Annotated in this window: 32 protein-coding genes and 1 pseudogene (1 of these 33 running past the window's edge); 20 read left to right on the top strand and 13 right to left on the bottom strand. The window is 71.1% G+C overall.

What is annotated here, in order from left to right:
* The 12 genes from eccCa to ACIQPR_RS46375 all read left to right on the top strand — a co-directional run.
* A protein-coding gene (gene eccCa / locus ACIQPR_RS46430; protein WP_403662943.1) for a type VII secretion protein EccCa crosses the window boundary here: on the top strand, nucleotides 1–1180 show its 3' portion. Its footprint begins 2843 nt before the window's first position; only the last 1180 of its 4023 coding nucleotides appear in the window; its start codon lies off the left edge, out of view; the stop codon is at nucleotides 1178–1180.
* Nucleotides 1177–2574, top strand: a complete 1398-nt coding sequence (gene eccD / locus ACIQPR_RS46425; RefSeq protein ID WP_403662940.1) for a type VII secretion integral membrane protein EccD — start codon at nucleotides 1177–1179, stop codon at nucleotides 2572–2574. Before eccCa ends, eccD begins: the two co-directional genes overlap by 4 nt.
* An 11-nt stretch (nucleotides 2575–2585) precedes the next feature.
* Nucleotides 2586–3923, top strand: a complete 1338-nt coding sequence (eccB, locus tag ACIQPR_RS46420) for a type VII secretion protein EccB (RefSeq protein ID WP_403662937.1) — start codon at nucleotides 2586–2588, stop codon at nucleotides 3921–3923.
* Nucleotides 3924–3928: 5 nt separating this feature from the next.
* Nucleotides 3929–6295, top strand: a complete 2367-nt coding sequence (locus ACIQPR_RS46415; protein ID WP_403662934.1) for a hypothetical protein — start codon at nucleotides 3929–3931, stop codon at nucleotides 6293–6295.
* Nucleotides 6292–9504, top strand: coding sequence for a right-handed parallel beta-helix repeat-containing protein (locus tag ACIQPR_RS46410; RefSeq protein WP_403662931.1), 3213 nt, complete (start codon nucleotides 6292–6294; stop codon nucleotides 9502–9504). Before ACIQPR_RS46415 ends, ACIQPR_RS46410 begins: the two co-directional genes overlap by 4 nt.
* Nucleotides 9505–9722: 218 nt before the next feature.
* Nucleotides 9723–10058: a WXG100 family type VII secretion target gene (locus tag ACIQPR_RS46405; protein ID WP_403662928.1), complete on the top strand. Its 336-nt coding sequence runs from the start codon at nucleotides 9723–9725 to the stop codon at nucleotides 10056–10058.
* Between the two features lie 41 nt (nucleotides 10059–10099).
* The gene (locus ACIQPR_RS46400) at nucleotides 10100–10390 is read left to right on the top strand and encodes a WXG100 family type VII secretion target (RefSeq protein WP_266779154.1); all 291 of its coding nucleotides are present in this window, start codon (nucleotides 10100–10102) and stop codon (nucleotides 10388–10390) included.
* A gap of 1 nt (nucleotide 10391) precedes the next feature.
* Nucleotides 10392–11045: a hypothetical protein gene (locus ACIQPR_RS46395; protein WP_403662925.1), complete on the top strand. Its 654-nt coding sequence runs from the start codon at nucleotides 10392–10394 to the stop codon at nucleotides 11043–11045.
* A gap of 48 nt (nucleotides 11046–11093) precedes the next feature.
* Nucleotides 11094–13283, top strand: a complete 2190-nt coding sequence (locus ACIQPR_RS46390) for a WXG100 family type VII secretion target (protein ID WP_403662922.1) — start codon at nucleotides 11094–11096, stop codon at nucleotides 13281–13283.
* A gap of 47 nt (nucleotides 13284–13330) precedes the next feature.
* Complete coding sequence (locus ACIQPR_RS46385) at nucleotides 13331–13762, top strand: YbaB/EbfC family nucleoid-associated protein (protein WP_403662919.1); 432 nt, start codon at nucleotides 13331–13333, stop codon at nucleotides 13760–13762.
* Nucleotides 13755–14126, top strand: coding sequence for a WXG100 family type VII secretion target (locus tag ACIQPR_RS46380; RefSeq protein ID WP_403662916.1), 372 nt, complete (start codon nucleotides 13755–13757; stop codon nucleotides 14124–14126). The genes ACIQPR_RS46385 and ACIQPR_RS46380 overlap by 8 nt, the downstream gene beginning before the upstream one ends.
* A gap of 10 nt (nucleotides 14127–14136) precedes the next feature.
* Nucleotides 14137–28314 (top strand): hypothetical protein, encoded by a 14178-nt coding sequence (locus tag ACIQPR_RS46375; protein WP_403662913.1) that lies wholly within the window; start codon nucleotides 14137–14139, stop codon nucleotides 28312–28314.
* Between the two features lie 266 nt (nucleotides 28315–28580).
* Here the strand turns inward: ACIQPR_RS46375 and ACIQPR_RS46370 are convergent, their stop codons facing one another.
* Nucleotides 28581–29567, bottom strand: a complete 987-nt coding sequence (locus ACIQPR_RS46370; protein WP_403662910.1) for a phosphotransferase family protein — start codon at nucleotides 29565–29567, stop codon at nucleotides 28581–28583.
* A 289-nt stretch (nucleotides 29568–29856) separates the two neighbouring features.
* Nucleotides 29857–32304 carry a glycoside hydrolase family 3 C-terminal domain-containing protein gene (locus tag ACIQPR_RS46365; RefSeq protein ID WP_403662907.1) on the bottom strand — a complete coding sequence of 816 codons (2448 nt, stop codon included), beginning with the start codon at nucleotides 32302–32304 and terminating at the stop codon, nucleotides 29857–29859.
* A gap of 186 nt (nucleotides 32305–32490) precedes the next feature.
* On the opposite strand from ACIQPR_RS46365, the gene ACIQPR_RS46360 reads away from it, so the two are divergent.
* Nucleotides 32491–33642: an ROK family protein gene (locus tag ACIQPR_RS46360; RefSeq protein WP_403662904.1), complete on the top strand. Its 1152-nt coding sequence runs from the start codon at nucleotides 32491–32493 to the stop codon at nucleotides 33640–33642.
* A 547-nt stretch (nucleotides 33643–34189) separates the two neighbouring features.
* Nucleotides 34190–34684 carry a hypothetical protein gene (locus ACIQPR_RS46355; RefSeq protein ID WP_403662901.1) on the top strand — a complete coding sequence of 165 codons (495 nt, stop codon included), beginning with the start codon at nucleotides 34190–34192 and terminating at the stop codon, nucleotides 34682–34684.
* Between the two features lie 17 nt (nucleotides 34685–34701).
* Here the strand turns inward: ACIQPR_RS46355 and ACIQPR_RS46350 are convergent.
* Nucleotides 34702–36338 (bottom strand): annotated as a pseudogene (locus ACIQPR_RS46350) (IS1182 family transposase).
* Nucleotides 36339–36706: 368 nt separating this feature from the next.
* Here ACIQPR_RS46350 and ACIQPR_RS46345 point away from each other — a divergent pair.
* Complete coding sequence (locus tag ACIQPR_RS46345; RefSeq protein WP_403662898.1) at nucleotides 36707–36913, top strand: hypothetical protein; 207 nt, start codon at nucleotides 36707–36709, stop codon at nucleotides 36911–36913.
* A gap of 147 nt (nucleotides 36914–37060) precedes the next feature.
* Here the strand turns inward: ACIQPR_RS46345 and ACIQPR_RS46340 are convergent, their stop codons facing one another.
* Together ACIQPR_RS46340 and ACIQPR_RS46335 are read right to left on the bottom strand one after the other, a co-directional pair.
* Nucleotides 37061–37249, bottom strand: coding sequence for a hypothetical protein (locus ACIQPR_RS46340; protein ID WP_403662895.1), 189 nt, complete (start codon nucleotides 37247–37249; stop codon nucleotides 37061–37063).
* 126 nt (nucleotides 37250–37375) lie between these two features.
* Nucleotides 37376–40693, bottom strand: coding sequence for an NACHT domain-containing protein (locus ACIQPR_RS46335; RefSeq protein ID WP_403662892.1), 3318 nt, complete (start codon nucleotides 40691–40693; stop codon nucleotides 37376–37378).
* Between the two features lie 442 nt (nucleotides 40694–41135).
* Here ACIQPR_RS46335 and ACIQPR_RS46330 point away from each other — a divergent pair, with 442 nt between their 5' ends.
* The gene (locus ACIQPR_RS46330; RefSeq protein ID WP_403662889.1) at nucleotides 41136–41399 is read left to right on the top strand and encodes a transposase; all 264 of its coding nucleotides are present in this window, start codon (nucleotides 41136–41138) and stop codon (nucleotides 41397–41399) included.
* Nucleotides 41400–41913: 514 nt separating this feature from the next.
* Nucleotides 41914–42909 (top strand): phosphotransferase family protein, encoded by a 996-nt coding sequence (locus ACIQPR_RS46325; RefSeq protein ID WP_403663113.1) that lies wholly within the window; start codon nucleotides 41914–41916, stop codon nucleotides 42907–42909.
* 209 nt (nucleotides 42910–43118) lie between these two features.
* Here ACIQPR_RS46325 and ACIQPR_RS46320 read toward each other — a convergent pair whose 3' ends face one another.
* Both ACIQPR_RS46320 and ACIQPR_RS46315 read right to left on the bottom strand, forming a co-directional pair.
* Complete coding sequence (locus tag ACIQPR_RS46320) at nucleotides 43119–43541, bottom strand: hypothetical protein (RefSeq protein WP_403662885.1); 423 nt, start codon at nucleotides 43539–43541, stop codon at nucleotides 43119–43121.
* A 164-nt stretch (nucleotides 43542–43705) separates the two neighbouring features.
* A complete protein-coding gene (locus ACIQPR_RS46315; protein ID WP_403662882.1) occupies nucleotides 43706–44194 on the bottom strand; it encodes a hypothetical protein in 489 nt (162 codons plus the stop codon).
* A gap of 496 nt (nucleotides 44195–44690) precedes the next feature.
* Between ACIQPR_RS46315 and ACIQPR_RS46310 the strand changes: the two genes are divergently transcribed.
* Nucleotides 44691–45422 (top strand): hypothetical protein, encoded by a 732-nt coding sequence (locus ACIQPR_RS46310; RefSeq protein WP_403662879.1) that lies wholly within the window; start codon nucleotides 44691–44693, stop codon nucleotides 45420–45422.
* 1182 nt (nucleotides 45423–46604) lie between these two features.
* Here the strand turns inward: ACIQPR_RS46310 and ACIQPR_RS46305 are convergent.
* A complete protein-coding gene (locus ACIQPR_RS46305) occupies nucleotides 46605–49712 on the bottom strand; it encodes an AfsR/SARP family transcriptional regulator (RefSeq protein WP_403662876.1) in 3108 nt (1035 codons plus the stop codon).
* 288 nt (nucleotides 49713–50000) lie between these two features.
* Here ACIQPR_RS46305 and ACIQPR_RS46300 point away from each other — a divergent pair, with 288 nt between their 5' ends.
* Entirely contained in the window at nucleotides 50001–50462 is a 462-nt protein-coding gene (locus ACIQPR_RS46300) for a hypothetical protein (RefSeq protein ID WP_403662873.1), read from the top strand.
* 80 nt (nucleotides 50463–50542) lie between these two features.
* Here the strand turns inward: ACIQPR_RS46300 and ACIQPR_RS46295 are convergent, their stop codons facing one another.
* From ACIQPR_RS46295 to ACIQPR_RS46275, 5 genes are all read right to left on the bottom strand, one after another.
* Nucleotides 50543–50821 carry a transposase gene (locus ACIQPR_RS46295; protein WP_403662870.1) on the bottom strand — a complete coding sequence of 93 codons (279 nt, stop codon included), beginning with the start codon at nucleotides 50819–50821 and terminating at the stop codon, nucleotides 50543–50545.
* Entirely contained in the window at nucleotides 50802–51134 is a 333-nt protein-coding gene (locus ACIQPR_RS46290; RefSeq protein ID WP_403662867.1) for a transposase, read from the bottom strand. The genes ACIQPR_RS46295 and ACIQPR_RS46290 overlap by 20 nt, the downstream gene beginning before the upstream one ends.
* A 220-nt stretch (nucleotides 51135–51354) precedes the next feature.
* Nucleotides 51355–53499, bottom strand: a complete 2145-nt coding sequence (locus tag ACIQPR_RS46285; protein ID WP_403662864.1) for a prolyl oligopeptidase family serine peptidase — start codon at nucleotides 53497–53499, stop codon at nucleotides 51355–51357.
* 555 nt (nucleotides 53500–54054) lie between these two features.
* A complete protein-coding gene (locus tag ACIQPR_RS46280) occupies nucleotides 54055–54972 on the bottom strand; it encodes an RNA polymerase sigma-70 factor (RefSeq protein ID WP_403662861.1) in 918 nt (305 codons plus the stop codon).
* Nucleotides 54969–56159: an NAD(P)/FAD-dependent oxidoreductase gene (locus ACIQPR_RS46275; RefSeq protein WP_403662858.1), complete on the bottom strand. Its 1191-nt coding sequence runs from the start codon at nucleotides 56157–56159 to the stop codon at nucleotides 54969–54971. Before ACIQPR_RS46275 ends, ACIQPR_RS46280 begins: the two co-directional genes overlap by 4 nt.
* Before the next feature lie 761 nt (nucleotides 56160–56920).
* Between ACIQPR_RS46275 and ACIQPR_RS46270 the strand changes: the two genes are divergently transcribed.
* On the top strand, nucleotides 56921–57370 hold the full coding sequence (locus ACIQPR_RS46270) for a hypothetical protein (protein WP_403662855.1): 450 nt from the start codon (nucleotides 56921–56923) through the stop codon (nucleotides 57368–57370).
* Nucleotides 57371–57671 lie beyond the last annotated feature (301 nt).

Here is a 57671-nt window from a genome sequence, read left to right as displayed (position 1 = left end):
CGGCGACGTGTTCCTGGTGGTCGACGGCTGGGCCACGCTCCGTCAGGACTACGAGGACCTGGAACAGCGCATCATGGAACTCGCCGCGCGCGGACTGTCGTTCGGCCTGCACGTGGTCGCCTCCGCGGTGCGCTGGTCCGAAATACGGCCCCGGCTGCGGGACATGCTCGGCACCAAGCTCGAACTGCGGCTCGGCGACTCGATGGAGTCCGAGGTCGGCTCCCGCGCGGCGGCCGGTGTCCCGCACCGGCCCGGGCGCGGCCTGACCAGCTCCGGACACCACTTCCTGTCCGCACTGCCCCGGCTCGACAGCTCCTCGCGCACCGACGACCTCACGGCCGCCACCAAGGCCGCGGTCGCCGAGATCGACACCTTCTGGACCGGCCCCAGGGCACCCGGCGTACGCCTGCTGCCGACGCGGCTGGACGCCCGCCGGCTGCCCGACCCCGCCGACACCCGCGACCTCAGGTTCTGCCTCGGCTGGGACGAACAGCGGCTCGCCCCCGTCTGGCACGACTTCGGCACCACCCCGCACCTGCTGGTCTACGGCGACGGCGAGACCGGCAAGACCAACGCGCTGCGCCTCGCCATCCGCGCCATCACCGCCCGCTACCGCCCGGAGGAGGCCAGGATCCTGCTGGCCGACCCCGGCCGCGGACTCCTCAAGGACGTCCCCGAGGAGTACCGGGTCGGCTACGTCGTCGACAACGACGCGCTCGGCAGGCTCGCCGACAGCGCCGCCGTGTCCGTGGCCAAACGACAGCCCGGCACCGACGTCTCCCCGGAGCAGCTGGAGAAGCGGGACTGGTGGACCGGACCGCTGCTGTTCGTCCTGGTCGACGACTACGACCTCTTCTCCGGCGCGCCCGGCACCCCCTCACCGATGCTGCCCCTGGTGCCGCTCCTCGCCCAGGGCGCCCACATCGGACTGCACCTGGTCGTCGCCCGTTCCACCTCCGGCGCCATGCGGTCCGTCATGGACCCGCTGATCCGCCGTATGTGGGAGCTGGGCAACCCCGCGCTGCTGTTCTCCTACCCCAAGGAGGAGGGCAAGTTCATCGGCGAGGCCAAGCCCCGCACCCTGCCCGCGGGCCGCGCCCAGCTCGTCACCCGCCGGACCGTCCAGCTCGTCCAGACCGGCCTGGTGTCGGCGGCCCCCCACCCCACAGGAGCACGATGACCACCGTCGCACCCCTGCCCGTCCGGACCGCCGAGGTCTGCCGCCTCACCGTGGAGGCACCGGACGGCCGGGCCGACCTCGCCGTCCCGGTCACCACCCCGGTCTCCGCCCTCCTGCCGGTGCTGCTGCGCCACACCGCCGTCGGCCCCGACGCCCAGGGCACCCCCTGGACCCTGCAACGCCTCGGTGACGACCCCCTCGATCCGGAGGCGACCCCCGAGAGCGCGGGCCTGCGCGACGGCGACGTCCTGCACCTGCGCCCGGCCGACGCGGCGCTGCCCGCCCTGCACTTCGACGACGTCTCCGACGGCGTCGCCCACACCGTCGGCGCCGGACCCGGCCGCTGGCGCCCCGAACTCACCCGGAACCTCGGTCTCGCCCTGTCCTGCCTGGCCCTGGCCGCCCTCGCCGCCGCGCTGCTCGGCGCGGGTCCCGGCCCGCTCACCGCCGCCACCGCCGGCACCGTCGCGCTGGTGCTGGCCGCCGGCTGCGCGAGCGCCGCCCGTATGCACGCCGACCGGGGAGCCGTCCTGGTCGCCGGCGTCGGCGCGTTCGGGTCCGCCGCACTGGCCGGGACGACCCTGCGCGAGGGCCCGACCGGCGGGTTCGCCCCCGGCACGACAGGGGTCCTGGTGGCCGCCGGGTGCGTGGTCGCCCTGGCCGGCGCACTGCTCGCGCTGGGCGCGCTGCCCCTCGTCGTACCCGGAACCGTCCTGCTCACGGCGGTCGCCGCCGCAGCGGGGGCCGCCCTCGCCGAGACCGCCGGCCTGCACGGCGTGCAGGCCGCCTCGGTGGTCGCGGTGTGCCTGTTCGTCCTGGGACATCTCGCCCCCCGGCTCGCCCTGCGCACCGCCCGACTGCGCGTGCCCCAACTCCCGCACGACGCCGAGGAACTCCAGCTCGACATCGAGCCCGAGCCCGGCGACAGGGTGGCCGGCCGGGTCGCCGTGGCCACCGCCTGCCTCGACACCATCGGCATCTCCTCCGCGCTGGTGTGGGCGGTCGCCCTCTGGCTGCTCGCCGACCGCGAACACGGCTGGGCCGGCTGGCTCCTTCCGCTCTGCCTCAGCCTCGCCGTCCTGCTCCGCGCGCGCGGCACCAACGGCACCCTCCAGCGGGTCCCCGCCGTGCTGGCCGGCGCCTACGGCCTCGGGCTCGTACTCATCGTCCGGGTCGCGCCCACCGGCCCCGGCGGCCGGGCCGCCGTCCTCGCGCTGCTGCTGGCCGCCGCACTGCTGCTGCTCGTCGGAGCCTGGCGGCTCCCGCGCGCCCGGCTGCTGCCGGTGTGGGGGCACCTCGGCGACCTCCTGGAGACCGTCACGGCGATCGCCCTGCTGCCGCTGCTGCTCCAAGTGCTGCACGCCTACGCCTACTTCCGCGGCCTCGCGAGCTAGGAGCGGCACCCGTGCAGACACGACGCGATCATGTACAGGCCTACCAGTTCGCCATGGGGCGCCTCGCCTCCGCCCTCGTCAGCGGGGACCCGGGCCGGGGCGACAGCCCGACCCGGCGGTCCGCCCTCGGCTCGGTCTTCGGAGCGGGCCTGGTGGTGCTGCTGTGCGCCGGCTACGGGGTGTACGGCCTGATCTCGCCCGTCGCCAAGGACGACTGGCGCAAGGACGGGGCGATCGTCCTGGAGGAGGACACCGGCACCCGCTACGTCTACGCCGACGGCGAGCTGCGCCCCGTCCGCAACTACGCCTCCGCGCTGCTCATCGCGGGGGAGCGGACCGCGCCCGAGAGCGTGTCCGCCAAGTCCCTCGCCGGGGTCGCGCACGGCACCTCCGTCGGCATCCAGGGCGCGCCGGACACCGTGCCGGACGCGTCCGCGCTGGTGACCGGCCCGTGGGCGCGCTGCCTGCCGGGACAGACGGCGAGCTCTACCGGGACGACGGGCGGGCAGACCGCCAGTAACACCCCCTCCGACACCGGCCAGACCCTCGTCTTCGGCGACTCCGCCGCGGCGCTCACCGCGCTCCCCGCCGACCGGCAGGTGCTGCTCAGCGGCCCCAAGGGCACCCGGTACGTCCTGTGGCGCGGCGTCAAGTACCCGCTCCCCGGCGGCCCCTCGCTGATCGCCCTCGGCCTCGACGACGAGGCGGCCCGCCCCGCCACGGCCGACTGGCTCGCCGCGGTCCCCAGCGGTGCCGCACTCGCCGCGCCGGTACCGGCCGGCGCCGGGAAGACGGCCGGCGAGGTCGCCGGACAGAGCACCGAGGTCGGCCAGGTCTTCCGCACCAGCACGGGCGGCACCGAGCACTACTACGTCATGCGGTCCGACGGGCTCGCCCTCGTCAACGCCACCGAATACGCCCTGCTCGCCGCCCGCCCCGGCGCCCCGGCGGCGCGCCAGGTCGGACAGGCCGACATCGCGGTCGCCCCCGTCTCGGGGGACCACACCGCGACCGGCCGGGTGCCCGACCTGAGCGGAGTCCACCCGCTGGAAGGCGGCACCGTCTGCGTGACGGCACAGGCCGACGGCCGGGCCCGGATCAGTGTGGGCACCGCCGGCGCCGGAGGCATCGTCCTGCCCGCCGGCGGCGGTGTGCTGGCCGTTCCCGACACCGGGCGGACCGAGTACCTGATCACCGAGCAGGGACGCAAGTACCGGATCGCCGACACCGACGCCGAGCGGGCCCTCGGGTTCGGCGACACCAAGCGCCGGCTCGCACTGCCCGCGGACGTCCTCGCCCTCGTCCCGGACGGCCCGGTGCTCAGCCGCGCCGCCGCCGCGAAGGGCTGAACCCGATGTCCCGGCTCCGTCTTCGCTCGACACCCGTGGGCGACGCCCTGCTCATCCATCCCAAGGGCCGATACGACGACCGGGCCGCCGCGTTCGCCGCGGGCATCGTCCCGGACCCGCACCACACCCTCGTCGTGGTGGACCTGCCCGCCGACGCCCTCGCCACGGAATGGGAGGCGGTGGCCCGGCTGCTGTCGTCCACCCGGTACGGCAGCCCGCGCCTGGTCTTCGGCCGGGGCACCGGCGACGACATCCGTACCGCCTGCCGACTCCTCTCCGAACGGCTCGGACGCGAGGTGCTCGCTCCTGACGGCGACCTCGTCCCGACCCTCACCGGCGGACTGTTCGTACCGGGCGACGACGGCGCCGCGTGGCTGCGGTTCCGGCCGGGCCGTGACCCCGAGCCCGAGGCACAGCGCTACCCCAAACCCCATTGGGAGTTCACCGCGCCGGCCCGCACCGCCCCGGCCGGCACGCAGGTCGTCGCCCAGCCCGTACCGGCGGGTGTGTGGTTGCGCCACACCGACCGCGACCCACTGACAGCGCACCACGGCGCGGTCGAGGCCGTCCCCACCGATCCGAACCACCTCCTGCTCGTCCTCGGCAGCCCAGGCACCCCACCGCTGCCCGTCGACGACGTGGCCCACTTCTGGAACACCGTGCTCCCCGGCGCGCGCCCCGCGGTGCGCTTCGTCCTCCACGGCACCCTCGACACCCCCGCAGACCATCCAGCGGCCCAGACCCTCGCCGACACCCTGAACCACCCGGTCACGCTCTACGACGGCCTGCCCTACGCCGAGCCGGACCGCCGACCGGTCCCGGCCGAGACCACCTACCTGCCCTCAGGGCCCGCCGTATCGGGTACCGCCGGGGCAGACCCGGCGCCGCCGCACGGCGCCGTCCCGGACGCTCCGACCACGCCGGTCGCCTCCGGCGCGTCCACCGCGCCACCGCCCCCGCCGCCCATCCGCACGGAGTCCGGCGTCGGGACACCGGCGCCCGAAGGCGCGACGTCCGGCACGGCGTCGCGGAGCCCCTCGGCACCGGACACCGCCGCCCCCGCGCCTGTGGTGCGGGGTACCGACGCGACGGATCTCCCCGAGGCCCCGACCACGTTAGACGGCACAGGCGCCACGGACCTCTCGGAGGCGCCCACCGTCCGCAACGACGACACCCACCCGCTCCCCGCCCCGGAGCCCGCCACCAGCGGCGCGGCAGACCTCGAAGAAGCCCCCACGATCCGCAACAGCCGCCGCGCCACGCCGAACGAGTCCCCGGCCCCGACACCGCGAGCGGCCTCACCGACCGGACCGACGCCCGCTCCCGCATCGGACTCCGCAGCGATCCCGGAGCCCGACTCCGCGACCGAACCCGACCCTGCTCCCGCCCCCGTGCGGCGGCTGGCTCCCCCTGTCGCTCCCCGGTTCCGGCTGGAGTCCGGTGCGCCCGAGCCGGAGATCCCGGACCTCGGCGACATGGGCACTCCCGCGGAGCCGGACGCCCCTGCCGCAGGCTCGGACATCGGCAGCCCTTCCGCCGCCGGTGGACCGGGCGTCCGGGTGCAGCCCGTGCCACGGGGCGCGGCCTGCGCGGTGCCGCCGGAGCGGGGGATCGCTCAGGAACGGGAGTGGATGCGCCGGACGTTCAGCGAGCAGTACAACGCCCTGGCCGGTTCGGTCTCGCGGGTGATGTCGGAGTCACCGGGTCTGCGCGGCCGGTCCCGTACCGAGGTGGCGGACGCGCTGACCGAACTGGTCGCCGTACGCCTGTACTTGTCCGGTGGCAGCCGCCAGGCCGACGCGGCCGTGCGCGAGGCCACGGCGGGACCGCACGTGCCGCTGGCGCGCTGTGTGACGGCGGGGCTGCGGCGGCTGCCGTCGTACCGGGGCCCGGCCCTGCTGCGGACCCGGCTCGGAGAGGCCGAGCGCGACTGGTACCGCGAGGGCCGGCTCGCCACCGAGTGGGCGTTCTGCCACGCCCGTACGACGCTGCACCCGGGTCCGACCGGCAGCGGCGCCACCGACGTGCTGATCTGGTCGATGACCGCCCGGCGGACCAGTTCGCTGGACCCGTCCGTCCCCGACCGGGTGCTGTTCCTGCCGGGCACCGCCTTCAAGGTGCTGCGCGCGGAGGGCTCCGCCGTGCTGATGCGCGAGGTGTCGCCGTCGGAGACCGCCCAGGAAGGCCGGGACGGACCACCGGGCGGACAGGGCGATGTGCCCACCAAGCTCGACGACATCGCGGTCAAGGGGCTGGAGAAGATCCTCGACGCACTGGAGCGGACCGGCACCGATGCCGCCGCCGCGAGCGCCGACCCGCCCGGACTGATCGTCGCCCGCGGTTCGGTCCGCGGAGAAGGAGCCAAGCCGTGAGCAGACAGGTCCTGTCCGTCTCCCCGGACCGTCCGGGGGCCCACCTTACGATCGCCCAGGCGCTGGCCGAGGCCGCCGACGGCGCGCTGATCACGATCGACCCGGGCCGGTACGAGGAGTCGCTGACCGTCGTCCGGCCCGTGACCCTGGCGGCACAGGGCGGTGCCGGGACGGTCCAGGTGCACGCGTCGGCCGGGAGCGCGGTCGTGGTGGACGCCGAGGCGGTCCAGCTGTCCGGGCTCGTCCTGTCGGGTGCCGACCGGGACGCCCCGGTCCTCGACCTGCGGCGCGGGCAGTCGGCGCTGGACGGTTGCCGGATCGAGGGCCAGGCGTGGACGGCGGTACTGGTCTGGCACGAGGGCACACTGGCCGCCCGCGGCTGCCGGGTCACCAACCCGCACGGCGCGGGGGTCGTGGTCACCTCGCGCGGCGCCAGCGTGCTGGCCGACACCGAGGTCACCGAGGCCGGATCCTCGGCGGTCGTGGTCGCCGAGCACGGCCGTCTCGACGTACGGGACTGCCGTCTCGACCGCCCCCGGGGCAACGGAGTCTGCGTCAACGGCAACGCCTCGGCCACCGTCGAGGCCACCCGGATCACCGGCAGCGGCAAACCCGCCGTCGCCGTGGAGCAGGAGGCGCGCGCCGCCCTGCTCCGGGTCACGGTGACGGGCAGTACCGCACTGGACGCGTACCTGACCAGCAGGGGCGAGACCAGCCTCACCGACTGCGCCTTCTCCGGTTCGGGCGGGCAGTCCGTGCACATCGCCGACGGCGCCACGCCGCACCTGCGCGGCTGCGCGGTCACCGGCGCGGCCCGCAGCGGCATCCAGGTCACCGGCGGTGCACGGCCCCGTTTGGAGGACTGCGCGGTCACCGACACCCCGGTCGGGCTCCACGTCACCGGCGCGGCAACCACGGTCACGGCCACGGGGCTGGTCGTCAAGGGCGCCACGAGCGTCGCCGTGCGGGTCGCCGACTCCGGTACGGCCGAGCTGGAGCGGCTCTCCGTCACCGGCACCGAGGGCGCCGGGGTCCAGGTCCAGGGCGGCGCCCGGGTGACCCTGCGCGAGGCCGGGATCGCGGTGGGCGGCGGTCGGCGGACGGCGGGGCTCGAGCTGGCCGGGTCGGCGAGCGGCTTCGTGGCCGGCTCCGTGCTGCGCGAGTGCGGTGCGGTCGTCGGTGAGGACGCGGAACTGACCGCTCACGACACCGAGTTCACCGGTTCGCCGGGCGACGCGGTGCGAGTCCTCGCCGGTGCTTCGTTCACCGCCGTCGGGTGCCGGATGACCGGCGCGCGGGGCCAGGGCGTCAACAGTCACGCCGACGCCCGCACGGATCTCGGCAACTGCGTGATCCAGGACAACGCCGGTGACCGTCCGGCGGACGAGGCCCCGAGGAAGGACGGGAGGGGGAACGGGGGCGGGGCGCCGGCCGGGGAAGAGACCGAGGCCGTAGCGGCGACTGGTGCTGGTGCCGCTCCCGGCAGCGGGACCGGGACCGGGCCGTTGGTCGAACTCGACGCGCTGGTCGGTCTGGAGAGCGTCAAGCTGGAGGTCACCGGGCTGATCAACCTGAACAAGATGACCAAGCGGCGCACCGAGATGGGCCTGCCGATGCCGCCGATGAGCCGCCACCTCGTGTTCGCGGGACCACCGGGCACCGGCAAGACGACCGTGGCCCGGCTGTACGGCGCGGTCCTCGCCGAACTCGGCATCCTCGGCCAGGGGCACATCGTCGAGGTCGCGCGCGCCGATCTGGTCGCCCAGATCATCGGCGGGACCGCGATCAAGACCACGGAGGTCTTCAACCGGGCGCTGGGTGGTGTGCTCTTCATCGACGAGGCGTACACCCTGACCAACCAGTCACGGGGCACGGGGCCGGACTTCGGCCAGGAGGCCGTCGAGACGCTGATGAAGCTGATGGAGGACCATCGCGACGAGATCGTCGTCATCGCGGCCGGCTACTCCGAGCACATGGACCGGTTCCTCGCCTCCAACCCCGGCATGGCGTCCCGGTTCGCCCGTACGGTCGAGTTCCCCAACTACTCGCCCGAGGAACTGGTCACCATCGTGCGGGGGTTGTGCGCGAAGCACTACTACGAACTGTCCGACGACGCCCTGGACGCGCTGTCCCGCTACTTCGAGACCGTCCCCAAGGGCCCCACGTTCGGCAACGGCCGGGTCGCCCGCCAGGTCTTCGAGTCGATGATCGGCGCCCAGGCGTCCCGTCTGGCGGTCCAGCAACCGAGCCACGACAGCGAACTGAGCCTGCTGATTGCCGCCGATGTCTCCCCGGCACCCCGGCCGACGTCCTCCAGCCCCTCCGCCGAACCGACGAACACCCCCGCACCGCCCACCCCCGCACCGCCCACCGCGACACCGGAACCGGCACGGTCTCCTGCTCCTGCTCCCGCTCTTGCTCCGGCGACCGGGAGCGACAGCCTCGGCGGCGCCCTGGGATCCGTTCCCGTCCCCGCCCGTCACCTCGCGGCCCTCGTCGGTCTCGCCCCCGTCACGGAGGCGCTGGCCGCGCGACTGGACACCCTGGTCAGCCTCGGTCAGGGCACCGCGGGTCTCGCCGATGTCGTCCTGGAGGGCGCCCGCGGCAGCGGGCGCCGGGCCGTGGCCACCGCGTACGGAAGGGCTCTGGGGGAACTCGGCATCCTTCCGTCCGGCGCGCTCACCCGGATCCCGCTCTCCGGGGTCCCGGCCCGCTGGGCGGCACAGCCAGGCATGTTCCTGGCCGACGTGTTCCGCCGCGCGGCCGGTGGTCTGCTGCTGCTGGAGGCCGACCCGGCTTTCGTGTCCCGCCCCAGTGGCGAACGCGACGCGGTCGTCGACGCGTTGGCCGCGCGGACGGCGGCGCGAGACCCGTACGACGCCGTCCTCGTGCTCTCGGGCAGCGCCCCGCGCCTGAGTGAACTGCTGCGCGCCCGCACCGACTTGGCCGGGGCGTTCGCCGAGTACCTGCGGCTGCCCGACTGGACGGGCGCCCATCTCGCCGAGCTGACCCGGCGGCGGCTGACGGCCCTGGGCTTCGAGGTGCCTGACGACGTCCTCACGGCTCTCGCCGCACAGGACCCGGCCGACGGCGCGTACGGCGCGCACCGGCTGGCGGACCGGATCGCCGTGCGTGCGGGTGCCCCGGTACTGGTCCTCGGCGACCTCGTCGGTGAACTGCCTCTGGTGAGCGCTTCGACGGTGGGGTGAGGCGTCGTAGGGACAGGACGTCCCGTGCCCGCCCGACCAGCGGTCGGTGACCCGGTGACCTCGACGGCGGGCGCCCTGGGCCGGGTCCGCGCGGGTCGTAGGGACAGAGAATCACGGCCGGTGGGGCAGGGAGTCCGGTTTCCGGGCCCTCGCGGGCGCCGCCTCGGACCACCATCACGGACGAGGACCGCGACGAGACCGCTCACGAGAGGAACAGCATGGCCGGCAACACGAACACATCGGTGGACACCTCGGGCATGAGGATCGCCCAGGGCAGCTTCCAGACCGCCCTGGACGAGGTCAACGCCACGTACACGCAGATGCAGAGCCAGATCGACACGCTGCGCAGCAGTTGGACCGGTGACGCCGCCAGCACCTTCCAGGGCGCCATGGACACCTGGCTCACGGACTTCGGAACCGTCAAGCAGCAGCTGGAACTGATGCTCCAGAAGCTCCAGGCCAACACCGGCAGTTACGACACCACGCACCAGGCCACTTCGGACACGGCCACCCAGCTCCACAAGAGCATGACGACCCCGCTGCCCGGTTTCTGACCCGCCAGGACCCCGACCACCCCGCACACGAGGAGCGACCCATGCCCACCTACACCGTCAACATGAACCAGATCGAGTACGTGGTCGGTGAGATGACCGCGATCAGCGGGAAGATCCAGGCCGCGCTGACCGACCTGGACGACAGCGCCAAGGTGCACCTGAGCGAGTGGACCAGCGACGCCCGCGCCACCTACGACGTGGCCAAGGCCAAGTGGGACGCCGCCGCCGCGGACATGGTCACCCAGTCGCAGAACGCGACCAACTCCCTGGGCCACATCAACGAGTCGTACTACGCGGGTGAGCGGCACGGCGTGAGCCTCTGGGAGCAGTGACATGGCGAACGAGACCGCCGACAGCGACCACAGCAGTGACCCGAACGTCAACAACAACGACTACGGGGGCGGCGACAACAGCGGTGGTTCGAGCGGGGACCCCCACTACCACGGCGGCACGGACGTCCTGCACGTCCCGGGGATCCTCAGCGACCTGCACCCCTTCGTGCCCCCGCCGGTACCCGGCGGCGACGGCCACAACGGAACCTCGATCAGCACGCCGTCGCTGGACCTGTTCGCCTCCAACATCGACCTGCTGATCCAGCCGGTGCGGGACGTGGCCACCGGACTGAGCGACGTCGCGGTCGCGCCGGGCGCCTTCTACCACGCCAACGTCATGCGCTCGACGGTCAACGGCCCGAACGCCGACGGCGGTCTGAAGAAGAGTTACGGCGCCGCCCTCTCGGCCCTGGTCAGCGGCCTGACGGACCTGCGGGACGGGGTGCGGACGCTGAGCCGGAACTACGCCACCACCGAGGACGCCAACCACATGACGTCCCAGGACCTGGCGGACGCCCTCACGACCACCACCGCCGACTTCAACACGATGATGACGTCGAACGGCGGCACCGGCATGACGTCCAACACCGGTACCGGCAACACGGGTTCGGGAAACACGAACAACAACACCGGTTCGAACACCACGACCGCCTAGGCGCGGGCTCGGCGGACAGCGGAGCGGCGGCTCCACAGGAGGGCGAAAGTGCCGGACTACAACAGCGGCGGCTTCCACCAGGGCGACGACGGGACGATCTTCGGCAATCCCGACAGCTCGTCCAACGGAAGCGTCACGGACTACGACAACTGGGACTGGAAGCAGATCAAGGCGGCCGTCTACGGCATGTCCTCAGGCGTCGGGTCCGACGCGAACGTGGCCCACGCCCGGGCCATCGCCAACCCGCAGTCGCTGCTCGACGCCGCCAACGCCTTCTTCCACGTCCAGCGGGTCCTGGAGGGCGTCACGAAGAGCCTGGTCGACCAGGCCAAGGCGCTCGCCGGCGACAACGGACCATGGGGTGGCAGCGCGGCCGACTCCTTCCTCGACATGATGACGAACTTCTCCCGGCAGGTGAAGGCCAACGCCACGGTCCTGTCCGGGGGTTCGACCGGTGACCACTCCATCCCGCACCAGCTCGCCAACAACGCCATCGCCTTCCAGAGCGCGCAGAACAAGCTCGCGGAGATCGACGTCTGGTACGCCCACCAGGCTGTCCTGGACGGCGTCACCCCGATGTCCGACGGGCTGATCCCGATCAGCCAGCGACCCAAGCTCGTGGCGATGATGACCGAGGACATGCGCGCCGTGCTGAAAAGCCTGGCGCACTCCTACCAGGTCACGTCCGACGCGATCGTGAATCCGACTCCGGTGACCTCGCCCACGGACAACCCGGACGGGTCGGGGAACGACACCGGCCTTCCCGACCCGAACGCCGGGGTCGACGACCCGGACCTCAACGGGTCGGACAGCGGGATCGGCGACGGCCTCGGCGACACCGGCAGCCTGTCGGACCTGTCCGGCTTTCCCGACACCGGCCTGGACACCGGGACCGGCACGGGAGACGGCATCGGCGACGTCGGGGATCTCGCCGGCCTCGACACGTCCGGCGATCCGACCCCCTACCCCGGCGACACCGGTCTCGACACGTCCGGCCTCGACGGCACGGGACTCGGCGACCTCGGCCTCGACGGCCTCGGCACCCTGGACCCGGCGGCCCTCGACGGTGCCCTCAACCCCCTTTCCTTCCCCGCCCTCGGCAGCCTGGCCGGCCTCGGCGGCAGCGGTCTGGGGACCGAAGGGGAGAGTTCCCTCGGCGGTCTGTCGACGGCCGACCCGGCCGCCTTCGGCGACACCGGGCTCGGCGACGGCATCGGCGACGGCCTCACCGGCGCTCTGGGCAGCGGCCTCGACGACGGCCTGTCCGCCGGCTCGCTCACGCCCGCACAGCTCGCGACGTCCTCCGGGATGCCGTACATGCCGGGGATGGGCGGAACCGGGTCCGGCGGCGCCGGCCAGACGGCCGAGCCGACCGACGCCTCCGGGCTGCTCGACGCCAGTGCCGACCCCTGGGACGGCGAGGAGATCCCCGGCGGCGACGAGGTCGGCTCGGAACTCGGCGCGGCGGCCGGGGGCGAGGGCCTGGGCACGGCGGGGCTGCCGTATCTGCCGGGCATGGGTGGTACGGGCGCCCCCGGCGCGGGCCGGGACGGCACGAACGAACGGACCGACGCCTCCGGGCTGCTGGACCCGAGCACCGAGCCCTGGGCGGGCGACGAGGAGAGCGGTGACGACGAGGCCGGTTCCCTTACGGGAGTCCTGCCCGGCGCGCCCTACCTGCCCGGATTCGGCGCGACCGGGCCCGCCGCGGGCACCGCGCCGGGCCGCGCGAACGCCCGGTCCGGCGAAGGCGCGGGGGAGCGGACGCCGGAGGAAGAGGCATCGGCCGACGCCCAGGCACCGGTCGCGGTCGGGTCCGACGGGCTGCCGTTGCCCGCCGTCGCTCCGGCCGCCGTTGCCCCGCAGCCGCCGGTCGACGACGGCGAGGAGGACTTCTCGGCGTGGGAGGCCGGCGCGGGCGCGTTCGTACCTCTGCTGTGGGCAGTGGGCGCGGAACGTGAGCGGGAGCCGGAGAGCGCGGTGGCCGAGCCGGGTGTCTCCGGCGAGCCGCGCGGTACCTGGCGGCCCGATCGCACCGGCGGCGGGGCGTCGGCCGGCCCGGATGCCCGAGCGGTCGTGCCGGTGGGCTGCGGCGACGGCGGCCCCGAGCCCGAGGAACCCGAGCTGCCCGAGGAGGAACCGGAGGAGGAACCCGCCGCCCGGGGTGCCGCGGACCTGCTGGTCCAGTCGGAGAGCACCTGGGGCACCGTACCCGGCGACTCCGCCGCCTCCCTCTGACCGGCCCGCGCACCCGCCGAACACCGCCTGAAAGGAGACGAGTTCACATGCCCGGTCCGTACGACCAGCAGATCGAGGACCTGCTGGAGCAGTACCGCCGCCAGCGCGAGGAGGCCGCCGAGACCCGGCGGCGGATCAACGGGACGACGTCGACCGTGACCGCCCCCCGGCAGACGGTGAAGATCACCGTCGGCGCCCAGGGCGAGGTCACCGCCATCGAGTTCCCCACCGGTGCCTACCGCCGCATGGCACCCAAGGAGCTGGCCGACGTCCTGCTCACCACGCTCCGTCAGGCCAGGACCGAGGCGCTGGAGGGCGTCGCCGGGGTGCTCGCCGACCGGCTGCCGCCCGGGGTCACCGTGCCCGACCTGCTCCAGGGGCGGGTCGACCCGGCCGCCGTCCTGCCCGAGGACCCGGCCATGCCCGACTCCGTACGCGACTACGTGGACCACGGCTTCCAGGGAGACTCCCATGAGTGAAGGCACCTTCTCCGTCGACACCGAACGCCTCGGCCGGGCCGCCCCGCAGGTACAGGAGCTGGCCGGGCGGATGAAGTCCATCGCCGACAAGCTGGACGGCCGCCTGGAGGCCCTCGGCGCGTGCTGGGGCGACGACGAGAGCGGACGGCAGTTCCTGGAGCAGTACGCCGAGCCCAAGCGGCAGCTCAGCGAGGGCATCACCGGCGTGGCCGGCGTGCTCGACAGCACCGTCGACGGCATTCGGACCATGTCCGAGGGGTTCGCGCGGACCGAGCTGCGGAACGTGGAGGATCTGCGCGCGATCACGCCGTCCGCCGACTCCGTGGCGGTGGGCGACTCGTCGCCGCACCGCACCCGGCGGTGATTCCCCGCACATGAGCGTCGAGATGCCCCCCGAGCTGGCCTGGGTCGCCCGGCTGGCGGTCGGCCAGTCCTGGCCGAAGGGCGACGAGGACAACCTGCACGCCCTCGGCCAGGCGTGGAACGAGGCCGCTCAGGAACTCAGGGGCATCAGCGGACAGCTCGGGGCGTCCGGCAACGGGGTCCTGGAGAGCGTGGGCGGACAGGTCGCGGACGAGTTCCGCGCCTTCGTCACGCAACTGGAGTCGAGCCTGCCGGAGATGGCGGAGTCCGCGAACCAGCTGGGCAAGCTCGGCAAGCACACCGGTGTCCAGGTCGAGTACTCCAAGTACATGATCCTCGGCCAACTCATCCTGCTGGCCGCGCAGATCGCACAGTGGATCTTCTTCGCGCCCGAGGTCATCCCCCTGGCCATCACGGCGGCCCGGATCGCGGTGAAGATGATCCTGCGGCGGCTGCTCATCTCGGTCGCGACCGGCGTCGCCCTCAACGTCGGCCTCGACGTCGCCGTCCAGACCATCCAGTTCCTCAAGGGCGACCGCACCGAGTGGTCCACCGACAACACGGTCTCCGCCGTGGTGTCGGGCGCCATCGGCGGTGCCGTGGGCGGCGTCTTCTTCGGCGCGGGCGGCGTCCTGGCACCGAAGTTCGCGCACTCCCTGCTCGGCAAGGGCATCCTCGGCGCGGCGACCGGACTGGGCACCTCCGCGATCATGTACGGCATCTACCACAGCGGGGAGGACGAGTTCGGCACGTCCATCAGCGCGGGCGCGCTGGGTGCGCTGGGTGGTGGCGGCAAGCGGCGCTTCGGCGGCAAGGGCGACACGGTCAAGGTCGACCCCGTCCATGTCAACGTGCCCGGCGCGCTCACGTTCGACCTGCCCGGCCTGGTGTCGGAGACGAAGGCCGAGCTGTCCGCCCCGGACACCTTCAAGACGGCGACGGCTGCTACGGCGACGGCCGGTACGAACGGGACGGGGCACTCGACCGGTTCCTCGACCACGACCAGTACGGGCCGGGACACGGACACCGCCGGGACAGGCAACGGTGCCTCCCACAGCGGGAGTTCGACCACCGCGCACGCATCGGAGACGGCTCACGACACGTCCACGGCCGGCGCCGCCCCGCACGAAGAGGGGCTGCCCGGCTTCACGACCACGGTCATCGGCACGGCCCAGACCTCGACCGCGCACACTGCGGCATCCTCGGCCACCGCTGCGTCCACCATCCGCACGGGGACGGGGGCCGCCGCACCGACCCGCGGCACGCCGGAGGTCGGCGGCACGACCGCCGCGCAGGTCAGCCGTCCCGCGACCACCGCCGGTGCGGGCAACTCCATCCCCGGCGGCAGCCGCCCGCCCACGGTGAGCAGCGGCGCGGACCGCGTCCGCGACACCGGTACGACCGGCCCGACGCCGTCCACGCGTACGGAGACGGGCACCTCCGCACGTACGGACGACAGCGCCGCGTCCCCGCGTACGGAGAGCGGCGCACCCGCGACCGCGGACACCGCCACGGCCGGGCCCGCGGAGTCCACCGCTGCCGCGAGCACGACGGCGAACGTGCGGACCGACACCGTGCCGACGCCCCGGGACACCACGGCAACCGCCACCGCGTCCCACGAGCAGGCCGCCGTACCCACCCCGGACCCCACTCCACCCCCCGGCAGGTCCGGCCCCGCGCCTCGCATGACCCTCGATCGCACCCCGCGCTTCGTCGTCCGGTCCGCCTACGAGGCCCGTCGGTTCCTGCACCGGAACGAGCGGTTCACCGACCTGACCGTGAGGGTGGCGTTCCGCGAGGGCGGCAGCGGGAGCGACACCGACGCCGTGTGGAACCGGATGTCCGAGGGTGTCGCGCAGTTCCTCAACACGCCCGCCTACCACCTCCCCAACGGCGACCGTCTGCACGTCACCGTGGTACGCGCCCGCCCCGGCGAGGTGCCGCATCTGACGGTCGACCTGGTCGGCCGGGACCGGGCCATGGACCAGCGGTCGTGGTGGCCGGACGCGGACCCCGTCGACTTCGCGCACGAGATCGCCCACCAGATCGGCCTGCGCGACGAGTACCGCGACAGGACGACCCCGCACCGCCCCGCCGTCGAGGGCAGCCTCCAGGGCGACTACCGTGCCGCGGCCCCCGACGGCCTGCGGCAGGCGGGCCTGCGCGACCGCCATCTCCAGCTGATCGGCGCCGGGATCGGCGACCTCGGCGAGCCTGCCGTTCCCCGGCACACCGACGTGGACCCGGCGGCCGGGCCGGCGCCGCAGACACCGTCCGCCGCGCACGAGGGCGCACCGTCGTACGACACGGAGTGGGCACGGGCCCGGCAGGACGCCACGGGGCACGAGCGCCGCCAGGCGTGGGTCGATCCGGTCTCCGATCCCCTGGGCGTGGGGCGCGTGGCCCGTCCGCCCGCGACCGGCGGACGGACGACCGGCGCACGGACGACCGGGCCCGCGGTGGCCCCGCGGATGCACCAGCCCCCGACTGGCGTCCACGCCCCCGACAACTCGCTGATCATGCAGCCCGGTTACGCGTCCGGCGACCAGTTCGGCATCCTCGCGACGCTGCTCGCCGAGCCCAACGCGCATGTCCTCATCGCGGGCGGTCCCGACGTGGGCCATGAGGGACACGACCCGGTGCTCGACAAGTCGCGGGCCATCAAGGCGTTCTATGTGGAGAGCGGCATCGAGCCCGGGCGCATCAAGACGCTGAACCTCCCCAGGCTGGAGCAGGGCAACGTCTGGAAGCAGCTGAACCAGGCGGCCACCCGGATCGCCCGGGACGAGTGGCTGATCGCCAAGGACTTCCACGAGATGTACGAGCAGAAGGAGTTGTGGGGCGTCACGAGCGGCACCGACTACGTCGCCCAGAACTTCTCCGACGCGATGCGATCGAGCATCCGCGCCGCGTGGAAGCTGGAGGACCATCGCGACGCGCAGGTCACCGACTGGCTGGCCGGGCGAGGGGTGCGGATTCCCGGGGGAGAGCAGGACGGGAAGGGCGTGCTGGTGCTGTGGTCCCGGTTCACCGGCAAGGCCACGAACTGGTCGGACCTGCGCGGCCGGATGGAGCACGACACCAGCTTCGAGGGCACGCGCCAGCTCCTGCGGAATCTGGCGGCCGACTACAGGGCCGTGATCATCACCGGTGATCCGCACCCCGACCCGACGAAGGCGGGCAAGTGGAACGAGCTGGTCCAGGAGATGCGCGCCGAACTGGGCACGGAGCACATCCACGACCTCACCGGCTTCTGGCGGGGCTCCGACACCGGGCTGAGCAGCTGGGGCGGCGACACCCGCACCGGCCAGTTCCGGCTCTACGACCATCTGAACCGCCGGCACGGCGGCGTCCAGCACATCGGCTTCCGCTCCGGGAACCTGGAGGCCGTGGCCCTGATCGGCCACCGGGTCCGCTACCTGGAGGAGGGCGACGCGACCGGCTCCCTCCGGATGGAGGCGTGGCACGACAGGTACAACGGACTGACCCGCAAGGGTGGCCTGGCCCCCGGATACGAACGGACCGTCGTCGCCGACCCTCCCACCGCCTCCGGCAGACACGCCAAGGACTTCCAGCTGAAGCCGGAGCTGATGGGGGAGTACCAGCCGCCCGAGGCGAACTCCCCCTATCGCAAGCCGATAGCCGTGTACGCCGCCGAACACGGCTTCGGCTACCCGGACGTGCGGCAGATCCGTGAGGACCTGGGGCTCACGGGACACCGCCAGGGACAGCGGTCGTTCGACGCGGCCAGGCTGGGCGATGTCAGGCGCAGGTACCTGAAGGCGACCGCGGTGATACGCCAGTACGCGGACTACTATCCCTCCCCGAAGGCCCAGATCGAGGAGTATCTGGGCGCCTTCGACGCGTTCCTGGGACAGGATCCGGCGACGTATCAGGGCGGCGCCTCGCAGATGTACGAGGACTTCGTCGCGCACTACCTGCCGCAGTTCTCGCATGTGTGGCAGATGCGCCGTACCGTCGAGTACAACGTCTGGGCGGCCTACTACCAGCAGGCGAACGCGCAGCAGGCCGTGTCCGGGGCCGACGAGGTCGGTCCGCGTGCCCCGCAGGCGGACACCGTCGTCCCGCACTCCGACGGCACCGCCATGACAACCCGGCCCCCGAGGGCGCAGCACCCCGCGGAACCGTCCCCGGACCATCCGTCCGCCTCGGCCGTCCCGACCACCGACGGTTTCGCCGAACTGCGCCGGCTCTCCTCCGCCTGGGTGACGGAGTCCGAGGGGCGCTCGCGCTACGGCATGCCCGCGGCCAACTTCCGCAAGTTCCGCGACATCTCTGCCGCGCACGGCCTCAGGATCGACGTCCGGCCGACCAACCCGACGGCCGCGCACTGGCTCGAAGAGGGGAAACTGCCCAAGCCCAAGGACATCAAGGCGAAGTCCATCAACGACCTGGACGTCCAGCTGGGCGCGAAGGCCGAACACCAGGGTCTGATCGGGTACTTCCAGCCGGTCATGCCCGATCGCGCGGGCATCGCCGAGCCGGTCTGGAACCGGCTCGAAGCACGGTTCGCGCAGCGCGCCGAGGAGTTCGCGACCCTGGCACCGGTCATGGCCAGGCTCCAGGACGAGGGCCGGTTCAAGGTCGAGGACGGCCTGGTGTTCGGCCGGGACGGCGAGGAGGGCTGGAAGGAGATCACCGGCGACCACGACGTGTTCGACATCAGCACACCGGGCGGCACCCGCCTGAAGGGCGAACCGTACGACCGGCTCGTCGACACGATGATGGCCAACGACATGGCCGTCATGCACGGGGCGCACATGGACTGGGAGCCGTCCACGCCGTTCAGCAAGGGCATCTTCAGCAAGATCGTGGAGTCCCATCAGGAAGGCGGCGAGCCCCTGCTGCGCTTCCGGCCCGGAGCGAACGACGCCGAACTCGTCCACGCGCCCTCCGAGTTCCGCTTCAAGGGAGCGGAACCGGAACCCCTGTCGGCCGAGCAACCGAGGCCCACCCCGATCACCCGCAAGCCGCCCCCCGACGAAGCCCGATCCCCGCTCGCGCATGGACACATGCCTGCCGATGAGACACAACTCCCGCTGGATACCGCGCGGTTCACCGATGACGAGACCGTCCCCGTGATCGCGGAGGCGAAATCCGGCACGGCGGGAGCCGACTCCTCACTCACCCGCGCGGACTCCGTCGCCGAGCGGGCCCGCCCTCCCCTCGCGCGTGCCGAATCCACCGGAGAGCAGCCCCAACTCCCGCCGGCCCAGCCCGAATCATCGATCGCTCGCGCCCAGTCACCCGATACGGGCGGCACCGCCGAGCGCGGGCTTGTGCGTGAGCCCGAGCCCGAGCCGATGGTCGTGGAACCCGAGGGCGACCCCATGACCCCGCCTCCGCCGCGCGACGACCCGGGCAAGGACGGCGACCCGGCTCCCCAGGACCACCGCCTGGACCGTGCCGAGCCGCCCGCCGAGCCGCTCCCCGAGCCGCCCGCCGGGCCGCCCGGACGGCTCGGCGGGCGGTACCAGCGGTCGTTGGCGGGGATCAGGATCACCGACGCGCCCGGACCCGAGGCGTTGCGCGCACGGGTACTGGAGACCTTGCCCGCCGCGCACCGCGCCGACCGCCAGGTCGTCCAGAGGCTCGACGCGGAGTTCGATCCGGCCAACTTCCGGGCCAGGCACGAGGAGATGGTCAACGGGGGCTGGCGCTTCCAGCTCAGGGTGGGCGGCGCCCCGCACGACGTGGTGCTCAGGGCGCGTCCGGGGGAGTGGCGGCTGAGGGAGGAGCGCCCGCCGGGCGGCGAGAGCACGGACCCGAAGGGATTCGAGCGGTCGGCCGCGGCCAAGCGCGAGAACGAGCCGCGGAAGACTTCGCTCACCACGTCCGAGGCGGGCCTCGACCTGGCCCCCACCACGATCCGCCCGATCGAGGGCCACCCCGACCGGCTGATCGTCGTGACCCCGTCCGTCAAGGCGGGCGGCGCCACCCACGCGACCGACACCTCGGTGAAGACCGCTTCGGCCACAGGCACGAAGACCGCGCTCACCGGCCTCACCGACACCTACGTCTCCGACTTCCACTACGAGGTGGAGACCGTGGGCCCCGACGGCCGGGCGCTGCCCCGACCGGCCGGACCAGGCCTCCACGCCGACGTGACGGCGGAGATCGTCCGCACGGAGACGGACCGGGCGGACGGGTCGCCCGCGCGCTGGACCGGCTGGGAGAACGACCGCCCCGGCCGGGTGGAGGGCCGCCCGCTCGACGTCACCGGGCTGAGCGCCCTGCACGCCGACGTCTTCCGGCACCTGCCGAGCGAGGAGCGCCCCGACGGCACCGCGCACCGCGACATCCTGGAGTTCCTGTCCCCGAAGAGCGTCCTCGACGGTTTCGAGCACGCCGCCGGCTGGGGCCTGACCTCCAAACGCCTTGACCTCTCCGGCGGCGGCCACGCCTGGCTCCGGCTCACCCTGCTACCGGGGACGTCCGTCAGTGAGGGCGCGGTCACCGACAAGGAGACCTTCACCAGCCAGGAGACAGGCGAGCACTCCGCCGGCCGGACCGGCACCTCCACCTGGGGCCTCGGCCTGAACGCGGGCGGCGCGCGGCGCGTCTGGGAGAGTCGTACGAACAAGGAGTCGACCTGGCTGACGGTCACCGGCGGGTACTCCTACGCACACAGCCAGGCGCACCAGGAGAAGGGCAAGCAGACCTTCGCGGTCGAGCACAGCCTGGAGCACGCGGGCACCGCCGACCTGGTCAGGACCGCGGTACGGTTCCGCGTCGAGGTGCTGCGCGAACATCTGTCCCCGGGCACGGACGGCCTGCACGCCGTCCGTGCGGAGCCCGACCCCGGCCCCGAGCGCGGGCGGGCCCCGAGGGACGAGGAGAACCCGCCCGCCGTGCGGACCGGGGAGGTCGTCCGCGTCCGCCCCCGCCCGGCCGCGACCGCCACCGAGGCCACCGCTCCGCCGGCCGTCGACGGCGACACCGGCCCCGGCGCGCCGGACTCCCGCCCCGCGCCGGGGGCCCTGCGCGAGCCGCTGACCGCGCAGCGCACCGCCTTCGTGGACGTCCCCGGATCGGCCGAGCTGGAGCGGCACATCACCGACCGGCTGCGTGAACTGGCCCCCGGTGTCCTCCCGCCGCCGGACGGCACCGAGGGCCGGGTCACACCGCAGGCCATGGAGAACCAGCGTCTGCTGCGTGAACGCGTGTCACGGTCCGGGCTGCGCGCCGACGGCGGACACCTCCTCGACGGCACCTTCCGGATCACCCTGGACGCCTCCCACCTGCCGGGGCTGCCCGGCCGTACGTATGAGGTCGTGGTCGCGGCCGACACCGGTGCGGGCCGGTACGACGGGGCCGTGGCGGCGACGGCGAAGGACTCGGTGGCCCGGGGGCACGCCTCGGACACCGGGGTGACCCGGGGCGGCAAGCACACCCTCGGTGCCGCCGGCGCCCTGCGCGCCGCGCTCAACCCCCGGGACAGCGTGCGGGCGTTCGGGCTCGGCGGCGTCGACGGCTCGTACGCCCCGTCCCGGCAGGCCGTCGCGTCCAGCGAGACCCGGGCCAAACGCGCGTTCCAGCACAAGGGGCAGACGGACGCGTTCAGCTACGCGGTGACCTACCGCGTCCTGGTCGGCCCGCACCGGGCGGGCGATCCGCCGGGCACACTGCCCGCCGGAGGGCACGCCACCGGCGCGGGCCCGGAGCATGTACGAGAGGTCCGCGTCGGGGACGCCGACCGGCTGCGCGTCGAGATACGCAGACGGGAGATCTCCGCGTCGGCGCCCGCACATCTGCGGTCCGCCCGGCTGCCGCAACTGCACTCCGTCACCCGCGTCTCCGACGAGGCCGGGTTCCGGCGGCAGGCACGGACCGCGCTCAGGCAGACGTTCGAGTCGCGGTCCCCCGCGACCGACGGCGAGCCGCACGTCCCCGAACTCGACACGGCTGTCGAGGAGTTGGCCGGTCGGACCCAGTTGCCCGGACTGGTCTCCGCGTCGCACTCCGGCTGGGCCAACACGCTCGACCGGCACGTCGGCGACGGGCGCGCCCCCGACACCGTCGGCCTGTCGGTGCGCACCCGGCTGAGCGATCTGACGTACCAGGAGACGCTGTCCGGCGACGGCACGCTGGAACTGGAGCTGACGGCGAGCGGCGCCACCACCCTCGCCGATCAGACCTCGTGGTCGCTCAAGGGCAGCATCGGACCCGACTTCGGCCGGTTCCCCGAGACCCCGACCGGCGCGCTGACCACGGGCTACCAGCTGCGCGGCGGTGGCAAGGCCAAGGCCGGCGGCCAGTGGGACGACGTCGACACGGTCAAGCAGCAGACCAGCACCACCCGCAAGACCGGCCGCACCGGCACCTGGCACGTCTACCGGGCCACGGCGGAGGTGAGCGTCGCCGGGCGGGTCACCGACGCGTCCGGGGCGTCGCACGTCGGCCGTCCCGTCCGCCGCGACCACGAGGTGTTCGTGCTGCTCTCCGACGAGGACGTGACACGCCCGGCGTCCGACGGGCAGCGCGACGACGCCCCGCCGACACTCCGGGCCACCCTGCTGGACCAGGGCGTCTCGGGCGGCGTCATGGTCGAGCTGCCGGACACCGACCCCGTCCTCCGGGAGATCGACCGCCAGCTGCGCGGCCCGAACGACGAGACCGTGCCGGTGGCCGCGCTCCCCTTCGCCGACACCTACTCACCGGACACCCTCGCCGCCCGCTACGACGAACTCGTCGGCCCCGGCATCCTGGACCGGCACATCGAGGTGACGCGTGCCGGACACGTCGTCACCGAGGTGCTGGTACGCGGGATCACGGACGGCTGGCGCGACGACGGCTCCCGTTCGGACCGCTCCCTGACCCGCGAGGTGACCACCGCCGACACGGTCAAGGGCAAGGCCGGCGGCAAGGGAACACTCGGCGTCGAGGGCACCCTGCGGGCCGCCGTACGCCCGCCCGTGCCGCACCTCGACTCGGCCTCCCTGGCGCCCGCCGTCACCCTGGAGGGCAGCCGGGGCAGCACCGCCGAGTCCGGAGTGACCACCACCGTGGGGCACAAGACATCCGGGTTCGGAGACGCGAACGCCCGCTTCACCACCGGCCTGCGATTCGAGGTGACGGTCACCCGACGCACCGAGACCGGCCGTTTCGTGCACCTGCCGAAGGACCCCGAGTCGGTCGGCCCCTACGAGGCGACCGCCTGGGTGCCCGAGTCCCTCACCCAGACGGCGACCGCCCCGTCCCACCCGCGCGTTCCCGACGACACGCTCCGCCCCGCCCCCCTCGCCGCCCACCCCTTCGACATCGAGCTGCACCGGCTTCCCGGACCGGGGGACGCCGAGCACACCACCTGGCAGAACGCCCTGCGCGGAGCGCACGACCTGGTCGGCTTCGACAACACCAAGTCCCTGTACGACACGGCCGTCCAGGTCCAGGCGACCCCGCGCCCCTGGGGCGAGGGCGTACTCGGCCGCACCGGCGCCTACTACTCATGGGCGCTCGCCCAGGCCACGACCCTGGCCGGCCGGACGGCTCGCTCCACCCTGCCCGAGTATCTGACCGGCACGGTCACCCGTTTCGTGGAGACCTTCACGGCCGACCCCCGGCTGGGCCGCGAACACGATCTGAGCCAAGAGCAACGCCTCACGCCGGAGCAGCAGTTCGCGATCCGCCAGGCGTTCTCCGGACAGTCACTGCCGGCCCTGTTCCACCGGCTCGGCACCCCCGACGTCGGGCACCGGGTGCCGGGCACCTCCGTGACCCTGTCGATGGAGGCCATCGGCCCCGCCGAGGAGATCGGCCGCCGAGCCGCGGCCGACGACGAACTCTCCGTCGCCGTCAAGGACGAGTCCGGCACCGCCGCCACCCACACCTACAACTGGTCCGTCTCACCGCTCGACTTCACGGTCCTCACCGACGACCCGGTGGTCACCGTCCCCCTCGCCACCGGCCGCCTGACCAGAGACCAGACCTACGACTCCACCCGCCCCGTCACCCGTACACCCGGAACACCGGGCAGACCCACCCCGGACCCGACGGCCCCGCACAGCACGCCCCCCACGGAACCCGGCAGGGCCAAGGTCACCGGCCGGACCGCGCTGCTGCGCCAGCCCGTCAGAATCACCCTCCGGAGCCAGGACGACGAGGGCACCTACGGCACGCCCCGCACCGTCACCGGCCACCTCTTCCACTGGTCCGCGTCCGACAACGCCACGGCCGCGACGCCCGAGAGACCGCCGCACAGCGCTCCGGCCCCGTCGTCCTCCGGCGGAGTCCACCGTCCCACGCCCCCGTCCGCCTCCGGTTCCGCCCTCCGCCCCAGCGCCCGGTCCTCCGCCAACTCCCGCCCCCGCCCCGCGGGTTCGTCCCCTTCGGGCTCCTCCCACCGCCCGACGACACCCTCCCCCCTCGGCCCACCGCGCCGGCGACCCGCAGCCGCTCCGCCCTCTCACCTCGCGTCCTCCGCCACCGGCTCCGCCGAGGTCGCCCCCCGGGCTCCCGCGGCCGTCGACGGCGCATCCGCCCCCCAGGGGCCACCCGCACCCGCCGCCGAAAGCCGCACCCTCGACGCGGACGGACACACGGTCGCCCAGGGCGATGCCGAGACGATCACGCACGGCGTCGCGTTCACCTCCGACGACGCCACCACCCTCACCCCCGAAGACAGCGCCCACCTCGACACGCTCGCCGCCGACGTGGCACACGACGCCGTACGCCGTGCCGCGACCGGCCTCGGGCTGCCGGAGATCCTCGTCACCGGCCACGCCACCGCGTCCGTCTCCGGACTGCCCCACTTCGGCAGGGCGATCCGGATCGGCGCCGAACGCGCCGAGGCGGTCCGTGAGGTGTTCGCCCGCCGCCTCGACGCCCACCTGCGCGACCTGGACGCCCCGCTGACCTCGGACGCGTTCACGATCACGGCGGAGTCCCGAGGCTCGGACCTCCCGCACGGCACGGACCCCGCCCAGGACACCCCGCAGGCCCGCCGCCGCGCCGTCGTCACGGTCACCCGCCCCCTGCCCCACGAAACCCGAACCCCTGCGGTACCCCCCTCGGTACGGCCGGAACAGTGGCGCTCCCGGCGCGGCCAGGCCGGCTGGGCCGTGTTGCGCACCGAGCGCTACGACCCCGCGCGCGACCCGTCAGCCGACCGCCCCGCCCCCGGACTGCTGGCCGGACGGGACGTCGTCGTGCGCGCGGCCGTCGCCCGGATCCAGGCGGACGACGGCCGTTGGGTCCGCAACCTCTCCCTGCACCTCCCGGTGCGGTTCGGCGCCGGGTTCGGCCCCGCCGACCTGGGCGCCTACCGGGAACGGCTCCAGTCGCTGCTGGACACCCATGTCAACGGGGGGCGCAGGCTGCCCGGTTCGGGCGATCACCTGCACATCGACGTGGAGCTCGAACACCGCCCGGACCACCCGGAGGCCGTCGAGATCAGCCGCGGCGACGCACCGGAACACGCCTGGGACCAGTTCACCTTCCCGCTCGGCACCCACGAAGGCGTCCGCGACGACGCCAGGGCGCTGCACGAACTGCTGCACTACGTCGGCGTGCCCGACCGCTACCACGACGACACGACGCTCTTCCGCCGCCTGGAAGGGCAGTCCGACCGGAGTGGCCTCATGGCCGACATCGACACCATCGACGTACCCGACACCTACCTGCGAGCCATCGCGGAGGTCACGGACTCCGGCCCGGTCCTGCGCGACCTTCCGTACACCGAGGACGACGGGAGACCGGCCGCCGCCGTGCCCGGGCTGACCGAGGCCGCCGCCCGCGAGACCCTGCTCACGGTGGACCCGGACGCGCAGGCCCCGGCCCGAGCCCCCGCCGCCGCGCCCTTCGCCGACCGCTCCGCAGAGCAGGTCGCGGAACTCGTCGGCCACGCACGGCACGAGTACACCGCGATGGACGACGGCGGCGGCCGTAACTGGCGGGGCCCGGGGCGGCCCCGGTTCGACCCCACCCGCTACCACGTCCGCCACGACGACGGGAACCGCGACCGGCGCCCCACACCCTGGGCCGACGGCGCCTATGTCGTCCTGGCCCGCGTCCGAAGGAACCACGTCATCCTGGAGACGCCCCACGGCGATGTCGAGTTGACGCGTCCCGAGGACTTCGCCGCCCTGCTGGCGGACGACCCGATCCGGCCCCCGGACGCCGACATCGTGCTGGCCGTACGCGGCCTTCCGCAGGACGCTCTCGGCCTGCCGCAGGCCGTGTTCGCCGCGACGGGCAACCGGGTCTGGACACCGTCGGGCGGGAGCCTCGAACTGCGGACCGTGCGGGCGGTCGGGACGGTCGAGAGGATCGAGCTGTCCGGCCGCGACCCGCAGTGGGCGCCGACCACCTCGGCGGCGGGCCCCGACCACTTCGCCCACCTGCGGGCGCGCCGGCTGGTCACCGAGGAGTACACGATCGCGTCCACCGCCGACGACCCCGTGCTCTTCCACCGGCTGCCCGGAACGCGTCTTGAGGCCTTCCACCCCGTCTCACGGTCCGACCCGCGCTCCGCCGCGCTGATCATGCCCACGCAGGAACTCGACACGGTGCACGCCCTCGACCGGCCCGCGCTCCAGGTGTCCCAGGACCGCACGCTGGCCGTGGACACCGGCGGGCTGAGCCAGCAGGCGTACGCCACCGGGCGGGCCGTCGACGAGGCGAACGCGAGGCTGGCCGCCGCCGGCAGCAAGGTGCGGCTGGAGGCCGACCCGGAGGTGTCCCTCACCCTGACCCGGGACGGCGGACCGTCCGCGGCACCGCTGCTGCGGGTCACCCCGCGCTTCCTGACCGGCTCCGGCCGCTCCGAGGAGGAGACCTGCCGCGACTTCGCGCAGATGGTGTCGGGTCAGGTCAGGGCCTCGCACGTGGTGTTCCGGGTGCCGGGGCGGGTCGCGACCGGACGGATCAGCGCCCTGGACACGGCCGAGGTCACCGGCACGCACCACCTCGCCGAGTCCCTGGTCGAGCTCGCCGAGGGCAGGACCGACCCGGCCGCAACCGGCCCGTCCTGGGCCGCCGCCCAGGTCTCCCGGGACGACCGGGGCGTCGGCGGACAGGGCGGCGCGCCGCTGCCCGGCCGGGCGTACGGCAGCGCGCTCAGCTACGCGCGGGTGGACGATCCGCGCCGGCACGCCATGGCCGGGGCGGCGCGACGGATCGGGATCAACGAGGGAGCCTGGGCGGAGGTGGGCGAGAGCTACCTGATCCAGTCGATCAACGCGGCCGACGCCGAGGGCAGGCCGACCCTGGCGGTCAACTACGCCAAACCTGAGGCCCGTAGCGGATCGCACTTCGGATACCACTTCGCGTCCGTGGTCCTGGCCAGCGAGGACGGGCAGTCCCAGCTCACCCTGGAGAACCACGCCCGGGTCAGCAGGAACGACATGGAGATGAACGCGGCGGTCGAGGAGAACCTGCGCAGCTCCGCGGCCCAACTCCGGGCGCTGGCCCTCTCGTTGCACGCGCGCGCGGACTACGCCAAAGCGGTGGACGCACCGGCCGCCCACCGGTCGGCCCTCACGTCCCGCGCAGGACTCGCCGACCGGCTGGTCATGGCGAGGGAGGCCCGCGACGCGGGAGCACCGGAGGAGGAACAGCGGCGCACGTTCCGGCTCGCCGCCACGGCCATGAAGCACACCGCTCCCATGATCGACGGCAAGGCCCAGTGGTACTTCCGCTCGTACAGCAAGCGCCCCGGGGAGTCGATGCACGAGTCCCACGCGGAACTCCTGTCCGACCACGTCTCGGCCGAGGCGAACCCGCTCACCCTGGTCGTCCTGCACGGCCACGCCGTGTCCGCGCCGGAACACCGCTACATCCCCTTCGACGCGTCCGACGTCATGCCGGACAGTGCGGGCTACAAGCTCGACCACCTCGCCGAACACGTCGTCCGCACCGGTCTGTGGAACGTCACCCACGACCTGCGGCTGCCGACCGTCCGCCTGACCGGCCACGGAGACGGACCCACACCGCATCTCGACCGCGCCCGCACCACCGCCATGGCCACCCGCGTCCGCGACGAACTGCGCACCCGCATCGCCGCGGTGCTCCACGACCGCGCGGCGACCGTGAGCGCCGACGACTTCACGATCACCGTCGCCGCCGGTCTCCACCGCCACGCCGGCCGAACCAGCGGCCCCCAGGTCGCCTTCGAGGTCGACCACTGGCGCACCCTCCAGGACGACGACCCCGGTCGCCACGCACCCTGACGCGGGAGGCGGCGGTGGCGCGCAAGGGCCTGCAAGGGCGGACAGATCTCTCGTTCTGCGGTGGGGAAAGGCAGTCCTTCCGGGATCCGGGGCGGTCCCGGTGTGCGGCCTGTATATCGGCCGGGTCGGCTGCGACTTCCTTCCTGCGCGGCGCTCAAAAGGATGTCCCTGGCTGTGCTGGTGAGCCGACGGTGGCCGATCAACGGGCGCACCCGGCGGCCGGTCCGCTACGAAGATCACGACCTGTCCGTGATCTCCGAGTCGGTTCAGCGGGCCATGAGTTGATCGAGCTGGGTGCGGGCGAAGTCGTAGGTGGTCGGGTCCGTATGGCCTCGGAACACCGTCTCCACGATCATGACGACGGCCAGATGCAGCGAGTACAGCAGCCGACGCTTGCGCTGCGAGGTGGACAGTTCACCCAGGCCGTAGCCGCTGACGAAGTCGGTGGGGTCGCCGAACGCGGGCATGTCGATGCCGGTGAAACCCGCCTCCATCAAAGGGTCGCCCCACATCGCGCGTTCGTGGTCGAGGATCGAGACGATCCGGCCATTCCTGATCATCGAGTTCTTCGTCCACAGGTCGACCTCGACGAACCGCGGCTGGTCCACCTCGTCCAGAGCATGCGCGTTCCGCGCGAGGACCGCGCGGATCTCGTCGTAGTCCCGCCCGATGTCGACGCCCGCCCGCCGCCCGTCGGCAAGGGTGTCCTCCATCATCAGGGTGAAAGCCTCACGCCACGTCGCCGAGCCCGTGCCTACGAGCGGTCCGAAGTGCGGGCCGGTGATCGAGTTCAGTTCCCTGTTGAGCGCCCCCAGTTGACGCCCGCCCGCGCTGACCACCTCGGCCGGCAGCCGCCCCTCCTCGACAGCGATGCCGAAGTTGTCCGCGTCCACGTACTCCATGAAGAAGTAGTCGGCCGCGACCAGTTCCCCGCTCGGATCGGCGTAGTCGACCCGAGGCACCGGCACCGTCGTGCGCTCGCGCACCAGCGCCAGCGCCGTCAGCTCCGTACGCATCATTCCGCGCTCACGGGTCAGCACCTCGACATCCGGGGGAGGGGCGATCTTCAGCACCACCTGCGACCCGTCACGCAGTTGGATCCGGTAGGCGACGTTGAACCAGCCGTGGGTGATCTCCTCGGCGAAACCGTCACTCTGCGGCACCTGCCCGCTGCCATAGGCACGCTCGACCATCGCACGCAGTGTCCGCGCCGACTGCCGGTTCTTCGTGATGCTCTCCGTCACGGCATCCACCCAAGGCTCCTTCCATCACGCTCGCTCTGCCCCGCTTCCGGCGCTGCACAGCGTAGTGCGAGCCCTACGGTCACAGGAGAGCAGGCGTGAACATGCGGTGGGCCCCGACTCTGGGAGCCGGGGCCTTCTTCGGAAGGGGCATTCAGGCAACTGAGCCTTGAGTGACGGGACTTCCGCAGGGGTGAGCGTGTGACCGTGGGAGGTGATCGCCAAGGCCGTCATCTGCGGGATGCCGGCCGTGCCGCCACGGCCGGCAAGCCTGGTGGAGGTGGAGGGAGGAACCGGGCTGTCAGCGGGTGACGTCGACGCTTCCGTGCACGGGGAGGGTCCGCGACGAGGAGCCGACCCACACGTCCCGGTTGCCGGTGCCGAGGACCCAGCCGTGGGAGGACGTGTTCCAGTACTTCAGCTGCTGGGCGTCGACGCGGATGCGCACGGTCTTCGACTGCCCCGCGCGCAGCCGCACTTTCTGGTAGCCGCCGAGCGAGCGCACCGCCTGCGGCGCGGTGGTCCTCGGGCTCGCACCGACGTAGACCTGGGCGACCTCGGCGCCGTCACGGGTGCCGGTGTTCTTCAGAGTGAAGGAGACGGTCAGCGTGCCGTGCACCTGCTGTACGGAGAGATCGCGGTAGGCGAAGGAGGTGTACGACAGTCCGTAACCGAAGGGAAAGAGCGGTGTCGACCGCTCCTTGTCGTACCAGCGGTAGCCCACGTAGATGCCCTCGGAGTAGTTCTCCTGGTTGTCGACTCCCGGGTACCTGAGCGGGTCGTCGGCGACCGGTGTCGCGGACTCGCTCGCGGGGAACGTCTGGCTGAGCCTGCCCGAGGGATTGACGTCGCCGTAGAGCAGCCTGGCGGTGGCCTCGGCGCCGTTCTCCCCGGGGTAGTACATGTCGAGGACCGCCTTGACCTTGGACAGCCACGGCATGGTGATCGACGACCCGGTGTTGAGGACGACGAGGGTGTTCGGGTTGGCGTCGGCGACGGCGGAGATGAGTCCGTCCTGGTCGGCCGGCAGGGAGAGGCTCTTCCGGTCGAAGCCCTCGGTGCCGTCGTCGTAGGCGAAGACGACGGGGGTCTTCACCTGGCGGGCCAGGGCCACCGCCTGTTCGCGGGCGGCCTGCGCGGCCTGCGGGGTGACCCAGCTCAGCCGGACCTTCGTCGGTCCGCCCTGGATCGCGAAGGCGCCGGCCGCGAGGCTGTGCGTGCCCGCCGTGAGGTGCACCGTGGCGTTGCTGGAGCCCAGGAAGCCGGTGATGACGGTGCTCCCGTCGATCTTCAACAGGCCGTAGGCGGCGGGGAGGTCGAACACGAAGGAGTAGTCGCCGTCGGTCGGCACGGTGAGGGTGCCGCTGTAGTAGAAGGAGGCGTCCGGCGTGACGGGGATCGTGCCGTCCGCGTCGACCGGCAGGGGGGTGCTGAGGGCCGACGCGGGGATGGGGTCGCCGGTGTCGACACCGGCCGCGTAGCTCACCGTGGTGTGCCGGCCGGCCCGCGCGGTGATGGTGTCCAGCGGCGAGGCCGCGGAGTCCGGTACGACGTTGGAGCTGCCGCCGCCGGTGACCTTCGGCGTCTTCGCGGTCGGGCCGATGAGCCCGATGCTGGTCTCCTTGCCGGTCAGCGGAAGTGCTCCGCCGGTGTTCTTCAGCAGGACCGCGCCGGATTCGGCCACCTTCTGGGCGACTTTCGCACCGCCTTTCGGATCCCTTGCCGGTCGCCGGGTCGCCGCACCGTCGAGGAGGCCGAATTTCGTCATCTGCCGCAGAATGCGTGCGACCGAATCATTCAGCTCGGAGACCGGAATGGTGCCGTCGGTTATCGCGGTCTTCAGCTCCTCGCCCAGGTAGACGCCGCTGGGCATCTCCTGGTCGAGGCCGTTCACGATATCGGTCGTTGCGTGGGCCGCGCCCCAGTCCGACATGACCCAGCCCGAAAAGCCCCACTGCTCCTTGAGGATTGAGTCGAGCAGTTCCTCGTTGCCGCAGCCGTGGCTGCCGTTCACCGAGTTGTAGGAGCACATCACCGCCCCGGCGCCGGCCCTGACGGCTGCCTCGAAGGGGGGCAGTTCGATCTGACGCAGGGTCTGCTCGTCGACGTTGACGTTCACCCCCATGCGGTTGTCCTCCTGGTTGTTCTCCGCGTAGTGCTTGACGGTGGTGATCAGGCCCTGGCTCTGGACGCCCTCGACCTCACCGGCCACCATGCGGGAGCTGAGCAGCGGGTCCTCACTGAACGTCTCGAAGTTCCGCCCCGCGTACGGCACTCGGATGGTGTTCGTCATGGGGGCGAGCAGGACGTCCTGGCCGAGCGCGCGGCCGTCGCGTCCGACGGTCCGGCCGAACTCCCGGGCCAGTTGGTCGTCGAAGGACGAGGCGAGGGCCACCGGTGCCGGCATCGCGGTGGCGTGCTCGTTCACCCGGACTCCCGCCGGACCGTCGGTCAGCCGCAGTTCGGGGATGCCGAGTCGGGGCACTCCCGGGATGTATCCGGCCTGTCCCAGCGTCTTGGGATCGGTGCCGCCGTGGACGAAGGACAGTTTCTCGTCCAGCGTCATGCGGGCGATGAGGGCGGCGACGCGCGCGGACACCTTGACCGTCAGGCCCGGGCCGTCCACGCCCGACGCATTGGGAGCCACGGCAGTGCTCCCGGCCAGGAGCGTCACGCCCACTCCCACGATCAGCGCCGTACGGCGTAAACGGCTGCCGTGGCGTTCTACCGATCTTCGATCGAGCTCCATGCGAACTCCTCACCACTGAAGTGCCCGATGATTTACGTCTCCTACGGACAGAATTCGAGTCGAAGCAGCTGGCTCTATAAAGGGTCGAACGCTCAAGGAGGCTAAATTCGCACATTCGATGCGTCAACCCTCTGGAATTCCGCTCTTGACGGACATAAATTGACGCCCCCACAGGGGAGGTGACACGTGTCGGCGCATGACGACGTCCTGTCCCATGTCCGGCGGCACGGGAGCGCGTCGCGCCCCGAACTGCAGACGGCGCTCGGCATGACCCGTCCGGTCGTCGCGGCCGTCGTCCGCGACCTTCTCGCCGAGGAACTGCTGACCGAGCACCAGGGGGAGAACACGGGCGGCCGCGGGCGCCCCGGCCGGCGCCTCCGGCCGCGCTACCCGGCGGGCGCGGTCATCGGAGTCGACGTCGGCCACCGGCATCTCACCGTCGCCGCGGCCACCCTGGACCTCACCGTCCGGACCGAACGCCGGGTGGCGATCGATGTGGACACCCGGCCGGCCTCGGCCCTGGACATCACGGCCGACATGATCCGGCGGACGGTCGAGGAAGTCCGGCTCACCGTCGACGGGCCCGTGAGCGCGTGCGTCGTGGGCATACCGGGGCCGTTGGACATGAGCAAACGGGCGATCGCCTCGCCCACCATCCTGTCCAGCTGGGCCGGGCTCGATCTCGCGGCCGAACTGAGCTCCCGGACGGGACTGACCGTCTCCCTCGACAACGACGCGAATCTCGGGGCTCTGGCCGAACACCGGCACGGCGGCGCCGACCACCGAGGCAATCTCATCTACGTCAGAGCCTCCGACGGCATCGGAGCGGGCCTCATCGTCCACGGGATTCCGGTCAACGGCAGCTTCGGGGCCGCCGGCGAGATCGGACACACCCAGGTGATCCCGGACGGGGACTGGTGCCGGTGCGGCAACCGCGGCTGCCTGGAGACCATCGTCTCCGTCCGCCAGGTGCTCCAGCAGGTCCAGCACTTCTACCCGGGCGACAGCGACCTGCTGTCCCGGCTGCCGGAGATCGCCCAGCACCCGGTGGCGCGGAAGATATTCGCCGAATCCGGCCGCACCCTCGGCCGCGTCCTGGCCAATCTGTGCGCACTGCTCGACCCCGGGGCCGTCGTCATCGGCGGCGAGATGAGCCAGGCGGGCGAGGCGTTCGTCGGTGGCGTCCGCGACTCGATCGAACGGCTCGCCCAGCCGGGCTTCGACAACCGCGTCCAGGTCGTCGCGTCGGCCCTCGGCACCCGCGCGGAGCTGATGGGGAGCCTCACGCTCGCCCGGGACATCGCCCTGCGGGGCGGAATCCGGCGAACCGAGGGGTGACCCGTTCCGCACGGGCCGCCGGATCGTCCTCGCTCCGGCGGCCTGGAGGTCCGACTGGCGGAATTCGGGTATCCCGCCGGTCGCCGGTGACGGTGCAGCCGTTCCAGGTCGTCAACCATGAAGCCGCAGCCGCGGTGCGCTGGCTGGCGGTGGAACGGCTAGGCACGGGGCCGTGCAGGCCGTACGTGAACAAGTACAGCGCCGAGCAGCAGAGGCCACGGCGGTGCTCGCGCCCGGTAGTTTGCCGATCTCCACTTGGAGCCCGTACCGCTTGGCCGAGCCGGGCCTGATCACCGGGGTCAGCCAGGCGGGTGCGGCCTCGGCCAGGACATGAGCGGCGTCGGTACGCTGTCGGCCCTCGGCCTCGAGCAGACGCTGTTGGTTAATTCAGGGGCAGGCTCTTCTCGGCCCCGCTGAGCTTCGGCTCGGCGGGGCCGAGTGCTGCGAGCGGACACCCCTGGTACCGCGCAACTCGGCGCCCTCGGCAGAAGCAGAGGCTGGGACGTGGTAGGAAAATCACTGCTCGGAGTCGGGGGAGCGGTGGCCGGTGGTGCTGTTGCTGTGTTCTCCGGCAACCATGCCAACCACGCCATCACCGACATCGCCAGTTAGTTCGGAGTTGATTGTGGTGGGGATTTTTCTTCTGGTCTTCTGGGGTGGCAGCGCCTGCTTCTCCGCCTGGCGTGCCCAGCGGTTGTGGAAGGATCCCGACTACTACCAGCAAGTCGTGGGCCAAGGGGTGTTCCGGTTCAGGGGCGACATCAACCGTGGACTGGTTCGCGGCTGGGCGCCCTTCTCGGTCGGCGGGTTGGCGCTGATGGCGGCGATGATGATGTTCATCATCGGTGGTGTCGGCCAGCGCCCGCACGAGGGCTCCTTCGCAGCACTCGTCGTGGCCGGTCTGCTGCTCGTCGTCTTCCTGGCCGGCGTCGTTCTCCAGCTCTCGGTGGCCTGGTTCAACCGGCCACGCTGGTGTGTCCCTGCCTACCTCCGGGAAGAGAGCGGAGCATGGGCGCAGCGGCACCCGCGTAAGGCACGCTGACCGAGTGCACCCACGGATCATTGGGGGCCGAGTGCTGCGAAGTGGCTGGTGCGGGTGTGGCCCCGGGGTGTGCCGGTGAGGTGGGCGTCGATGCGGGCGAGGTTGACCGCGGCGCCGGTGAGCTGGTGCTGGAGGCTGGTTTTTGCGAGGCCGCGGTAGCGGGATCTGCGCAGGCCGCAGCGCTGGACGCCCTGGGAGATCGTGCCCTCGACTCCGGCGCGGGTCTTGTAGCAGTCCTTCCAGGTGTCGGTGTCCTGCTCGGCGCGGGCCTGGCGGAGCGCTTCGTGCTCTTCGCGGGGCCGCAGGGTCAGACGGCGGCCGAGGCTGGAGGGGGTGCACTGTTCGCGGACCGGGCACGGGCGGCAATGCCCGCCGTTGAAGCGGACCCTGATCACGGGGGTGCCCTCGGGTGAACGGTCAGGGTTCCAGCGGGTGGTGGTCTTTCCGCCAGGGCAGGTGACCTGCCCGCCCTCCCAGTCGATGGTGAAGTCGTCGGCGGTGAAGCCGTTGTTCGCGGCGGCCTGGTGGCTGACGATGCCGACGACGGGCCCGGTAAGCGTGACACCATAGTCACGTCGGGTGCTGACCAGCAGATGCGCGTCGACGTATCCGGCGTCGACCAGGTGCTCGTCGGGCAGACGGCCCGCCTGGGCGAGCTGGGCATGCACGGCTTCGGTCATCGAGATGTCGGGCACGGTCGCCACGGTCGTGGCCACGTTCGTGATCAGGTTCCGGGTGTCCGGTTCACAGGTCTCGGTGAGGTGGACCTTGTATCCGTCCCACATGGTGTCCCGCTTTACGCTGCCGCGAGCCTCGGTGTCATAGGAGCTGACCAGGCGCATCGCGCCCGGCGGGCGGTCTTTTGGGTCCCTGCGCCTCACCTCGCCCTCCACCGGGTGGAAGGACTGGTCCCAGACCTGACGCAGGTGTTCCACCTGTTCGAGCGTCCGCAGTCCTTCGGGTGCACCTGGTGAGAAGACGGCTTCGAGCAGCCGCATCCCGTCACGGCCGATCCGTGCCCCCACCTCGTCCCGCTTGGTGCGTGACTTGGGGAAACGGGAGTCCTCGGCCCTCGTGGCGTAGTTCCTGAACCAGTCCGGTTCCGCGACCTGGGACAGCCGCTGCGGTGCCGCCTGGGCCAGCGCGTTCAACGCGGCACGCAGCGTCTCGGCGACCATCTCCAGCCAGCACAGTTCCCGGGCCGCCGTCAGCACGTGCGTGGAATCGGTCCGTGCCCGGGCCGCGGTCGTCAGCAGTCCCCGTTCCCCGGCCGCGATCAAGATGCCGTCCAGCACCCGGCGTCCGCGCCGGTCAGACGGTCCCTGAACTCCGACAGCACCGAGAAGTCGAAGCCGGGATCACCCAGTTCCAGGCCAAGCGCGTAGTTCCCGTCGATGCGGGCCCGCACCGCTTCCACAGCCTGCCGGTCGGTCAGTCCTTCCACGAACTGCAACACCACCACCAGCGCCAGCCGCCCCGGTGACCAGGCAGGTTTGCCTCGCGACGGGAACAGGTCCGCGAACTCCTCGTCCGTGAACAGCGGCCCCAGCGCGTCGCGGACCCGGATCGCCAGGCTCCCCTTCGGGAACGCGGCCCGCGCCACCCGCACCGTCTCCGCCGGGACCTCGTTCGGCCCGCTCGGCTGCATCGACATCCGCACCCACCCCATACGACAACGTCGGCCTTCAAAACCACAACCGGGTCTTGAAGGCCGACATCACGCGAGCCCCCGAATTAACCAACAGCGTCCCGAGCAGGCTAGGGGCCCTCGTGTGCACCAGTGCCGGATCGACGGTGGTGCCTCACCGTGGTGGGCTGGTGATGCCGTGCGCCGTTGTCGCTGGTCCCCGGAGGAGGATCGAAGTGTCCTGAGGCGTGGTCTTGGAGGCGGCGATGGTGTTACGGCTGGGGGAACTCGATCGGCGGGAGGCTGCGGCGCGGGAGGTGATCGACGAACTGCGTGACCAGTTGGGGGAGTTGACCGGGCGTTGAGGGTGTGGCGGAGTATCCGTCCTCGCCGGGTTGGAGACCCACCTGCGGCACAAGCTGGCCGTGGACCAGATGAGAAGTTTCGGCGGGGCGCTCGGCATCGAGTTCTCCGGTGGCTTCGAGATGGCCAACGCCTGGCGCGGAACGCTCAGCGCGGAGCAACTGGTGGAGTCCGTTCCGCCCGGTCTCGTCCGACAGGCCGCAGGCATGGAGGCGGCGGCGGACACGGCGATCAGGTAGCGGGCGTCGTCCAGGTCGTTGGCGTACAACTCTCCTTTGTTCGGGTGGGCATTGGGAGGCGCTGGAGTCCCAGGCCTCGGCCAGCGGGACGAGGTGGTCGACATCCAGCTTGCTCGCGCTGTCGAGGTGGCGGTCGTCGTTCAGGGATTACCAACTGCCAGCGGTCAGAGTGCAGTTGGGGCCGTGGACCGGGGCGGTGACGGCTTCGTCCTTGAGGACCTCCATGCGGGTGTTGCAGCCGTCGCGGTCCGCGTCGGTCCAGTGCTTGAACTTGGCGCGCTCGTAGCCGGTGCTGTCCTCGGTCCGTACCGGCAGCGTCACGCTGTCACCGGGCATGACGGCGCGCGCGGTTCGGCGGCGTGGGCGGTGAGCTCTCATCTGCTGTCGACTGAATTCGTCGGCACTCAAACCGATGGCCCACTACTGGCACTCATACGAACAGCGGGGGGTTGGTGATTCCGGTCAGGCGTCTCGGGTGACGTCGATGGGGCGAACGGTGCCGTCGTACAGGACACGTACACGTGCGCGGCGACTCGCTTCGTAGGCATGGTGGTGGGCCTGGGGGAAGTGAATGCTGTCGAGATCGCCACCAGGCAAGAACCGGATCAGCCACACGACTGACTCAAGCCCTTCTGCGGCGGCGGCCGCCACCGTGAGGAGCTTCTCGTAGTCCCTGCGGAGGGTGCCGAAGCCAGCACTCGGCGTGCCCTGAAAGTAGCGGAAAACAGCCTCCACCCGCGATCGCGGGATGTCATTCCGGATCTCGTAGGGTTCGAGGTGCTCGCCGCTGCTCAGCCGGTACAGGCAGTCGTCCACCTCGTCCTCGGGTGAGAAGGCGAACAGCCAGTCTCGCGCCTTCACACCATCAGGGCCCTCCAGTCCCGCCCGGGTCCGCAGATCCTCCACGATGCCTGTGACGCCATACGGCACCAGCACGGATACCAGGCGGTGCGGGGTGGAAACGGACTCGTCAGTCTCTTCCTGGATGTTCCAGCGGTCCAAGAGGACCACGTCGCCGTTCACGATTGCTGTACGGATGACGTCCAGGCCGACTGGTACCCCCCACGCGGCCAGCGTCGCCGAGGCGGCCACCCGCAGGCTCGCGTCGGGATGGCGGATGAACCTGTCGAGTTCTTCGGCGGCTCCGGGGCTGCTGTCCAGGCATTCGAGCGCCAGACAGCGTGCCTGGATCGTCACGGTGTGGTCACGGACGAGGGTCAGCAGTTCATCGCGCGGGACACGGCTGTGGCCAGCGGCAATATGGTCGCGCACAGCCGTGAGCAGCGCAGTGCCGCTGCCCATGGACCGGAACCGGTCCAGCAGCGGTCGCATCCCGGCCTCACCCGCCGCATCCAGATACGCCCCTGCCACGTCCTCGTGGTCGAGAGGGCGTTGGAGGAGGCCGAGGAGCCGTTCGGCCGTGCCGGGCTCCCGCGTGTTCTTCAGCGCGTCCCGCACAGCCGCCGCCACGACCTCGAACCATTCGAGGCCCACACGCCGTTCCAGTAACCGCAGGAAGATGTCAGCGGGAGCGCCGGCCTGGCCCAACGACCGTACGACCAGGGCGATGCCCTTGGCCGCCGACCAGGTGCCGCTTCTCGTCCCGTCCCCCACCTGCGTCAGCCGTCGTTCCAGCTCCGCGCGCAGTGCTGGAACCGCTGCCTCGACCCGCAGCGTCCCCAGCGCGGTGATCAGTGCCTCTCGCAGGTAGTAGACGGAGTCGACGCCGCCCAGCGAGAACGCGCCCAGCAGTCGCTCACCCACTCTCCGTCCACCGTGTGCCTCCAGAGCTTGGATCAGAGCGAGCCGGGCCTCGCCGTTGCGTTGGTCGTCGCAGATGTACGCGATGACCTCGTCGAGCTGTTCGTCGGACCGCGCCACACCGACCAGCGCCTCGGCCGCTCGGCGCTTCTCGTCCAAGTGCAGGGAGTTGTCCAGCAGGCCCCGAACCGTGGCCACGATCTCCCGCCGTAGTGCGACATCGGCCACCCTGGGGCTCCCCGTGAGGCAGCGCGCGGCGAGCAACAGGTCGGTGTGGAAGAGATCGTCGTCGGGCAGGACGAGAAGCCCGGAGCCATCAGTGCGAGGCCGGTCCGGTTCCAGTTGCAGAAGTCCCGACAGCAGCGGCGAAGCGTCCGGCAGTGCTCCTGCCAGCAGCAGGATTACCTCTTCCCACCACGGGTCGTAACGTGCTGTCACTGCTTGCCGAATCCCCTCCATACCTCGCTCCAGCAGGGCGGCGGCAGTGAAGTGCTCCTGGAGAGTGAGGTGCAGGAAGCCGTACCAGCCGTGGGCTTGTGGCTTGAGCAGGCCATACTGTGCGGCGATCTCGTCGAGAATTGCGCGGCTGTCCTCGGGGGCGAGGTCGATGGTCGGCAGGAAGCGCGCGATCTGGTCGAGGAGGTCGTCTTCGGGGAAATAGCGCAGGCCTCGCTGGTGGTAATGGCGGGCGATCTCCTTGAGCAGGTCCTGTTTGCGGTCGGTGGTGAAACGGCTGTAGCGCGAAATCTTGCGGTGCGCGTCCCACTCACGCAGCAGGACTTCGACGCACCGCTGGTACAACGCCGCCCGTCGCTCCGGGAGTTCGAGATCCCTCTCGTAGACGATCGCGATAAGGCTGAGCAACAGCGGGTTGGCGGCCAGGGTCTGCAGTCGGCCATTCGCCGAGAGGGCCTGGACCAGGCCTGCGCGGCGGCGATCACCCATGCCGAACCAGTTGGCGACGAATGTCTCGATCTGTGGCCACTCGAAGTCCAGTGCCTCCAGCACCTGGAACTGCGGCAGGCCACCCCGCCAGCCCTGTCGGCGGCAGGTCGTGGCGATCGGCGCGCGCGGGAACCGCGTGGCCAGCCGGGCCAGTTCGGCCGTAACACGGTGATACGCGCTCTCCGCCTCGCGTGCGCTCTCTCCTCCCAGCACCTCGTCCAGGCCGTCCAGCAAGAGCGCCGCGCTGCCGTCGGTGAGTTTCTCCACTATGTAGTCGCGAGCGTCCTCGAAGCCGTACTGGTCCGCCCAGTGCTCGGCGAGGTGGTCGAGCAACGACTCGTGCCCGCTTTCGATGAACCGGAACAACTCGACGTACGCCGGGAGTACGGGCAGCGACTCGTGCTCCGACTGCGTCGCCATGCGGAGTGCCAAGTGCCGCAGCATCGTCGTCTTTCCCGCGCCTGGATCGCCTACGACCACGATGTGCCGGTAGCGCTGGAGGGCATCGACGGGTGCATATGTATGGACAGCGGTCTGGTTCTCCGCCACAGCCCTGGCCTCAGCGCGCTCCGCCTCAGTACGCCAAGTCCGGCGCTCGGAGTCTGTACGGCGAGCCTGCCGCTCCACCTCGTCCGCAGACAGGAACCTCAATGGCTGCTGCTCCTGCACCCCTACCTGTACGTACAGTCGCTCCAACCGCAACGGCCGTGACATGTCCAGGATCCGCAGCGTCGACAACTCCTGCACCAGCCGTCCGCAGTACGCAGCCGCCCCCTCCTCCAAATTGGAGCGCCGGGCAGCCACCCGCTGAGCGGCCCGCTCCCGCTCTTGTTCCTCTTCCCTGGCAGCACGCCGGCGCTCACGCTCCGTCTGCTGCCGCTCGTGGTCCCACTCCTGTTCTTTCAGCCGTGCCTGAGCAACCGTTTCGAGTTGGATCTTCTCCCGTTCCAAGCTCTGGACACGCTGCACCTGCCATAGCGCCACCGCCGCCGCGATCACCGCGGCCAGCAGCCCGCCAAGCGCCGTGACGACGGACGCGCCGTCCAGTGCTAGGTGTTCACCCGACAGCGACACAGGCCCCCGCCCCTCTGTACGACTCTTGTCGATTCTGGCAGCGAGGACAGCCGATGAAACCCCTTCGTCTCTAAGTGGCTGTTGTCGTACCGATCTTGAGGCTTGGCGATCGAACGGGAGTCCCGTTCAGGTGATCGCGGGGTGCTCGGTGCATACAAGTAAGGCCTCCTGAACAGCGCGTCGGTGTCGAATCACCGAGCAGCAGGAGGCCCCCTGCGTCGCAGTCTTTGAGTCCCGGTGTCCGGGCATTCCAGCCCGGTCACCCGGAAGTGTGACTGCTTGGCTCACCGGTTCTGTAACGCCGCCGACAACCCGATGCGTGAGCGGCCGGTACCCGACCGACATGACGGACGCCGAGTGGGCCGTGGTGCGTCGGCTGCTGCCGGTGCTGGGCTGGCTGTGCGGCCGCGGTGGACAGGCGGAGGCGTACTGACACCGGCAGATGTTGGATGCGATCCGCTGTCTCGTGGACAACGGCCTTAAGTGGCGTGCGATGCCGGCCGACTTCCCGCCGTGGGACCTCATCTACGCGTTCTACCGCCGCCGGCGTGATCGCGCGCTGGTGAAGGAGTTCTACGGCCGGCTGCGAGCGAGCTTTTCAACGCCTGAGAGGTTGATCGCGGCACTTTCCTCACCCAGACCGAGAGTGCGGTCCTCATCGCGCTGCTGGCCACGGCCGATGAGTCCGGCGCTGGTGCTGCGGTGACCTGGTGCACGGTCGCCGAGGCCGCGCTGCGCCAACGGCCGAGCACGGAGTTGTTCGCCGCCCTGCCCGCGTCCTTGCCGGATCCGTTCCGGCGACGGGTCGGCCAACTCCGCCTGTTGTCGGCCGGGCTGACTCCCGGATCAGGCCGCCGTTGGCTCAGGCTCTCCGACACTGCGCGGGAATTCCTCGCTCCTGCCGCTCTGGCTGAGGGGTGAGCACGAGGCACCCCTGTGTGGCACGGCGAATACCTCCGGTCCACCGCTTTCCTCGTGGCGGCGGGCCACAGGGTGTGCTCAGAGGGCGAGGGCGACGGTGAGGGGTTGGTCGGGGCAGTCGGCGAGCTGCTGGGTCAGCGCGTCCCGCTCGACCGCGTCGATGCTCAGTAGGTGTTATTGAAGGCGGGCCGAGGACTGAGGCTCCGCAAAAGGGATTCAGGCTTGGGTGGTGGCTCGCGTAGGGTTCCACGGTTGCCGAGCTGAGAAGGTTGGTCGTGGACGTGGCGCCTCGGGAAGTGATGCGAGACAAGTTGGCGGAGGCGGCCCGGGCCGCGCTGGGTAGCGGTCGGAAGCTGGAGGCGGTCGAGCGGCTCACCGGCGGCACCACGAAGGGCGTGTACCGCCTCACGATGGACGACGCCAAGACGGCGGTCGCCTATCTGTGGGAGAAGTCGGAGAACTACTGGCCGGTGGCTGAGGGAGATGGCGATCTGACCGACCCGTTCTCGCCCGGTGTCGGGCTCGACTTGTTCGAGGCCAGCCATGCGCGCCTGGCCTCGCTCGGCTTGCGGGTGCCTGAGGTCTACCTGATCGACCGGGACCGCACTCACTACCCGGCTGACCTGGCGATCGTGGAGGACTTTCCCGGCGAGGACCTGATGGATTTCTTCAACCGCGACCCGCGCGCTGCGGAGCCGACGATGGCCCGGCTCGCCGATGCCCTCGCGGCGATGCGAAGCCATCGAGCGCCGACGTTCGGCAAGGTGGCCCAGATCGACAAGGGGGGAAGCTCTCGGGCAGCCTCGTGTGAGGAAGCAGCGCTTGAGTTCGCGCTGCGCTGCCTCGCCGAGGCGGTGTCCCGTGACCGGCGGATCGCGGACGCGCAGGGCAGGCTGGAGGAGCGGCTGCGTGAACTCGCCGCGTCGGTGGAGCCGCGTGCGGAGTACTCGGTTGTCCACGGCGAGCTGGGGCTGGATCACGTGCTGGTGGACCGGGACGGTAACCCGGTCGTCATCGATTTCGAGGAGCTGCTGTACTTCGACGTCGAGTGGGAGCACGTGTTCCTGCGGCTGCGCCATTCCGAGGCCCAGTACCGGCGGTTGGCGGTGGAGGACCTCGACGAGGACCGGCTGGCCCTGTATCGGCTCACCCAGCATCTGTCCCTGACGGCGGGGCCGCTGCGGCTGCTCGACGGAGACTTCCCCGACCGGGCGTTCATGCAGGGAATCGCCGAGCACCACTTGAACCAGGCGCTTGCGCTGGTTTCAGGGTGTGAGAAGGCATTGGGGGCCTGACTGGATCGCTTCGCCCCGGCCGACGTGGGGGCTGCTGCGGGTGGTACGTCGTCGCGGCGCTGATCGTCCTGACCGGACTTGCCGTTCTCCGGGTGGTTCGCTGGGCCCAGCATCAACAATCGGCTCGGCACACTCTCCCGAGGCCTGTGGGAGAGGCACGGAAGGTATGAGACCTCGGTCCAGGGCCGATGTCCGCCGTCCGGTGGAGTTCAGGCTCCTTGCGGCTGGTCTGAGGTCAGCGAGGGGTCAGGCCCGAAGTCGTCCACCTCCATGGTGGCGTGACCGCCCGGCGGGCTCGTGAGCGAGCCCTGGACACGGACGGGGATTCCGGCGTCGTGGCAGTGGACCGCCGTGTGATAGTCGGTGTCGCGCAGGTCCATCCATACGGTCCTGATACGGCGGTTGATCAGGGTCTGGACGCCTACCCGGCCCGTCTCGTCATCGGGGTGGCGGCTGAATAGGGCGGTGACCTTCGGACAGTCGTGGCCTCCAGATAGGCGCGCCAGTCGTAGACGCCTGGTCAACTCTGCAATCTGGCAAGGAAGTTCGGCGATCTCCTCCAGCGCGGCAGTCTCTCGCAGATCGAGCTCCTCCAGGCACGACGCCATCGCCGCCTCCAAGACCACGTCCATTCGCGGGTGAAGGTGCGCCTCGCTGCTGCGGGGAATCTGGTGGACCCGGAGCGGGCGAGAACCGAACTGATGGCGTGTTTTGTGCGCCGAATGGTGGTCGGACGGCCCGCGGCTCAAGCCGGTGTACGCAGGCCCGGCTCTGTCGGCCGTCCGCATCGTCTTTCTCAGTCGAATACGAAGGGGCTGGGTGAGAGCGATTGCAGCGGGGTGCAGGTGATGGTGATCCCGTAGATGACCATGCTCAGAGAGGCGCCGTAGGTGTCCAGGCTGTCGCCTGGAAGCACTATGCCCGGCAGCGGACCAACGGTGAGGTGGTCCCCGGCCCAGAGGTCCGGGTTGGCGTCTCCCTCGAAGATCCTGGTGCCGTAGGTGTTGGTATCGGTGAGAGTGAGTTTGGAGTGGATGGAGGACGGCGGGATCGAGATCGGCGCGGAGATCTGGTGGAACGCGACCGTGATCGTCGCGAGGTTGCCCGTCTGGGTAGCGGTGAGGTCGGCGAACGAAAGGCCGAAGGTCCCGCAGCTGTAGTCGGTGAGGGCGGTTTGAGGTGTCACGGCGCTCGCTCCCGGTGCCAGCGCGACGACACCGGCGAGTAACGCCGAGCAGACGGAGGCGGTCGTTGCCGTGCGTAACTTCCGGATCCTGGTTCTCATCGTTCGTCTCCTTCGCGGAACAGGCCTTTTCTGACATGGCGTCAGGTTCCCGTCATTGATACGCAGGGATCAACAAAAGGCAAGCTGCGTGGCCGTCCCCATGTGGGGTGGCGGCCCTTCCAACTGCGCTTCCATGGGCGGCAGTCGCCGCGCAAGCCCTTCCCGTGGCACGGTCGCGACGGCTACGCAGTCCTGCCATGCCTCATTGGCGCCGCGCTGATCGACGACTTCGCCGCCTGGGGCTGTGACCGCGAAGGTTCACCGTGTCGCGACGTCCGACACAGCGGCCTCGACGCGTTGTCGGACCACCGAGGTACGTCCCCGGTAGGAGCCGCGGCCCTGCGCCTTACGGTGCACCGCACGGGCCGCCGGCCGGGCGGCCGCCTCACAGTTGGTGACCTTCGCGCCCCAGCCAGGGCTCACACTCGCCGCCCCGCCCTCTCGGTCAGACGCTTAATCGGATGTGCGTGCGGCGCGGAGTTGTTAGGTTCGCCATGTGCCGAAGCTGAATCAGATCATCGCAGTCGAAAAGGGCGTCAAGTCCAAGGCTCTCCAGGAGCTCACCCAGGCTCACCAGGACGTGCAGAAGCCCGCCCTACTGGCCGGCATCTCCCGGACCTACCAGCCCAAGGACGAGGAGGGCGAGCAGTTGCCGCCCGAGTCCACACGGGTGCAGATCAAGGCCGAGGATGCTCTGCGGGTGACCGCCGGGACGCTGACGCGGCTCTTCGACGTGACCGCGACGAAGGACTGGGCGAACCGGTCTGCGGCCGCGGACGTGGTGGTCGACGGTACGGTGCTGCTGCCCCAGGTGCCCGTCCCGTACCTGTTGTTCCTGGAGAAGCAACTCACCGACCTGCACACCTTCGTGCGCAAGCTGCCGGTGCTCGACGCCTCCGAGTCGTGGAACCTGGACCCCTCGACGGACTCGTGGAAGACGGACCCGGTGCGGACCATCCGCACGAAGAAGGTTCCGCGCAACCACGTGAAGGCCGAGGCCACGGAGAAGCACCCGGCGCAGGTCGAGGTGTACTACGAGGACGTCCCGGTCGGTTACTGGACTACGGTGAAGTTCTCCGGCGCGCTGCCCGCCCGGCGGGTCAACCAGCTCCTCGACCGGGTCGAGAAGCTCCAGCAGTCCGTCAAGTTCGCCCGCGAAGAGGCGAACAACACCGAGGTCACCGACCAGCGGGTGGGTGACGCGGTATTCGGCTACCTCTTCCGGTAGCCCCCACATACGCCCTCCGTCGCGAGCGGAGGGTGCGCGATGAGCGCAAGCTGAAACTGATGTTGAAGCTGATGAAGGGGTGTCAGTTGGGGGTTCGAATCCCTCTCCCCGCACCACATGCGGGGGTGGCCCAAGCCTGGCAGAGGCGGCCCCATGAAACTCAGATTCTCGCTCCAGTCTCAGTATTCGCCGCCGAACACCGGATCGACCGAGCGTGGGCGAACATCGACGGATGGGGGTTCAAGTCCCCCCGGCGCCTCTCTCGTGGCGCTGTAGTTCAAAGGCAGAACACGTCGATCTCAACATGACCCGCGGTTCTTAAACGCCGCCGGTGTGCGCAAATGGGTGGCAAGCTGGAGCCCGGGAGCTGGACATGCTCCCGGGCTTCGTCACGTTCCGGCTGCGGCTTGTGCTGTGACCAGGAAGGTTTACCGGGTTGAGTGGTCAAGCCTCGATGGGAGGGCCTGGGCTCACGGGTGTTCCTGCCGGCGGCGTTGTCCGCTGTCGTTATCGCGGTCGGTACACCGACACGAGGAAGGACGCGGTCACCGTCACGAGTGCCTGCGGCCCGTCCCATCCGCACACGACCTCGCCTAGGATCGTGAGAGCAGTCCCCGAGACCGTCGTACGGCGGCTGCGCGGCCGCGGTTGGCTGTAGCGAGGCGACCGAACGGGTCTTGGGAACTCCCCGTCCCAACGGCTCGGTGAGACTGGCGAGTCGACGTCCGAGGGCTGTCGCCGGCGTTCGAAGACACGCACAGGAAGATCCGCGGATTCGGTGAAGCTCAGAAGCCGTTGTCCTACCGCCGTAAAGACGACGTCTCCGGGGGCCGTACGCAGGGGCGACCATTCTGTGGGAGTAGGTGTCCTGCCGTCCTGCCGCTGCCCAGGAGGCCGTGAACACCTGGTCCGTGGAACCCTCGACGCCAGTGTCCTGGAGCGAGTGCCGGTCACGGTCCCTTTGCGATGCCCTCCACGTGCGTGGGGGGTCGGAGGGTGAAGCGAGCTCCGTGGTTGCTCGGGGCCAGGGTGAGGGTGCCGTGATGGGTGGTGGCGATAGCGGACGCGTCGACACCGTCCACCGCTCCAAACCGAGCCCACCCCGCCACCGACCAGCCAACCACCACCAGCGACCGCCGTCACCACCCCATCAAGTTCACCAATAGAGTCGCAGCATTGGCCCTAACGGGCCGTCAAGGCGAGAAGGGCCTTGCGTGCCTCCTCCGCGCGTGGTGAGCCAAGTGCCGTATACAAGGACAACGCCTGCTGGTAGTGGTCGATCGCGTTGTCCCGATTCCCCGTGTGTTGCAGGGTGTGGGCCGAACCTATGTGGGCGCGGGCTTGTTCTTCCCTTTCCTCGATTCTGCGGGCCACTTCGAGCGCCGCTGTATGGGCGTCCAGGGCCTCGTTGTGGCGGCCGTTGCCGTGCAGTGCCTCGCCCAGGCCGTTCAGGGCGCCGGCCTCTCCGTAGGCTTCGCCGGTGCGTCGGAAGTGGGCGAGGGCCTGGTGCTGATGTTCCGCGGCCTCTTCGTATCTGCCCTGGCGGCACATCGCGTCGCCCAGATTGGAGAGTGCGTGTGCCTCTCCGCCAGTGTGTCCGAGGCGCCGGAAGAGAGTGAGTGCCTGCTCGAAACGGCCGGCCGCGGCCTGATGGTCACCCACTCGTGTCAGGACGATGCCCAGATTGCCGAGGGCGCTGGCCTCGCCGAACGTATGGCCCGCCTCTCGGTAGAGAGCCAGCGCCTGCTGGTAGCGGTCGACCGAGGACTGATAGTCCTCCAGCAGTTCCCACACGATGCCGAGGTTGTTCAGTACGTCGGCCTCGCCAAGGGTGTCGCCCGCGGCACGGAACAGTTCGACCGCCTTCTCGTGCTGCTCCGCGGCCTCCCGGTAGCGGCCCTGGAGTTCGTGCAGTACGCCGACGTTGGTGAGGTGGCGGGCCTCACCGGCCTCGTATCCGATCAGGCGGCTCAGCGAGAGCGCGTCCGTGTGGTGGCGGTGGGCGCTCTCGTAGTCGCCGAGACGTCGGTGGACGGCGCCGATGCAGGCGAGGACGTCGACCTCGCCGCGGGTGTCGGCCACCGCGCGGGCCGCGCGCAGGGCATGGGTGTGCACGGTCAACGCGTCGGCGAAGTGCCCCGAGCGCTCGTAGTGCCGGTGGAGCGTGGTGGCGATCCGTACGGTGTGGCCGGCCGGGCCCGGGTCCTCGGTCCGGGAGCACAGGGCGACGAGTGTGGGTTGCGTGGCACGCAGCCATGCGCGGGACTCGTCGGCCGTACGCAGGGGCGGCAGGCCGGTGGGCGGTGCCACGACCGCCGGACGCAGATGCCGTTCGGCGGGATACAGCACGTCCATGGCGACCGACGCGGCCGCGAGGGAGTGGTCCAGCAGCCGGGTCAGGGCGGCGTCGCGTTCCGCCGTCCGGTCGGGCCGGCTCGTGAGTTCGGCGGCGTAGGCCCGCAGGAGGTCGTGCATGGTGTGGCGGCCCGGGCCACTGCGGTGGACCAGGTGTGCGCGGGACAGGACGTCCAGGGATCGCCGTGTGCGCTCGACGCTCTGGCCGGCCAGGGCGGCGGCCTCGTAGGCGTCCGCGTCGGGGCCCGGGTGCAGGCCCAGCAGTCTGAACAGGCGTGCATCCTGCTCGGGCAGGCGGTCGTAGGACCAGGAGAAGACGGCCCGGACGGCGCCCCGGGGGTCTCCGTCGGCCGAGTCCAGGAGGTCCAGACGTTTCTTGTGGTCCCGCAGTTCCGCCACCAACTGGGACAGCGGGTCCACAGGGCGTGACAGCACGAGTTCGGCCGCAATCCGCAGGGCCAGCGGCAGCGACCCGCACTGCTCGACAAGGGCGGTGGCCGCCGTGTGGTCCGCGTCGACGCGCGGCCCGATCAGGGCGCGCAGCAGCGCGCGCGCCTCGTGCGGCGCGAGGACGTCTAGGACCACGCGGTGCGCTCCGTGCACCGATACCAGGGACGACAGCGCGTCACGGCTCGTGATCAGGACTTTGCAGGTCGGGCTGCCCGGCAGCAGCGGGCGTATCTGCGCTGTGGAGGCGGCGTTGTCGAGGAGGACGAGCAGGCGCCGTCCGTCGACGGCCGTGCGGTAGCGGGCCGCGCGGTCGTCCAGCCGCAGTGGTATCTCCTGGCCGGGCACGCCCAGGGCGGTGAGGAAGCCGACGAGCGCCTGGGCCGCGGAGACCGGTTCGTCCGCGTCGTAGCCTCGCAGGTCGACGTAGAGCTGTCCGTCGGGGAACGCCTCCCTCGACTGATGTGCCCAGCGCACGGCCAGTGCGGTCTTGCCGACGCCCGCCGTGCCAGAGACGGCCGAGACGACCACGGCCGATCCGTTCTCACCGGACTGTGGGCCGTCCGCTGGCGTCAGCATCCGTGTGAGTTCGGCCAGTTGTTCCTCACGACCGCTGAAGTTGCTTACCTTCATGGGGAGTTGGGCTGGGATCATCAAGGAAGGCGGAGTGGCAGTGCGGGCTGCGACGGTGCCGGAGCCCGCTGTCGGCGACGCGTCAGGCCCGGTGTCACGCAGCAACTCCTCGTAGGCAGACCGCAGTTCATGGCCTGGCGAGACGCCCAGCTCGGAGTGGAGCCGTATCCGGATGCCTGTATAGGTGTCCACCGCCTCGGCCGTCCTTCCGGCGGCGGCCAGACTCCGGATCGTCTCCGCGGCGAGTGGTTCGGAGAGTGGCTGTTCCGCCAGCAAGGGCTGCAGCAGGGCGGGCACTCGCTCGGGCTCGCCCTGTCGCAGCAGGGTGCGGGACCAGGCCAGGGCCGCCTGCACGCGTTCTTGTGTCCATGCGGTGCGGGTGCGGTCCGCCCATTCCCCCGGCAGCCCGTCCAGCGGCGTGCCGCGCCACAACCGCAGGGCCTGTTCCAGGAGTTGTGCGCGGCGGGCGTCGGACAGGTCGGGCTCGGCCGCCTGCTTCACGAGTGCGCGGAAACTGAGTAGGTCGACGGCGTCCTCGTCCGCCTCCAGGACGTATCCACCGGAGCGCCGGCGGATGCCGAGCGACGGGGTGGGTGTCTCCGGCCCGGCCTCCTCCCGCGCGGGCGTCGTGCCGTCGAGGAGTCGCCGGAGGCGGCTGATGTGCGCGTACAGAACCGACCGGGCGCCCTCGGGCGCGTCGGAGTCCCAGACGCGATCCATCAACGTACCCACGGGGACGAGTCGGCCGGTGTCGGCGGCCAGTGCTGTGAGGACCGCTCGGCGGCGAGGCTGTCCGACGTCGACCACGCGCCCCGCGACGCGCAGTTCCAGGGGGCCGAGGAGGCGAAGAGTCATCGTGCCTCACGTGGGGCGGGCGGCGGGAACGGCAGTCGGTGACGGGGACTGCGTCCGCCGTGCAGCGGCCGGGGCTCCAAGCGGCCCTCCGTGATTCGTTCGGGGCCGCCACCGGGCAGCCGTCGCAAGATTTTCGCAAGATTCACAGTAGATCCTCAGGTGACCCGCCGTCAGGCGGACCGCGGCGGACGCCGCGTGCCGTGGAGCACACCCGAGGCGACTCTCGTGGGCCCCCGGCGCTACACGTTGAGGAGAATGGATCCGCACATGCGCACGATGATGTCCCGAATGAAGAACCGGACTGTCCTGGCTACCGTCACCACCGCCCTCCTCGCGTCCGGAGCGGTCGTCGGGACCGCCACGACCGCCTCCGCCGACGGGTGCGTGGGTCCCTTGTGCGGCGCGGTCAAGAACCGGACCGGCGAGACGATGCACTACACGACAAGCCTCGGCGAGGGCCCGCACTACTGCGACGTCTGGAACTGGGGCGGGGGCACCGGGAGCGAGTTCAAGCACGCCAAGTGCCGGCAACTGACGTTCGGCAACGGAACGCGGGGCGGCAACGGGACCGGTGTCGATGTCGACGCGTTCACCTTCGCCACGCACGGCTACCACGAGCGGTTCTCGCGGGTCGGCACGTGGCACTGGCGGGCGAAGGGCGTCTGGACGAAGGTCCGCACCGGTGAGATCGCCGACTGCGGCATCGGCGACGGCAACGAGGTCTGGTGCACCGTCCTCGTCCAGGCCTGAGGCACGTCCTCCTTCAGGCCTGGGGCACCTGTTGCTTCAGGCCTGAACTTGACTCTGTCGGTGATCTTGGATGGTCGAGGTCAGGTGCCGAGGGTTCGCCAGGGCTTTGGCTGGCGTAGTTCGCGCTGGTCGAGGTAGGTCTGGAAGGCGGTCGGTCGCGCGGGCGTGGGTGCTTCCTCTCCGAAGCGGACCGCGTAGCGGGCCTTCCACTCGGATGTCTGTTGTTCCGTGCGGATGCGGAGTTGAAGGTCGCGGAGTTCTCGCGGGGGAAAGCCCACGGTGGGGGCGTTGTCTGCGGTGCTGGTGCACTGGGTACAGGCCGGGCAGGGGCGGCACTGGCTATTGGTGAACCGGGCCACGATCAGCGGGGCTGCTGTGGGTGAGGAGGTCGGGTAGGGGCCGTGCCAGCCCGCACTGACCTTCCCGGGGGCAGGTGACCTGCTGCTTGTCGTAGTCGATGTGGAAGTCGGCCAGCACACTGTGATGGAAGCCGAGATCGTCCAGCGCCAAGGCCATGGCGTACTCGAAGTCGATGCGGCAGCCGACCGCCTCGGCGGCCTGCCGGTCCGACAGGCCGAGTACGAATTGCAGCACACAAACGGTGGCCAACTGGGCGGGCGAGAGGCCGGGGCGCCCGTCACGCGGGACCAGTCGGCGAAGTCCTCGTCGCACCGCAGGCCGTCCAGCCGGTCTCTCACCCACATTGCCGTCGTACCGTCCGGGTTGCTCGCCCGCGCGATCCGCGAGGTCAGAGGCGGGACTTGCTCACCGGAACGAGGACGGAGCGACAACGAGCACCTCGACGATCACAGGATCCTTCGGAACAGCCCCGAGCATGCCCGTTGATCACGCTGCCGCACCGGAAATCTCCAAGATCACCGACAGAGTCAAGCTAGCAGGGCTGCGTGGTAGGGCGGTCGACCAAGTGCCGCTGGAGGAATTCCAGTTGGTGCCCCAGTAGCCGGGCGAAGGTGTCGTTCGTCGGTGCGGCATGTGTCATCCCGCTCAGCGGCAGCACCTCGTGCGGCTTGCCCGCGGCCAGCAGGGCGCTGGAGAGTTGCAGCGTATTGGCCACGAAGACGTTGTCGTCTGCCAGTCCGTGCATCAGCAGCAGCGGGCGGCTGAGCTTGGGAGCGTCGGCAAGAAGCGAAGACAACTCATAGTGCTCCGGGTACTGGTCGGGCAGACCGAGGAAGCGCTCTTTCCAGCAGGCGTCGTAGAGGTACTGGTCGGTGACCGGGGCTCCGGCCGCTGCGGCGTGGAAGGCGTCGGGTCGGCGCAGTACCGCGGCGGCGGCCAGCATCCCGCCGAACGACCAGCCGCGGATGCCGACCCTGTCGAGATCCAGCTCCGGGTGGCGCTCGGCGGTCGCATGCAGCGCGGCGACCTGGTCGTCCAGGGTCGGGCCGATCAGGTCGCCGTAGATCTCCTTCTCCCAGCGCGGCCCGCGTCCGGGCGTGCCGGCGCCGTCCGTCACCAGCACCGCGAAGCCCTGTTCGGCGAACCACTGCGAGACGAGGGTGTGAGAGGTCTGTTCGGCCATCACCTTCTGCATTGCGGGGCCGCCGTAGGGGTCGACCAGTACCGGCAGCTGGGCATCACCGGCCTTGTGCCAGGACGGCAGGAAGAGGTGTGTGCGCAGTTCGCGAGGCCCGACGGCGGCGGATTCGACACGCAGTTGCAGCAGCGGGGGTTGGGCGTACGAGCTGATTTCGATGGGTGCGGGGCCATCCGGTTCCGGTCGGCCGTCCCCGGTCAGGCGGTGTACGGCGGTGTGCGGGCCCGGCAGATCCAGCGTGCGCGTGGTGTGTACGAACGTGCCGCCGCGGAATGCACCGGAGTGCACCCCCGGCTCCTCGGTCAACCGGTGTATGCCCTGGCCCGGACGGTACGTCCACACATGGCGCTCGGTGGGCTCTGTGGCTGCCGTGAAGAGCACCGTCTCGCCGTCCACCGCGAGCACCTCGTGGAGCTGCAGGCCGTCCGGTGTGACCGGCGCACCGTCGATGCTCAGGTGTCGGGTCTCGTCCCGGTCGACGTAGTCGACGAGAAGGCCGGTTGCTGTCCGCGCGGGCACTCCGGGCACCAGCAGCTCCACCCAGCGCTCATCGTGGCGCTCGGCCAGGAGGCTGGTCGTACCGTCTGCCGGGTCGACGGCGAGGACCTGGAGCGTGCGCTGGTCGCGGCTGAGTACGGCGGCGAACGGACCATGCCCGTCCCAGCCGGCCGCAGGCAGGTACTCGAAGTCGGCCCGGTCCCAGCGGACCTCGGCGCGGTTGCCCGCCAGATCGGCGATCCAGAGCGTGACCTCGGCGTTGGCGGTACCGACCCGTGGGTAGCGCATCGTGCGCGGCGGCTTGGCGGGGTCGGCCGGATCGGTGATGTACCAGAGCCCGACCTTCCGGTTGTCCACCCGGGTGGTCAGCAGTCGCTCCCCGTCCGGTGCCCACCAGTACGCCCGGTAGCGGCCCATCGACTCGCTCGCCACATGCTCAGGCAGGCCGAAGAAGACGTCCGGACCTTCCGCCGGCTCGGGCGCGGCCACCGTTCGGTCGCCACTGCCGTCGGTGCCGATCACCCGCAGCGCGCCACCGGAGACGTAGGCGATGTGTCGGCCGTCCGGGGACGGTCGCGGGTCCACCACCGGCTGCCGGGCGGGCAGTTGGCGGACGGAGCCGGAGCCGGTATCCACCAGCCACAGCTGCCCCGAGAGGGCGAACGCAGCCACCTGGGCGGCCGTGTCGGTGGCGTAGTCGGTGATCCCGCCGGCTTGCTGCCGGGCGCGCTCGCGCCGAATGCGCTCCTCCTCTGGCACCTCATCGGTCGCGTCACCGAGCAGACCGGCGGGATCAGCCAGCAGCCGCTCCGCGCCGGTTGCCAGGTCGAGCGTCCACAGGCACCCGACCGGATCGTCCCCGGCCCGGCTCCGCAGGAACAGGACACAGGTACCGTCCGGCGCCACGGTGAAACGGGCGGGTGCGCCGAGAGTGAAGCGGCGGGTACGCGCGAGCTGTCGCAGAAGTGGGGGTGTCACCATGCCTGGCACTGTGTCATTCGTTCGGTATCGCAGCATCGGAATATCGATCGTTCACCGTGGACTTCACAATGCCGGCTCGCTCGTGGCCGGCTCATGCAGCCGTGCTGAAACCGGTGGCAGCCCGGTACCAGGCCTGTTGAATCGACCGATGACTGAGCAGACTGTCGAAGGCCGTCGGCAGGAACGCGAAGCGCGCTGTCGTCCGGGCTGGGCGGGATGTGGGAGGTGGCGGTGTCGTGGTCGCCGAAGCGCAGCACGTTGTCCCTGCGGTGCGGGCTGAGCGCGGCGATGCAGTAGGGGCTCAGCTCCCAGCCCTGTGTGGCCATCTGGCGCAGTGTGTCGGTCATGTAGACGCTGACGGGCACAGGCACCGGCCGTGTAGCCGTACGGCAGCAGGACATGGACCGGGCCATCCCCGAGCAGACCGATCTGCAGAAGTGGATGACGACGGCCGCAGCCTGCCGCATCCGCTTTCACCAGGGCCCGGCCCGTGCTCGGGCTGCGGGATTGGGCGCTCACGGGGATTCCGGCGGGCGTCGATATCGATCGGGCGGCTCAGGAGAGTTCGTGCCGGGTGCCGTCGGCGACGGCGTGGAGCTTGTCGGGGTTGGCCACGTTGTGGATGGTCGAGATGCGGTCCTCCGCGTCGAAGTCGAAGGTCAGCGTCGCGATCACACGGTCCGGGCCGCGGAAGACCACGCCCGGGCCGCCGTTGATCCAGGTGAGCTCCGCCCGCATCTGATCGGGCGTGACGCCCTGGTAGGTCACGGTGCCGAGCGCGGCGAACCAACCAGCCACGGTCTCCAGGCCGACGACCGGCTTGAGGGCCTGGCGGACCTTGCCGCCACCGTCGGTCCACAGCGTCACGTCCGGCGAGAGCAGCTCCATCAGGGTGTTGATGTCGCCGCCCGTGGCCGCCGCGAAGAATCGCTCGGTGACGTCGCGTTGGCGGGCGGGGTCGGCGGTGAAGCGGGGCCGCCGGGCCTGCACGTGCTCGCGGGCGCGGTGCGCGGCCTGCCGCACCGCCGCCTCCGAACGCTCCACCGCCTGGGCGATCTCCCCGTAGCTGAAGGCGAAGGCTTCCTTCAGCACGAACACCGCACGCTCCAGCGGACTCAGCGTCTCCAGCACGACCAGCAGCGCCATCGAGACCGAGTCCGCCGTGGCGACGCCGTCGGCGGCGTCCGGGCCGGTGAGGATCGGCTCGGGCAGCCACGGGCCGACGTACGTCTCGCGCTGGTAGCGGGTCGAACGGAGCCGCTCCATCGCCAGGTTGGAGATGATCCGGGTCAGGTAGGCCTTGGGGTCGGCGACCTGGGACCGGTCGGCCGCCGACCACTTGAGCCAGGCGTCCTGGACCACGTCCTCGGCGTCGGCGGCGGAGCCGAGGACGCGGTAGCCGACCGAGAAGAGCAGGGTGCGGTACTGCTGGAAGGCGAGCTGGTCGGCGTCGGCCTGCTGCGGCTGGGTCACTTGGCGCTCCTGATCCGGGTGTGGCGCCCGCCGTGCGGCCAGAACGCGCCCGAGACGGGCATCTTCTTCATGCGGGCGAAGGTCGGCCACGGTGTGGCGCTGACCGTTTCCTTGTACTTCGCGGCCCGCTTGCCGGTCAGTACGATCCGGCGCGGGCTGTCATCGGGGTGGGTGAACTGCACGACGGCGTCGTTCCGGCCCAGGCTGACAGGCGTGTGGTAGTAGCCGAAGCGGAAGGGCTTGGGCTCCTTGCCGGCCAGCACCCGCACGATCGAGAGCGCCGCGTGCACGCCGGTAGGCATGCCGCCCTGGCAGGTCCCGTGCATCACGCCGTAGCCCTGACGGATCGCCGCCGCGTCGCCCACGGCGTAGACGTCCGGGTGGGAGACCGAGCGCAGCGCGCTGTCGGTGACCACCCGGCCGCGCTCGTCGACGGTCAGGCCCGCAGCCGCGGCCAGCGGGGAGACGCGGGTGCCGCTGGTCCACAGCACCGCGGCCGCCTCGATGCTGGAGCCGTCCGCGAGCTCGACGCTGTCCGGCAGCACCTTGACCACCTCGACGCCGCAGCGCACCTGCACGCCGAGGCGGGCGAGCGCCGCGTTCAGGTGGGCCTTGGCCTTCGGGTGCATGGTCGCGCCCGGCTCCGTCCGGCCAAGCAGGACCACCTGGAGCCCTGGGTGCCGCTCGGCGATCTCAGCGGCGGCCTCGATACCGGTGAGGCCGCTGCCGCCGACCACAACCGTCCCGCCGTCGAGGCGGGTCAGCCGGTCGGCGAGGAGGGTGGCGTCCTTCGGGCTGTTGAAGGTGTGGGCGTGGTCGTCCACGCCGGGGACGGAGGCCGTGTCCGCGATGCTGCCCAGGCCGTAGACCAGGGTGTCGTAGCGCAGCACCCGGTCGTCGTCGATCCGGACGGTCTTCGCGTCGGCGTCCACGGCGGTGACCCAGCCGCGGACGAACTCGGCGCCGGTGCCGTCCAGCAGTTCCGGGATGTTCAGCTCGGCCGTCTCCTGGCCGGTGGCGGTCATGTGCAGCCGGAGCCGCTCGGTGAAGGTGTCGTAGGGGTTGACCAGCGTCACTCGCAGGTTCCCGCGCTTCCTGGTGCGGGCCGCGAGCTGTATCGCAGCGGAGAGCCCGGCGTAGCCGGCGCCCAGGACCAGGACCTCGTGCTGCTGCGTTGTCGTGTGCATCGCTCTGCTGCCTCTTTCGTGTGGAGCGTTCCCGCGTTGCGGACGACCACCAGACGCAAGATGCTCTTTCGTTCGTGACATGGGGTCGATGTGACCCACATCACCTCGCGGAGAGGAGGCGGACGCGACGCGGCATCAGCCCCCGGAGCGCCGCGACGAGAGCATCGGGGCCGCTGTGCCTCTGGTCGGGCCCCACAGCGTCGCCTGCCACCACGTCATTGAATGGCGACATCCACCAATACGCCTGCTCGGGAGCCAAGTTGGGAAACCGGCCCGGGTCCAGCACTGGCTGTGGGGGTCGGGTAGCCGGAGCCCATTGCAACCGGGCGTAGAGGTCCAGGATCCCTGCTCGGTGACTGACGGCTCGGGCGAGGTGTGGACGGGCGGCTGCAGCGCAGCATTTGCCTGGCCCTCTATAGGGCCGGCGAGGACAAAAGGAGGTGCCCGTCTGGTGGGCGTAAGAGTGAGGTTGGCGCCCGTCCCACGGGACGGGCGTGAAGATTTGTGGGCGCCAAGGAGATGGCCGGGATCCCGCCCGGGTTGTCGATGGGGCACGGCCTGGCTTTGCTCGGGTTCACCGCCGACCGACCGGATGGAGGGCGGGCTCCTGGACGACGGCGCCGATCCGGAGGCGGCTCGGCTGGCCACCGTTCTCGGGCAGCCGGGCGAAGCCGCACGGCGGCAATCCGTCCCCTTGGGCTGGGTCGGCCGGTTGGGGAATCTGGTTGCGGGGGATTGGGGGGATGCGGTGATACTCCGGCATGAGTAGAGATGCCGAGGTCATCGTGCTCGCCCGCTGGTCGGACGAGGTCATGGAACCGCTGACGCGGGACGACGCGGAACGTACGTGGCGAGGCCGCTTCGTTCCGATAGCGGGGCAGTGGGGTTACGAGTTCGGGTGGGCCCTGGAGTTCGAGAAGGTGCGTGCCCGCAAGGGCCTGCTCAAGCACCTGGAGTCGCTTCCGTGGCCGTATCCGTACACGGTGCAAGTGCTGCTCCGCGACCAGGACGACGACTGCTTCGGGCTATGGATGTTCCAGGAGGATCGGCTGGTGGAAGTCACCATCCCGCGCACCGAGCGTTTCCACCAGCCGGCGCCGCCCAACGAGGACTTCGAACCCGACCCGGGCTTGCTGCTGCGCATCGACCAGGACACGGACCTGCCCGAGCAGACCCCACGAGCACTCCGCGACACCCGCCCGCCCTGGTAGACCTTCGAGCCGGACAGTTCTTCATCGGGGCGCCTGTGCGAGGGGTGGCTTTATCAGTGAGTCCTGACTCCGGTTGTCGATCGGGAGCTGCAGCGCCTGGTGTCCGTGGAGAGCGATATCGCTGAGTTTTGACACCACTTGGGTGCTTGCGGTGGGAGGATCGAAGTGCTCTCCGCGGTGAGAGGGTGGCGCCGGTGCCACCGAAGTCCAAGGTCGATCTGTACGCGGCGATCCGCCATGATGCCCGGGCAGGGGTCTCGAACCGGGCCTTGCAGCGCAAATACGGGGTCGGCCGAGGGGT

The organism is Streptomyces sp. NPDC091280 (genome assembly GCF_044768565.1).
In the GTDB taxonomy this organism is placed as follows: Bacteria; Actinomycetota; Actinomycetes; order Streptomycetales; family Streptomycetaceae; genus Streptomyces.
This window is presented reverse-complemented; position numbering and strand designations above follow the sequence as displayed.

Coding starts and splice junctions, on each gene's coding strand:
- ACIQPR_RS46415 (WP_403662934.1), top strand. CDS start 3,929: ATGTCCCGGCTCCGTCTTCGCTCGACACCCGTGGGCGACGCCCTGCTC.
- ACIQPR_RS46300 (WP_403662873.1), top strand. CDS start 50,001: ATGAAGAACCGGACTGTCCTGGCTACCGTCACCACCGCCCTCCTCGCG.
- ACIQPR_RS46315 (WP_403662882.1), bottom strand. CDS start 44,194: ATGAGAACCAGGATCCGGAAGTTACGCACGGCAACGACCGCCTCCGTC.
- ACIQPR_RS46330 (WP_403662889.1), top strand. CDS start 41,136: ATGTTGGATGCGATCCGCTGTCTCGTGGACAACGGCCTTAAGTGGCGT.
- ACIQPR_RS46385 (WP_403662919.1), top strand. CDS start 13,331: ATGCCCGGTCCGTACGACCAGCAGATCGAGGACCTGCTGGAGCAGTAC.
- ACIQPR_RS46305 (WP_403662876.1), bottom strand. CDS start 49,712: ATGACTCTTCGCCTCCTCGGCCCCCTGGAACTGCGCGTCGCGGGGCGC.
- ACIQPR_RS46285 (WP_403662864.1), bottom strand. CDS start 53,499: ATGGTGACACCCCCACTTCTGCGACAGCTCGCGCGTACCCGCCGCTTC.
- eccD (WP_403662940.1), top strand. CDS start 1,177: ATGACCACCGTCGCACCCCTGCCCGTCCGGACCGCCGAGGTCTGCCGC.
- ACIQPR_RS46405 (WP_403662928.1), top strand. CDS start 9,723: ATGGCCGGCAACACGAACACATCGGTGGACACCTCGGGCATGAGGATC.
- ACIQPR_RS46365 (WP_403662907.1), bottom strand. CDS start 32,304: ATGGAGCTCGATCGAAGATCGGTAGAACGCCACGGCAGCCGTTTACGC.
- ACIQPR_RS46395 (WP_403662925.1), top strand. CDS start 10,392: ATGGCGAACGAGACCGCCGACAGCGACCACAGCAGTGACCCGAACGTC.
- ACIQPR_RS46325 (WP_403663113.1), top strand. CDS start 41,914: ATGCGAGACAAGTTGGCGGAGGCGGCCCGGGCCGCGCTGGGTAGCGGT.
- ACIQPR_RS46270 (WP_403662855.1), top strand. CDS start 56,921: ATGAGTAGAGATGCCGAGGTCATCGTGCTCGCCCGCTGGTCGGACGAG.
- ACIQPR_RS46375 (WP_403662913.1), top strand. CDS start 14,137: ATGAGCGTCGAGATGCCCCCCGAGCTGGCCTGGGTCGCCCGGCTGGCG.
- ACIQPR_RS46320 (WP_403662885.1), bottom strand. CDS start 43,541: ATGGACGTGGTCTTGGAGGCGGCGATGGCGTCGTGCCTGGAGGAGCTC.
- ACIQPR_RS46400 (WP_266779154.1), top strand. CDS start 10,100: ATGCCCACCTACACCGTCAACATGAACCAGATCGAGTACGTGGTCGGT.
- ACIQPR_RS46380 (WP_403662916.1), top strand. CDS start 13,755: ATGAGTGAAGGCACCTTCTCCGTCGACACCGAACGCCTCGGCCGGGCC.
- ACIQPR_RS46275 (WP_403662858.1), bottom strand. CDS start 56,159: ATGCACACGACAACGCAGCAGCACGAGGTCCTGGTCCTGGGCGCCGGC.
- ACIQPR_RS46340 (WP_403662895.1), bottom strand. CDS start 37,249: ATGCCCGGTGACAGCGTGACGCTGCCGGTACGGACCGAGGACAGCACC.